Genomic DNA, 56,702 nt, shown 5'->3' on the forward strand with positions numbered 1-56,702 from the left:
ACTTTCCAATGCCGCTTGCGATGCGCTGGCCCTCAGGCGCTTGTCACGCAAGCTGGCCCGCCGAAAAAGTGGCGCTGCCCTCCCCCCGACCCCCTCCCAACTTCGTTGAGAGGGGGCGAGATTCTTAGGGGAGGTGCGCGGCGGCTACGCCGCCGCGCACCTCCCCGTTAGCTTTTCCCCTTCTCCCCGCGCACGCGGGGGAGAAGGGGCAGGGGATGAGGGGGCATATTGGCAGCCGACTCCAAAATGAGAATTGCTGCAGGCAGTCGGGTATGCCAATGAACTGTCGGAACGCCGCAGTCCGTCATGCCGGCGTGTCGTTGTCCGCTGGCCTCACGCCAGCGGACGGTTAACGGTCAGCGGCGGGAAGCCGCTGACCACCGCCGGCATCCATATCCGCATGTGGCAAGCGTCCGGGCCGTGGTTGTCCAGACTGGATTCCGGCCAAGATCATACCGGAATGGCGGCTTGGCAGGCCGCGGCTGGCTTCTTGCCCGCCGACAGTCTTCGGGTATACCCCGGGCAGTCGCGCCGCGCGAAATATCCGCCCCTGCCGTATTCATGTATAATCGGAAGGACACCCGCACGCAGAAAGACGCACCGCATGTTTGCACGCTTTTTCGGCCGCAATAAAGAAGAAAACAAAGAGAAGATCGACCAGGGACTGGCGCGCACCAAGTCCTCGGTCTTCGACCGCATCAAAGAACTGTTCGTCGAGAGCGACATCACGCCGGAGCTGTACGACGACCTCGAAGCGCTGCTGATCCAGGGCGATGTTGGCATGGCCGTGACGGAGCCGCTGATCGAGCGGCTGCGCAAATTGAACCTCAAACGCGCCGATGAGGTGCGCCAGGCGCTCAAAGCCGAACTGGTCAACATCCTGACGACGAGCGCCAAGCGCGCGCCCGACGAGCCGCGCCTGCTGACGGTGCACCTGTTCATCGGCGTCAACGGCACCGGCAAGACGACGAGCATCGCCAAACTAGCCAGCGTCTACAGCACGCAGGGCCGCAAGGTGGTGCTGGCCGCGGCCGATACCTTCCGCGCCGCCGCCATCGACCAGTTGCAGGTCTGGGGCGGGCGCGTCGGCGTGCCGGTCATCGCGCACCAGCCCGGCGCAGACCCCGGCGCGGTTGTCTACGATGCCATCGTGTACGCCTTCTCGCACAAAGCCGATATCCTGCTGATCGACACCGCCGGGCGGCTGACGACCAAGTTCAATCTGATGCAGGAACTGGGCAAGATTCACTCGGTGGCCGCCAAGCAGGTGCACGCCGCGCCGCACGAGACGTTCCTGGTGCTCGACGCGACGACCGGGCAGAACGCGATCTCGCAGGCGAAGAACTTCACCGAGGTCGCCAAAGTCACCGGCATCATCCTGAGCAAGCTGGACGGCACCGCCAAGGGCGGCGTCGCCTTCGCCATCAGCAAGGAACTGGGCATCCCGATCCGGTTTGCGACGACGGGCGAAAAACTCGACGATATCGCCGAATTCGATCCGCAGGATTTTGTGGACGATCTGTTTGAGTGAACACCTCACAGGTCTCAAACTTGTGAGGTATTTCTACGCCATTTTCTGGAGAGACCGTGGAAGAACTGCAGAGCCAACTGACCGAACTGGACACGCGCATCGCTCATCTCCTGGTGCGTCTTTGACGTAGCCGGCCAGGAACGTGAAATTGCTTCGCTGGACGAGCAGTCGGCGCAGCCCGATTTCTGGCAGAACGCCGAGCAGGCCCAGGAGACGATGCGCCGCCTGTCGGCGTTGAAGGTGGATGCTTCGGCGTGGCGCTCGCTGGAGCACCGCGCCCGCGACGCGTTCGGCCTGCTGGAACTGGCGGCCGAAGCCGGCGACGCGAACATCGTCGCGGAGATCGAGCAGGAGGCGGCCGCCATCAAGCGCGACCTGGAGCAGCGCGAGTTCCGGTTGATGCTCTCTGGCAGCCATGACCGCAACAGCGCCATCCTCGCCATCCACGCCGGGGCGGGCGGCACCGAGTCGCAGGACTGGGCCGCCATGCTCCTGCGCATGTTCACGCGCTGGGCCGAGCGCAAGGACTTCCGCGTCGGCCTGGTGGACGAGACGCCCGGCGAAGAGGCGGGCATCAAGAGCGTCACGCTGGAGATCAGCGGCGAGTACGCCTACGGCTACCTGAAGGGCGAGATGGGCGTGCACCGCCTGGTGCGCCTGTCGCCGTTCGACTCGGCGCACCGCCGCCACACCTCGTTCGCGCTGGTCGAGGTGATGCCGGAACTGTCCGACGACATGAACGAGATCGAAATCCGAACCGACGAAGTGAAGATGGACGTCTTCCGCTCCAGCGGCGCGGGCGGCCAGAACGTGCAGAAGACCTCCACCGCCGTGCGGTTGACGCACCTGCCGACCGGCATCGTCGTGACCTGCCAGAACGAGCGCTCGCAGGTGCAGAACCGCGAAACGGCGATGAAGGTGCTCAAGTCGCGGCTGTACGAACTGGCGCATGCCGAGCGCGAGGAAGAGATCGCGCGCATCAAGGGCAAGCACGGCGGCATGGGTTTCGGCAACCAGAACCAGGTGCGCTCGTACGTCCTGCACCCGTACCAGATGGCCAAGGACCAACGCACCGATTTCGAGACCAGCAATACGCAGGGGGTGCTCGACGGCGACCTCGACCCATTCATCGAGGCGTACCTGCGCCGACAGATGCCGGTTGGCCGTTAGCCGCGCCCGCGCTATTGGCGCATAATCCGCACACGGAGGGGTTGATGTCGAATACGCCTGTCAAGGGCCTGCGCGGCGTCGTGGCCGGACAAACCGCGGTCAGCCAGGTGTACGGCGAGGAAGGCCGCCTCGTCTACCGCGGCTACAGCATCCGCGACCTGGTCGCCCACGCTACGTTTGAAGAGGTTGCGTACCTGCTCTGGAACGGCGAACTGCCGAACCGGGCGCAAGCCGAACACCTGCAGCACCAGATGGCAGCCGAGCGCGCCCTGCCGGGCATGGTGATGGATTTCCTCGGGCGCGTACCGAAGGACGCCGCGCCGATGGATGTGCTGCGCACGGCCGTGTCGATGCTCGGCCTGGTGGACCGCCAGCAGACGCCGACCGTCTCGCAGGCGATCAGCGCCACCGCCAGGGTCGCGACCATCCTGGCGGCGTTCCACCGCATCCGCACGGGCCAGTCGCCGCTGGCGCCGCGCGCCGATCTGAGCCATACCGGCAACTACATTTACATGCTGACCGGCAAGGAGCCGAGCGAGGTCGCCGCGCGCTGCCTGGGCGCGTACTTCATCCTGCTGGCCGACCATTCGTTCAACGCCTCGACCTTCACCGCGCGCGTCGTGACCTCGACCGATTCCGACCTGTATTCGGCGCTCAGCGCGGCGATCGGCGCGCTGAAGGGGCCGCTGCACGGCGGCGCGCCGTCGCTGGTGCTGGCGATGCTGAACGAGATTGGGTCGTCCGACAGAGCGGAAGCGTGGCTGCGCGACTCGATCGCGGCGCGCAAGCCGATCATGGGCATCGGCCACCGGGTGTACCGCTCCGAGGATCCGCGCGCCGAAGTCTTGCGCGGGCTGGCGCAGGAGGTCTGCGAGCCGGCATTCTTCCAGTTTGCTTATGATGTGGAGCAGACGGCGCTACGGCTGGTGCACGAAAACCCGCGCGCCGCGCGCATGTACACGAATGTGGAGTATTACAGCGCGGCCGTCCTACACGCGGCAGGCCTGCCGCCCGACCTGTTCACGCCGACCTTCGCCGCGAGCCGCACGTCGGGCTACACCGCGCACATCCTGGAGCAGCACGCCGAGCACGATCTGATCCGCCCGCTGGCTGCCTACAGCGGCCCGACGGACAAGCAGGCCGTGCCGCTGGCGCAGCGCGGTTGAAATAATCAGACCCGTCGGGTTTCCAGTGCCTCCTTGGTCCACTGCCCTCAGACAGAAACGGACGATTTGATTATGCTAACCCAACTCCGCATCAAAAATTTCAAGCGGCTCAGCGACGCGTCCATTGAATTGGGCAAGGCAGTAGTCTTTATCGGTCCCAACAACTCCGGCAAGACGACCGCGCTGCAGGCGCTGGCCTTGTGGGAAATCGGGTTGCGGCGTTGGATGGAGAAGCGCGGTGGCCACTCTGCTGCCGAGCAACGCCCCGGCGTCGCGATCAACCGACGAGATCTGATTGCCATACCGGTGCCCGATGCCAACCTATTGTGGCGCGACCTGCATGTACGCAATGTCGAGCGGCCGGATGGACGGCAACGAACCCCAAATATCCGCATTGAGATCGTGGTGGATGGTGTGACAGATGGAAGAACCTGGTCATGCGGCCTTGAGTTCGACTATGCCAATGAGGAATCATTCTACTGTCGTCCCCTGCGTTTGGGTGAAAAAGACTCGGGTCAGCGGATGCCCATACCCAATGCCGCGACAGCAGTTCGCACCGCATTTCTACCGCCAATGTCAGGTTTGGCAGCCGTAGAACCTAAATGGGAAGCCGGGCGGGTGAACGTGTTGATTGGCGAAGGCCAGACTGCGCAGGTGTTGCGTAACTTATGCCACCAGATTTATGAGTTGGCGGACACAAATCCGGGGTGGGGCGAGTTATGCGGACATATTCAACGGTTGTTTGGTGTGGAGTTGGTACCGCCACGTTATATCAAGGAGCGCGGAGAGGTCACGATGGCCTATCGTGAGCCTCACGCACTGGAGTTAGACCTGTCTTCGGCTGGACGCGGCCTGCAGCAAACGCTCTTATTGCTGGCGCATCTGTACGCTAATCCAGGAACGCTGTTGCTACTGGACGAGCCTGACGCGCACTTGGAAGTCCTGCGGCAACGGCAGATCTATCAACTCCTGACTGCGGTCGCTGAGGCGCAGGGTTCGCAGGTGATTGCCGCGAGCCATTCGGAAGTCGTGTTGAATGAAGCTGCCACCCGCGACCTGGTCATTGCGTTCGTCGGACGACCGCACCGCATCGAAGGTCGCAATAGTCAGGTTATGAAGGCGCTCACTGATCTGGGCTTCGACCAGTACTATCAGGCCGAACAAACGGGGTGGGTGCTTTACCTGGAGGGGCCGACCGACCTCGCGATACTGCAAACATGGGCGCGCGCACTCAATCACCCCGCGGCGACGGTGCTGGAGCGTCCATTTGTGCACTATGTTGCGAACAACCTCCCCCAAATAGCACGCGACCATTTCTATGGCCTGCGCGAAGCGAAGCCGGATCTCGTGGGGTTGGCGATCTTCGACCGACTCGACCGGCGATTGAACGAAGGACAGCCGTTGACGGAGCTTATGTGGATGCGCCGGGAAATTGAAAATTACCTGAGCACCGAGGCGGTACTCCTGTCATACGCACGTGCCAATTTGCCCGGCGATCTATTTGGGGCGGCAGAGGCTGACCGGCGCGAACAAGCCATGCGGGACGCCATCGGAGAGGTTACCGCCGCGCTGGCGACCTTCGGCAAGCCAGGTCCGTGGTCAGCGGACGTGAAAGCAAGCGACGATTTTCTCTCGCCTTTGTTCCGCGCATATTTCCGAAGACTTGACTTGCCCAATCTGATGGACAAGAACGACTACCATGCGCTGGCGCAGCTTATGCCGCGGGAAGTCCTTGATCCGGAGATCAGCACGATGCTTGATGCGATCGTCGCTGTGGCTGCGAAAGCGCAACCAGCAGAATAAATATCTTCAGCTTCAGGTGAGCGTTCGCCTCTCGCTATGCTCATCGGCGTCATCTCCGACACCCACGGATACTACGACTCGCAGATCGACGCGCGGTTCGCCGGCGTCGACCTGATCATTCACGCCGGCGATATCGGCGGCGAGCCGGTCCGCAGCGCGCTGGCGCGCATCGCGCCGGTGGTGGCCGTGCGCGGCAACGCCGACGTCGGGCAACTGGGCCGCCTGCCGCTGATCCAGACGGTCGAAGCGGAGGATGCGCGCCTACTGGTGACGCATATCGCCGGGCTGCCGGAGCGCATGTCGCGCGAGGTGCGCCGCGCCTACGAGCAGATGCGGCCCGACGCGGTGATCTTCGGCCACAGCCACCAGATTCAGGCCGCAATCGCCGACGGCGGCACGTTGTTCTTCAACCCCGGCGCGGCCGGCAAGCAGGGCTTCCACACGGTGCGCAGCATCGGCCTGCTGGAAGTGCATGGCCGGGCGATCACAGCGCGCCATATCGAGTTGCATCCCCGCTACGCGACCCGCACCGGCGATTGAGCCGTGCCGGGCAAATTTCCACCAAATTTTAACGGCAGACCCATTGATTTTTCCCCCAATCGATCTATAATGGCGTGACGAAAGTTTAGCGGGGCGAGGTGGTCTATGGCCTATTTGAGCGAGATCGTCGGCCGCGAAGTGGTTGACAACAAAAGCGCCTTCCTCGGCCGCCTGCAAGATGTGCTGATTGTGATCGGCGAGCGCGAGGCGTATCCGCGCGTCGCCGCGCTGGCAGTGTCTACACGCGACCCAGAGCAACCGCATCTGCTGCCCTGGGGCGGCACCGAAGACATGGCCGGCACGCGCATCAAGCTGCAAAAACCCTCTTCCAGCCCCTACGTCCTCGGCGGCAACGAGGTCTGGCTGGCGCGCGACGTGATGGACAAACAGGTGATCGACATCAACGACCACCGTATCGTGCGCGTCAACGATCTCGAACTAGGCAAGATCGGCACCGACTACTGTTTGATCAACGTGGATATCGGCGGGCGCGGCCTGCTGCGGCGCCTCGGCTGGGAAGACACGGCCGACCGTGTGGCGCGCGCGCTGCGGCGCACGCTGCCCGAGCGCGAGATCGCCTGGAGCGAGATGAGCTTCCTGCCGGGCGGCAGCCTGCGCATCAACGTGGCGCGCCATCAACTGGACAACCTGCACCCGGCCGATATCGCCGAGATCCTGGAGGATGCCGGCCCGGCCGTCGCCGCCGAGCTGATTCGCAACCTCGACGACGAGAAGGTGGCCGACACGCTGGAAGAACTCGACCCCGAATTCCAGGCCGAGGTGCTGGAGAAGTTCAGCGACGAGCGCGCCGCCGACATCGTCGAGGAGATGCAGCCCGACGAGGCGGCCGACCTGCTCAACGAGATGGACGAGGAGCGCCGCGAAGACATCCTCAATCTGATGGACAAAGAGGAGAAGGCGGAGGTCGAGGAGCTGCTGGTGCACGAGGAGGACAGCGCCGGCGGCCTGATGACCACCCGCTATGTGAGCGTGCCGCCGGGATTGACGGCCGGCGAGGCGCTGCGCCGCCTGCGCGACAGCGCCGCCGCCCGCGAAGCCGAGACGATCTACTACGTCTACGTCACCGACGCCGACGAAACGCTGCGCGGGGTGGTTTCGTTGAGCGACGTGGTGCTGGCCGATCCGGGCGCGCAGTTGGAGGAGGTCATGCACAAGCACCCGGTGACGGTCTTGCCGACCGCGCCGCGCGAAGATGTGCTCGAGCTGATCTCGCGCTACGATCTGCTGGCGGTGCCGGTCGTGGATGACCAGAACCGGCTGCAGGGCATCGTGACCGCCGACGACGCACTGGAAATGATTCTGCCCGAAGAACTGAAAGTGAAACTGCCCCGGATGTTCGTGCACTAAGCCTTCACGCCACCCGATCCGAGAGCCCGTCTATGAACCTTCAACAACGCTGGAAAGCCATGCGTCCGCGCCTGCTGCTGTTCCTGGCCGTCGTCGGGCCGGGGATCATCACCGCCAATGTGGATAACGACGCTGGCGGCATCACGACATACTCCGTCGCCGGCGCCCATTATGGCTACGGCCTGATGTGGGAGTTGGTGCTGGTCACCGTCGCACTGGTTATCGTGCAGGAAATGAGTGCGCGACTGGCCGTCGTGACCGGCAAGGGGCTGGCCGACCTGATCCGCGAGAGTATGGGTGTGCGTATCACCGCGCTCATCATCGGGCTGCTATTGATCGCCAATCTGGCCAACACGGTCAGCGAGTTTGCGGGCGTCGCCGCCAGCATGGAGATTTTCGGCATCAGCAAATACATCTCGGTGCCGCTGGCCGCAATCGGCGTCTGGCTGCTGGTCGTCAAGGGCAGCTACAAGATCGTCGAGCGCGTCTTCCTGGTTGCCAGCGCGCTTTATTTGTCCTATGTCATCTCCGGCGTGATGGCCGACCCACCGTGGGGCGAGGTCCTGCGCGCGACGGTTTCGCCGACCTTCCAGCTCGATGCCGGCTACGTCATCATCTTCGTCACCGTGATCGGCACAACCATCGCGCCCTGGATGCAGTTCTACCTGCAGTCGTCGATTGTGGACAAGGGCATCAAGCTGAGCGAGTACAACTACGAGCGGCTGGATGTCGTGGTCGGCTCGCTGCTGGCGCCGCTGGTCGCGGCGTTTATCGTCATCGCGTGCGCGGCCACGATCTATGTCAAGGGCATACCAATCAGCACGGCGGAAGATGCAGCGCTGGCGCTCGGTCCGCTGGCCGGGCAGTACGCGGCGACGCTGTTCGCGTTCGGCCTGTTGAACGCCTCGGTGTTCTCGGCGGCGATCTTGCCGCTGTCCACCGCCTATGTCGTCTGCGAGGCGTTCGGCTGGGAGTCGGGCGTCAGCCGCGACTGGAAGGATGCGCCAGTCTTCTTTGGCATCTACACGACCTTTATTGTGCTGGGCGCAGCGATCATCCTCCTGCCGATCCGCTCGTTGATCGAGGTGATGCTGGCCAGCCAGACGCTCAACGGCGTGCTGCTGCCGGTCATTTTGATCGCCATGCTGAAACTGATCAACAATAAGCGGTTGATGGGCGCGTACGTCAACGGCCGCATCTTTAACACGCTGGCCTGGGTGACAGTGATCATTCTCATCGGGCTGACCGTCCTGCTCGTGGTCACCAGCGTCTTCCCGGGATTGCTGGTCTGAAGCAGGCCGGGTAATCTATGGACGAACAGAGTCCCGAACTGTTCCAGCGCCTGCTGGCCGCGCGCCTGCGCGAAAACGGCTGGCTGGTGGAGGAAGTCGCCCCACTGCAGATCCGGATCGGGCGCGACGACGCGGATGACATTACGCTGAACCTCGGCAACCTGTACGCCGCCTACCAGAACGGCGCATCGCTCGACCCGATCGCCGAGACCGTCCTGCAACTGCTGGACGACGGCGGGCTGGAGCCGGAGACCGATGCGCCGCTCGACTTGCAGCGGCTGATGCCCCTGCTGAAGCCGCGCGAGTTCCTGCGCGAAGTCGAACGCAGTCGCGTCGAGGCGATTGTCTGGCGGCCGTTCATCACCGACGACGTAATCGTGACGCTGGTGATCGACGCCGATGACAGCGTGCGTTACGTGCGCGAGCGCGAGGCCGAGGCGTCGGGGCAGTCGCTGGACGACCTGCTGGAGACGGCGCTGGCGAACCTGATCGCGCGCACCGGCGGCGATGCGTACGAAGTCGGCGGGGCGGAAGGCAGCGCACTGTTCGTGCTGGCCACGCAGGACGGCTACGATGCCACGCGTATCCTGCTCAAGCCGCTGCTGGAACGGCTGGCGAGCAAGGTCAAGGGTGAACTGGTGATCGGCATCCCCAACCGCGATTTCCTGGTCGCGTTCGGCAGTGCGGATCCGGCCATGGTCGCGGCGATTGGCCGGCAGGTGGCGCTCGACGCGCAGTCGCGCCCGCACCCGCTGACGAACACCTTGTTCACGTTCCGCAGCGGCCAGTTGGAGCGCTATGGCCCGGCACGACATGGTTAACCCCCCATCGTTTTTTGATCGGGTCTACGCCGTAGTGCGCCTGGTACCGAAGGGGAAAGTGGCCACCTACGGGCAGATTGCCACACTGTTGGAAAACCCGCGCGCGGCGCGTACCGTGGGCTGGGCGCTGAACGGGCTGCCGCCAAAGCTGGCGGGCAAAGTGCCCTGGCACCGGGTCATCAACGCGGAGGGGCGCGTCAGCAACGCCGCGCACCGCGACGAGCAGATGCGCCGCCTGCGCCGCGAAGGCATCCGATTCGACCGCAACGGCTACTGCGACCTGCGTCGCTACGGCTGGGAGCCGCCGCCGGGTTTGCTGCAGCGCATACGGTAAACAAAAACCGCTCCGCACATACTGAATGTGCGGGGCGGTTCGCTAGAGCGGTTTGCGAAACAATCCGACATAGTACAGCACAGGGCTGTGCGCCGCATGTAGGGACAGGCCTTTGGCCTGTCCGACGGGCAGGCGACGTGTCGCACCCTTTGGGGTGTCAAAGACCTGCCCCTACGCGGCGAATCGCATGGCGTGCCCAATGTTTATGCGAAATGTCCTATTGCTGCACGGAGTAGATGCCCGGCGGGAACACCTCGCCGTCGAGCGGCGGACCGGGGAAGCGGCCATTGCGCGATACGACGGCCAGCGTCCCGTTCAACGGCAGCAGCGAGAACGGCTGGAGCGTCGCCAGGTAGATTTCACCCCGGTCGGTGTCATCGAGCCGGCCGTTGCCGTTGCTGTCACGGACCACGACGTCGATCACCACCTGGCGCGAATCGGCCGTCCAGGCGATGCGCCGGATGCGCGGCGTATAGTAGTAGAACGGCGCGCCCCGGCCCGTCACGTTGTAGACGTAGAGGACCGACCCGTCGCGCCCGCTGACCTGGAACGCCAGCAGGTTGCCATCCGGCGACCAGGCCAGGTTGGCGCCGGGCTGGTCGCCGATTAGGCGTTTATCCCGCGTGTTCGCGTCGATCACGACCACCCGCGCGGCGGCCCCGTTGCCGGCGACGTAGGCATCGCGCCGGATTGACTGATAGGCCACCACGGAGCCGCGCGGCGACCAGACCGGGTTGCTGTCACGCAGCAACGGGTCATCGGTCAGCGCCGCGCGCTGGCTGCCGTCGGCGTTCATCGTGTACAGAAAGCCGGAGTTGAACTCGGCGAAGACGATGCGCGCGCCGTCCGGCGACCACGAGGGCGACAGCTCGATTAGTTCATCCGTGCGGGTCAGGTTGGCCTTCACGGTGCCGTCGGCGTTGCCGACGAACAGGTCGCGGCCGCCCGCGTTGCCGGTCGCTTCGCTGGTCACGAGCTTGCTGCCGGGCGCCGCCAGTGGCGGGAGCGGATATGGCGCCACTCGGCTGGCGGACGGTGAAGGCGTGGGCGGTGGTGTTGGTGTGCGGGTCGGCGTCGCGGTCGGTACAAGCGTGTGGGTGGCCGTCGGCGTGCGCGTGGCCGTTGCTGTGGCCGTCGGCGCCGGCGTCGCGGTCGCCGTTGGCGTTGCCGTCGGCGTCGGGCTGGGCGTCCAGGTCGGCAGCGCCGTAGCGGCGGCAATCGGAATGCGTGTCGGCGTGGCGAGCAGCGTGGCGCGAATGACCGGCAACTGGTCGCGCAGGGCGAACAGCGTGCCCGTCAGCGCGGCCAGCACCAGCAGCGCCGTCGCGCCGGCCCAGACCAGCCACGGGCGCCAGTTGCGCGCGTACCCCGGCGGCGCGGCGTATGCGTACGCGTAGCCTTCCGGCGGCATCGCCGCCTCGACGGCCAGCCGCGCATCGTACGCCTGCCGCTTGTGCTCGTCGCCGAGCACGTCATACGCCGCGTTGAGCAGTTTCATGTGCTCGGCGGCGATATGCGACTTGTTGGAGTCCGGGTGATACTGGCGCGCCAGTTGCCGGTACGACCGCTTGATCTCCTCGGCGCTGGCGTCGCGCCTGACGTGGAGCAGTTCGTAGTAGTCCGACACGGTGCAACGGGTCAAGCGGGCTTACGCGCGCCGCTTTGCCCAGACCTCGCGATTGGCCAGCCAGCGGGGGGGCTCGCCGCGCAGGACGGCGCAGACTTCCTCCGCCGCGCCGACGCTCATCTGGTACACGCCATCCTCGGTGCGCGAGGCGACGTGCGGCGACAGCACCACGTTGTCCAGCGCAAGCAGCGGGTTGCCGGCCGGGGTTGGCTCTTCCTCGAACACGTCGATACCCGCGCCGGCGATCGTGCCCGCGCGCAGCGCGTCGATCAGCGCCGCCTCGTTGATGACTGGGCCGCGCGCGCAGTTGACTAGGTACGCCGTGCGCTTCATCGTTTTCAGCTCGCCGGGACCGATCAGGCCGCGCGTCTGCGGCGTCAGCGCGCAGTGCAGCGACACGAAATCGGCCTCGGCCAGCACGTCCGACAGCGACGGGCGCAATTCGACGCCGGTCTGGGCTGCACGCTCGGCCGTCACGTACGGGTCGAAGCAGATGACGCGCATGTCGAAGCCGCGCGCCATCTTGGCGATGGTGCCGCCGATGCGACCAAGCCCCACCAGGCCGAGCGTCTTGCCCTTGAGCTCGATGCTGAGCGGAACGGCGTTCTTCGAGTTCCAGCCCTTCGCGTGGAAGTCGCGGTCGATGCGCAGCGTCTGCTTGGCGAGCGCGATCAGGAGCGAGAAGGCGTGCTCGGCGGTGGACTGCGTCGGCGCGTCGGGCGTGTGCACGACGCAGACGCCGTGCTTCGTCGCATCCGCGAGGTCGATGTTGTCGATGCCGATGCCGGGCCGCCCCACCACCTGCACGGTCGCCGACTGGGCCAGCGTCTCATCGTTGATCTGCCAGGCACTGCCGATGATGATGGCGTGGGCCCGCGCGAAAATCGCGCGGCGCTCGGGGGTGTCGCTCGGCAGCGGCCCGATCACCTCGTGGCCTGCGGCGTTCAGAATCGCGAGGCCCTGCGGGTGCAGAGGCATGTCCAGCAAGATGGTTTTCATGGTCGCTCCTGTTGCTCAATGCGCTGTCGTGGGCTGTGAAGCAGAACACGAAGCCGGCCCGCGCTTCGTGTTCGGAAAAGCCATATTGGATTTTACCGCGATGCACCCAACAATTCAAAGCAGACCTCGCGGGTTTTCAAAACCCACGAGGTCTATTGGGTCATCCGCGTCCCGAGGCAATCGAACGCAGGATTTCATCCACGCGGTTCAACCCGGTCTTCAGGTACGCTTCCGGCGCGCCGTAGCCGATGCGCATGTACTTGTCCATGCCGAACTGGTCGCCCGGCACGATCAGCACGCTTTGCTCCGCGCGCAGCCGCTCGGCCAGTTCCGACGAGTTGACGTCGAGATGGTACTTCAGGTATCCGATGGCGCCGGCGCGCGGCGGCACGAGGCTGAACATCGCGCCGTGCTCCTCGATCCAGCCTTCGAAGATCGGGTAGTTCTTCTGCAGGATGCTGCGCGTGCGCGCCATGATGCGCTCGCGGGTGGCGGGTTGCAGCGCCAGGCGGGCCATCACGTCGCTCAGCGTGCCGGGCGCGATCGTGGTGTAGTCGTGGTGCTTCCACGCGCGCGCGACCATATCGGCCGGCCCGGCGATCCAGCCGATGCGCAGGCCCGGCAGGCCGTACGCCTTGCTTAGGCCGTTGGTGATGATCGTCTTCTCGTAGCGGCCCCACATCGTCGGCGTGGTGGCGCCTTCGCGCTCCGCGCCCTGGTACACCTCGTCCGAGAGCACGTACGCGCCCACCGAGCGCGCGGCGGCGGCCACCGCATCCATCGCCTCGGGCGACATGACCGCGCCGGTCGGGTTGTTCGGGTTGCAGACGGCAATCAGCCGTGTGCGCGGCGTCACGACGCGGCGCAGCTCGTCGAGATCGGGCTGCCAGGCCAGTTCCTCGCGCAGGTGGAACGGGCGAATGTTCGCGCCCCAGCCGCGCGTGATGCCGTGGATCTGCATGTAGTTGGGCAGCATCATCACGACGTCGTCGCCCGGCTCGACCAGGCTCCAGATGGTGAGAAAGAGCGCCTCGGCGGAGCCGTTGCAGACGATGACATTGTCTTCGTTGGCGCCGGCGTACAGTCCGGCGATCATCCGCCGCAGTTCCGGCGTGCCGTTGGACTGCGAGTAGCCGAGCTCGATCGCAAGCAGGCGCTCGGCCTCGGCCGCGCTGCCGGCCAGTTCGCGCGCGGACATCGGGTGCACGCCGCTCTCCGAGAGGTTGTACTCCACCAGGTTTTCGTAGGTGGACTGCCAGCGTTCCATCGTAAACGGTTCGAGTTTCATGTCAGCTCCATGCAGTGATTTGGGCCGGCGCCGGGCTATACCACGTCCAGGGTGAAGCCGCCGTCCACCAGGATCGTCTGCCCGCGGATCATAAACGCGTCCGGCGAGCAGAGGAACGCGACGGCCTTGGCGATGTCTTCGGGGGAGGTCAGGCGCCCGGCGGGTGTGCGGTCCCGGCTGCCGGTCAGCATCTGGTCCCGGTGCTCGAAGTGCTCCAGCGCCTCGGTTTCAACAATGCCGCCGCTGACGGCGTTGACGACAATGCGATCCGGGGCGAACTCGACGGCCAGATAACGCGTCAGCGACTCGATCGCCGCCTTGCTGGCGCCAATCACGACGTAGTTCGGCAGCGTGCGAAACGAGCCAAGCGACGAGATCGACACGATCGCCCCGCCGCCGCGCGCCTTCATCAACGGGTGCGCCTGCTGGGCGCAGAACAGCACCGAGCGCGCGTTGATGTTCATGGTCCAGTCCCAGCCTTTGACCTGCTGCTCCAGTACCGGGCGGATGTAGCCGGAGGCCGCGTTGCACACGAGGATATCCAGACCGCCAAAGACCGCTTTGACCTCGGCAAACATCTTCTCGATCTGATCGACTTCGCCGACGTTGGCCCGGATGATGTGCGCGCGCCGGCCCAGCGTGCGGATCTCCTCGGCGGTCTCCTCGGCCGGCTTGCGGTTGCGGAAGAAGTTGACGACAATGTCCGCGCCTTCGCGCGCCAGTTCCAGCGCGATCGCGCGGCCAATGCCGCGCCCGCTGCCGGTGATCAACGCAATCTTGTTCTCAAAACGCATAGCGTACTCCGTGGCAAATTTCGGTCGGATTGTAACATCGAAAACGGCGCGGCTCAATCGGCCGCGGCGCGCGGGTGGGCCGCCAGCCGGCGCGGCTCGACGATCGGCACGGTGAGCATGAGCGAAACCGCCAGCACCGCAACGACGACGATGAACATGCCGGTGTAAGAAACGGCATCGACCAGCGCCGCGCCGATCAGCGGCGCGAGCGCCAGCACGCCGCTCAGTGTGTTCGTCAGCCCGACATACGTCACCCGCTCCTGGGGCGGCGCCAGCTCCAGCACGTAGTTGATGAAACCGAGGATGCCGGACGATTGCCCGACGCCGACCGCGACGAACACGAGCGCGTACACCCACGGACCGAGCGCGCCAAGCGTGCCGCCCGTGGCGAACACGCCAAGCGCCAGCAGCGGCGCGGCGAGTTGGATGGTCAGCGCGGCCAGGATGACCGCTTTGCTGCCGGAGCGTTCGCTCAGGTAGCCGAGCACCGTTCCCGCCAGCAGGCCGCCCAGCACCTGCGCGGAGACGAACAGCCCGACGTTGTCCGCCGCAAAGCCCAGCCGGTCAGTGGCGAAGATAATGTAGAACGGCAGCGCCATGTTCGCCATGCCGCCCACCAGGCGGGCGGCGGTGACGCGCCGGAAGTGCCCGTCGGTGCGCAACACACGCCCCAGCGCCGGGAGATAGTCCTTAAACGCCATGCGCTCTTCGCTGACCGGCTGCACCACTTCATGAACGAAGCCGGAACTGATCCATGACAGCACGATACCGCAGCCGGCGATGGCGAAGCACAGCGCATAGCTTAGAGGAAATGCCGGTCCCTCCGGCGACAGGATCAGCTTCACCACTTGCCCAGCGCCGATGCCGAGCAGCGAGGCGATGATCTGCGCCGTGCCCATCATCCGCCCGCGGCGATCCGCCGGCACCGACTTGCCCATGATGTCGAACCACGGCACCGTCGAGATCGAGTCGCCGATGTTAAAGAGCGTGTAGCCGGCGTAGAAGACGATCAGGATGAGCGGGCCAGGCGCGTTGGGGTTCAGCATCAGGAACAGCGCAAACAGCCAGGGCAGGCCCCGGTGTATGAACCCGCTGTACATCATGATCGGCTTCTTACGCACGCGATGCGCGATCAGGTTCGATATGATCAGTTGCGGGATCAGGAAGCCGCCCATCTGGATCGTGTTGATCAGGCCGATGATCCCGGGCTCGTCGGTGAAGTGGCGCACGAAGGTCGGCATCACGGTCGTCGGGTTGATAAACGTCATGCCGACGCCCCACGCGATGTAGTCGCACGCGAAGGCGAGCATGGTGATCTGGGTCTTGCGTTCGTTATCCATAGGCAGGTGCTGGCGACGAAAAACGCCGCGGAATTGACGCGGCGCCATTGTGACGCGACGCCCATTTTACCGGGCGCGCCGCATTTGAGCAAACGCGACGCGGCAGGCGCGCCGCCCAGCAATTCTCATTTTGGAGTCTGTCCACCAGGTTACCCCCCTCATCCCCTGGCCCCTTCTCCCCCGCGCGCGGGGGAGAAGGGGAAAAGCTAACGGGATTGGCGCGGCGGCTGCGCCGCCGCGCCAATCCCCATCGAATCGCTCCCCCTCCCAACTTCGTTGGGAGGGGGTCGGGGGGAGGGCAGCACGGCGTACTCGTCGAATCGGCTTGCGCGATAAGCGCCGAGCACCACCACATGACAAGCCGGCATTGGAAAGTACCAGCCAAAGCCAAATTGAGAACTGCTGCGCGCCGCCCGCGCGCCTTGATATGTGCGGTATGCTTGTGCTACAATGCGCGCCGTGCAGCCGTCCGCGTGCATCCACCGCGCTATTTTCTCATGTGAGGATTCGCCATGTTCGACTATCGTTCCCTGTTCAACCTGAGCGGGCGCACCGCGCTGGTCGTCGGCGCGGCCAGCGGCATCGGCCGCGCGTCGGCCGGCGTGCTCGCCGCGTTCGGTGCGCGCGTCTACTGCGCCGACATGAATCTCCCCGGCGCCGAAGTCGTCGCCGCCGAAGCGCGCGCGCAGGGCGCCGAGGCGTCCGCCGTGGCGCTCGATATGCGCGACGCCGCGCAGGTTGTCGCCACGCTCGAGCGGATCGAAGCGCAGCATGCCGTCGATGTGCTGGTCAGCACGCCGAGTATCAACGTGCGCAAGCCGTTCCTGCAGATCAGCGACGAGGAGTTCGACCGCGTGATCGGCCTGAACCTCAAGGGCACGTTCATCTTGATGCGCGAGACGGCGAAGCGCATGGCGTCGCGCCAGCGCGGCAGCATCATCGTCTTCTCCAGCATCCGCGCCGACGTCGTCGAGCCGGGCCAGAGCGTCTATGCGGCGACCAAGGCCGGCACGCGCCAGTTGGCGCGCACGCTGGCCAGCGAGCTCGGCACGCAGGGCGTGCGCGTGAACATCATCGCGCCCGGCGTCGTCGAAACGCCGCTGACCGCGCCGATCAAGGCCAAGCCGGACTGGTACCAGGCCTATGCCGACAAGAGCGCCCTGCGCCGCTGGGCGCGGCCGGAGGAGATGGCCGGCGCCGTGATCTACCTCGCATCCGATGCCAGTTCCTTCGTCACCGGCGCGACCGTGACGGTCGATGGCGGCTGGACAGCGCAGGACGGCCGCTTTACGCCGCCGCTGTAAGCGCGTCCATCGGGTGCGGGTCCGGCATGCCCATGTGCATTGAGCTTTCATGATAACCACCATTGAGCAACACGTCCTTTCTTTTATTGACGACGATGAACTGATACGCTGGGTGCAGGAGTTGACGCGCATCAAGAGCGTCTGGCAGCCGGAACTGAACCACGGCGAGGCGGACGCGGCGCAGTGGGTTGCGGAGCGCTGCCGGGTGATCGGGCTGGACGTGCATGTCGAATACCCGCACCCCGCGCGCCCCAACGTCATCGCGCTTTACGGTGCCGGCACGGGCCCCACGCTGATGTTCGAGGGGCACACCGACGTCGTGACCGAGGGCGACCCGACGCAGTGGACCGACCCGCCGTTCAGCGCCGCAATTCGCGACGGGCGCATCTACGGGCGCGGCGCCAACGACATGAAGGCCGGTCTGGTATGCGCGCTGGTTGCGATGCAGGCGATCATGCGCAGCGGCGTGCGCCTGAACGGCAATATCCTGATCGGCGCGGTGTGCGACGAAGAAGGCCCCATGATCGGCATCAAGCACTTCGTCGATCGGGGCTGGGCCGACCGCGTGTCCGCCGCGATTATCTGCGAGCCGGAAGAGAACCATCTATGCATCACACAGAAGGGCGTCATGTGGATCGAAGCGACGATCCACGGCGTGATGTCGCATGGCGCCATGCCGCTAACCGGCGTGAACAGCGCGTATCCGATGGCGCGTTTTCTGACACTGGTGCATAGCCTCGAAGAGCGCGAGATCGCGGTGCATGGCCGCGACCCGCTGCTCGGCCAACCGAGCATCACCCCGACGATCCTGCGCTCGCCGCCGGCCGGCGCTGGCGAGCCGCAGAAGAACGTGATGCCGGCCGCAACGGACGTGGTGCTCGACTTCCGGCTGATTCCGGGGCAGGAGCCCGACGCGCTGGCGCGGCAGGTCGAGGCCATGCTGGCCGCCGTAGTTGCGGTGGACCCGCGCCTGCGCACCACGATGCGCGTGGTCGAGGTGCGGCAGCCAACGAAGACCGACCGCAATCATCCGGTCGTCACAACGCTGGCTTCGGCGTTCAGAGACCTGACCGGCCGCGAGCCGGTGTATGGCGGCGTGCCGGGATCGACCGACGGCACGATCTTGAATGCGCGCAAAGGCATTCCGATTGTCACGTGCGGCCCCGGCGATATCTATATCCCGCACCACATCGACGAGTGGGTCAGTATCGACGAAATAAAGACGGCCGCGCGGATGTATGTGCTGGCCGCGCTACGCTATCTGGGTGTGAACTGATGGCCCGCCCATGCGCGCACGCATCTTCTCCTGGGCGCATACGATGTTCAGCGTCGCGCGCTGGCGTTTTGGAACCACGCGCCGTATGACGACGTACAACGCCTTGACCGACGTGCCCGGCATCCAGGTCGGGCACTGGACCGACCTCGACGCGGCCACCGGCTGCACCGTCGTCCTCTGTACAGACGGCGCGGTGGCCGGGGTGGATGTGCGCGGCGGCGCGCCCGGCACGCGCGAAACCGACCTGCTCGACCCAACCTGCACCGTGGAACAGGTGCATGCGATCCTGCTGGGTGGTGGCAGCGCGTTCGGTTTGACCGCAGCCGATGGGGTCATGCGTTGGCTCGAAGAGCGACATATCGGTTTCAACGTCGGCGTCACGTATGTGCCGATTGTGCCCGCAGCGATCCTGTTCGATCTGGGTATCGGCAGCCCAACCGTCCGGCCCACTGCGGAAAGCGGCTATGCAGCCTGTGAAGCCGCCGCCGGCGGCGCGATTGAGCAGGGCAACGTGGGCGCCGGCGCCGGCGCGACTGTGGGCAAACGGATGGGCTTCCCGTGGGCCACCAAGGGCGGCCTCGGGACCGCCTCGGCGCAGATCGAGGGCGGCATCATCGTCGCGGCGCTGGTGGCGGTCAACGCCGTCGGCGATGTGGTCGACCCGCGCACGGGTCGGATTATCGCGGGTGCGCGCAAACCGGGCGGGGGGTTTGCCTTCGAGGCCCCGGCCGGCGGCGCGACAGCGATCGCCGACATGCCGTTGCGCAATACGACCATCGCCGTGGTTGCCACCAATGCAAAGCTGAGCAAAGCGGGCGCGACCAAAGTGGCGCAAATGGCGCACGACGGGCTGGCGCGGGTCCTTCGCCCCGCGCATCTGCCGATGGATGGCGACACGGTCTTTGCACTGTCGCTGGGCGCGCAGACGGCCGACCTCGGTCGTGTGGGCGCCGTCGCCGCCGATGTGCTGGCCGATGCGTTACTGGCGGCCATCATGGCGGCGGAGACGCTGAAGGGTATTCCGTCCGCGCGGGATCTGCAGGCAAGTAACACGCAACTATAGCCGCGCGCTTTTGTGACGATTGACCATCGACCCTGCGGGTGTTGAACACCCGTGGGGTCGTTTGCTATTTCCGTGTGATGGTCGGCAGCCTCTACACGATGATCGAGTGAAGCCGTAGGGGCGCGTTGCACGCGCCCGATGCCCGATTAGAACAAATGATTTGTTTATGTTTCCGGTTCGGTGTATAATTTCCCCACATCCAAAGCACAGGAGGTGCGACATGTATCAAAAAGTGACCATCGTCGGCAATCTGGGGCGCGATCCCGAGTTGCGCTATCTGCCAAATGGCACGCCCACCGTAACCTTGTCTGTCGCCACCAATAATACTTATAACAACCAAAAGGGCGAACAGGTTAAGGAAACCACCTGGTGGCGCGTTTCGGTTTTCGGCAAGCAAGCCGAGGTGTGCAGCCAGTACCTGACCAAGGGCCGCCAGGTGCTTGTGGAAGGGCGTTTGCGTCCCGACCCGACCAGCGGGGGACCGCGCATCTACACCAAGCAGGACGGCTCGACGGGCGCGTCATTTGACCTCACGGCGCAGACCGTGCGCTTTATCGGCGGGCGCGGCCCGGGTGAGGGCGGTGGCGCCGGCGGCGGCGCAGCCGGACCCGACATGGGCGCCCCGGATATGGGCGAAGAGGATATCCCGTTCGAATAGCCCCGGTTCATTCCGGTCGTAACGTAAACGTCCCGATTGCGATGATCACAATCGGGACGTTTGCTTATCATTGGGGACCGGACCCGCCCGCACACGCACCCACACAGCGGGTTCAACATCACGCGTTCCGCTACCTGTCCGGATGAGCAGTTGGGCAATCGGCCCAAAACGACACAGCCCCTGCGAATGAGGGGCCGCGTCGTTACACGCGAAACGCGATCGCCAGTCCGCCGCTAGCGCGCGACGGCCGGCAAGTACAACTGAACCGGCGGTGACAGGCCCTGCGCGTACACGTGCACGCCGTTGCCCGGATCATCGATAGACTCCATCACGATATCGAGAATGTAGGGGTGATTGACCTCCAGACGCTGCGCGTGGTCGGGCGGCGTCGCGCCGCTGGATAAGTCAAAGAAGACGTCGAAGAAACTGTCGGCCAGCGGACCCACGTCGCGCGGCGCGTCCAGCATCTCCAGCACCGGCATCGCCGTGGCCGTGCCGTCGGCCGTCAGGTCGTCCAGCGCCAGCGCCGTGCCGGGGTCGAGCAAGTTCACCGACACCAGCGTCATCGAGATGTTCTGCGCGTTGACCACGCGCACGCGCAGGTGCGGCGGCGACGGCCAGTCCCACGCCACGCCCGCGAACAGCGGGTTCGACAGCACTTGCGTGCCGGTCAATGTCCACATCAGCGGCTGGGCCGCCTGCGGATCGAGCAACAGCCCGGGGCTGTCCGAGCAGAAGCCAACGTGCACCATGCCGCTGGCATCGACCGTGGCGCCGCTGAAGTTCAGGCGATAGGCGTTGGCACCCGCGTCGTAGCCGCTGCTGCCGTCGGTCGGGCCGAACGGGTTATAGACCTCCGTGTACACGCTCGTGACGGTCGGGATGCCGCTCAACCGGAATCGCAGACCGTTCACGTCCTGGCTCGTGTTGTTCAGGAACTCCCAACCCGTGCAGTAGCGCAGTCCGTTCGTGCCCAGCGCCGCCGGCGCGGAGCCCGCCGCGGCGAAAACGCCGGCCGCCGCGAGCACCCACAGCATCAACCCCAGCACGCCCAACGACAGGCTCAGGCTGGTCGCGATAAGCCCGCGTCTGATCGAACGAGGCATAGCAACCTCCTCTGCGCGATTAGGGCACCGCGCCGGCTGGGATAAAGATCCGCTTGCCCGTGACACGGTTCACGTCGATCGAAACGCTGGTCGGCGTGGACGCCAACGGCCCAGGCGTGCCGGCCGTGTACACGGCGTCGATGTCCAGATCGAGCGGGCTCAGGTAGACCAGGTAGCCGACGAAGAGCGGCATCGGCACGGGTGGAGGAACGGCCGGGTATACGAGCGCCCAAAGCGCGTTGCAGTCGTCAAACATCGCGAAGTCGGGGCCGAGGATGGTGCCGGTGATGACGCGCGGTTGCTGGGCGTTCGGTTCGCGACCGATCGGCCCTTGCGCAGGATCCACCAGTACAATCACTTTTTTGCGGATGGGCACCTGTTTGTAGTTGGGGTTGTGCGCGTTGATTTCGGTCGCGTAGTTGCCGGGCTTGACGACCGGCTCGCCATTGCCCGGTACGGGGTTGCTGTTCGGCAACTGCAGGCCGCACACGAACTTGGCGGCAAAACTCCAGTAGTAGCCGTTGACGACGACGCCCTGCTCGGGGCCGCCGGCGGGGGGCGCGCCCGCGCCGCCGTCGACGGCAGCTGCGATCGCCGCGGGATCGGCGCTGCCGGGCGCCAGCCGGGCGGCGGCAATCTGCGGCCACGTGACGGCGAGCGCTACCAGCAACAGGCCGCCTGCCACTATGGCGAGCGCGACAAACTTGAATGGGCGAAGCATTTGGATACCTCCCTGAGCGATGCGAATGGGCCGGGAAGCTGGCCGCATTCCATTTGGACAACTCAGCGCTGAACGCACGAACCCGCAAGCGTGCTGGGCATCACCTCGCTTTCGGCCGGCCGCATCAACAGACGGGCGACATGCAAGCTGCGACGGGCTGGGATGATCCGCCGCGCGCCGGATGCGGTGCGCGGGAAGTACTGGGCGCCCGACGGCAACGTGAGCGGCCGGGCGCGTATCGCGACGCGTCGTAGTGCAGGGCGGACAAGGCGGGGCGATACGGGGAAGTGCAACGACACGCCGTGCCCGGAGAGTATCTTGTTGGCAAGCATAGCACCGTTCGCGGCGCAAGGCAATTCATGCGGGCAGGGCCCAGCAATTCTCATTTTGGAGTCGGCCACCAGTATGCCCCCTCATCCCCTGGCCCCTGCTCCCCCGCGCGCGCGCGGGGGAGCAGGGGAAAAGCTAACGGGGAGGGCAACCCCGCTTTCTTGTCGAGCCAGCTTGCGTGATAAGCACCAGGGGGCCAGTTCATAGCAAGCCGGCATTGGACAGTACGCGTCCAAAGCCAAATTGAGAATTGCTGGGCAGGGCCATTCAATAGTCGTGGTGTACGGTGTATGCTGAAAATCCGACGAAGCGGGCGCTGAGCTTGCCGCACCGCCCACCCCCGCCAATGGCGCGGGGCGAGTCGCAGACGGGGTCGAAGCGCGCGCATTTCTCTGCCCTTCGACGGCGTCGTGTGCCGCTCAGGGCACGATCGCACGGTGGGCCGTGCGACTTTTGAATCGCCCTGTTGTGCGGGCACGTAATTTGTCGCGGCGCGCGATAACTGCTACGCTACACGCACGGGAGTACATGCATGAGCGTGCGAGCGCGAAAACTTGGCGGGATGGCGGTGGTGCTGGTGCTCGCCGCGCTGCTCGTCTGGCTGGCCGGCAGCGGCCTGTTCCGGCAGCCGGCGTTCAAACCCGCGCCGCGCCCCACGCCGGCTGCGACTGCGCGAGTCACTGACGAGGACATGGCGGCAGGCGATGCCGCTTTCGAGCGGGGCGACTATGCAGACGCGATTGCCGCTTATGGCCGCGCCATCGAGTGCAACCCGGCGTCGGCCGAGGCGCACAACAACCGGGCCTACGCGTATATGACTGTGCACGAGTACGAACGCGCGCTGGCCGATCTCGACCGTGCACTGCAACTGCGGCCCGCCTACATCAATGCGCTGGTCAATCGCGGCGACATCTACAACTATTACTATCGCATCGACCATGCGCGCGGGATTGAGGACTACAACCGCGCGCTGCAACTCGACCCGGCGCATTCGCTGGCGCTGGGCCACCGCGCTATCGCCAATTTCTACGGCGGCGACTGGCCCGCCGTCCTGGCGGACACGGTGCGCGCGATGCGTGCCGGCCTGCAGGGTGAGACACCCGATTATTGAACTCCTGTCCAACGACCACCATGCTATGATTGAAATCAGCATTGACCCCGCACGCCAGCAGCAGGCCAAAGAGTACGCGCGCATTCGCCGCCGCCTGTTTGTCGTGGAACTGGGCCTCGCGGCGGCGCTGACGCTGGCGTGGCTATTCAGCGGCGCCAGCGCGGCGCTCGGCCGGCAGATCGCGGCGATTACGGCCAATGAGTGGCTTGCCGTCGCGCTCTACATGCTCGTCTTCGGCGCGGTCTATCTCGTCGTGGACCTGCCACTGACTTGCTACAGCGGCTTCGTCCTCCCCCATCGCTACGGGTTATCCACACAGTCGTTCGGCGGGTTCATCGCCGACGGCATCAAGGGCATGGCGGTCGGCGGCGTGCTCGGACTGGCCGTCATCGAGGTGATCTACGCGCTGCTGCGTACCGCGCCGGATACATGGTGGTTGTGGACAGCCGGCTTCATGCTGCTGTTCAGTGTCGTGCTCTCGAACCTGGCGCCGGTGCTTATCCTGCCGCTGTTCTACAAGCTGACGCCGATTGAGGATACCGAACTGGTGCGGCGGCTGACGGCATTGGCCGAGCGCGCTCAGGCGCGCGTGCGCGGCGTCTACACGATCAACTTCTCCAGCAAGACGACCGCGGCCAACGCTGCGCTGATGGGGCTGGGCAACACGCGGCGCATCGTGCTTGGCGATACGCTGTACGGCCAGTTCAGCGCCGACGAGATCGAGACGATCCTCGCACACGAGCTGGGCCACCACGTGCATCGCGACATCCCGCTCGGCATCGCGCTGGAGGCGGTGGCGACGCTGGCGGGGCTGTACCTGGCAGATCTCGGGTTGCTGGCGGGCGTGCAGGCGTTTGGCTTCGGCAGCATCGCCGACGTGGCGGCGTTCCCGGTCTTCGCGGCGGTGATGGGCGCATCCGGCTTTGCGACCATGCCACTGAGCAACGCGTTCTCGCGCTGGCGCGAGCGCCGCGCCGACCAGTACGCGCTGGAAGCAACCAACAAGCCGGATGCGTTTATCGGAGCGATGACGCGGCTGGCCAACCAGAACCTGGCCGAGGTGGACCCAGAGCCGTGGGTCGAGTGGCTGCTCTACTCGCACCCGGCGATCGGCAAACGGCTGGCGCAGGGCGAGGCATACAAACGGGCAGTAACCAATAGTCAGTAGTCAGAAGGTGGCGTGGAGCGGATCAGGGCGACTAAAAAAATCTGGTGATTACCCATATCTACCAGACCTCGCGGGTTTTGAAAACCCGCGAGGTCTTGATACGCGCGATCCACGACGATGTGGGTAATCACCAAAAAAATCCCTTGACAAACTGAGCGACCGTGCCCTGAGAATTCCAGGTCGCCACGCCGACGTGCGTGCGGACAGAAACTGGTGCGCCGGACTGCCAACATGTCATGTCGGCGAAAGCCGGCATCCAGCGGTGCTGCCCTTGGGCCCCGGCTTTCGCCGGGGCGACAACCGGTGACGCTTTGGTGCCGATCATGCACTACGACAATTGATGGCCCTGGGAGCGGATTGACGTTCATTGCTACTGGTTTATAATGGCAGTGTAGCCCGATTTACAGACCGATACGGCGCCCGACCGCTACAAATGCGCCATCCTGTGCATACCCTGCGTGCTGTTACCACGCGCACCTGAACCCGATGCGGCGACTTGAACAGCGAGACGACAGTGAATCCAAATTCGACAGTTAACGCGCAACCGGAAGAGGGCAGCGAAGCCGCCGAGATCACACCGCGAGCGCGCCTGTTGAGCCCGGGGCGCGGCGTGCTGGTGCGCTTCCACCCGGCTTACATTGCGGCGCGCTTCCAGCAACCATCCGTGTTTGCCACACGCGGCGACACGGACGCGGCGCCGCGGCTGACTCTGCTGGCCGAGTCGCTGAGCGTTCAGCCGGATCACTGGAACATCCGCGTGCACGCCGAGTATCCCGCGCAGACGCCCCGTCGCCTCTCGCTCTGCACGACGATTACCGGCGACCCGCAGCCCGCGCTGCGCGTGCGGCTCACCTGGGGCGATGTGACGCTCAGCCGCAACGCCGATCCCAGCGGCAGCGCCTGCTTCGATGATCTGCCGGCCGCGGTCGTGATGGCGGCGGAACCGTGCGTTTGGCTTGATATTGAAGCGCTGAACGACTAGCGCAACGTTCGCGATGTTGTCCCCACCGCGCGCGGGACCGCCGCTTAACCCCTGGGCGGCCGTCAACGTCTTCGGCGCAGCGCAGGGCGCATTGACCGCAAAGCACGCAAAGAGCGCAAAGGAAAGCATGAACTGGCGCTGCGCTTCGGCGCTTGAGGGCTCCGGCTTCCGTGCGTGCCCCGTATGTTGTACGACGCTGCCTGAAACTTTAGCCGCTCGTACCGCGTGATGCATATAGCGGGCCAGGTTGCGCGACAGCCGCGTGCAGCATCCGGCGGATGACGCGCCTATTTGCACGCAGTTCACGCACCACCACGGGAGAGCGTATGAAGAGCCATCTGCGCATTGTGTTTGGCCTCGTTGTGCTGGCGCTGCTCGCCGCCTGCGAAGGACCGACTCCGGCGCCATCAACCGCGACGCCCGCGCCCACCATAGCTGCTGCCACAGCAATGCCCGCCACGGTGGCCGTATCGACAATCACGGGAACGCCATCGCCGGCTACGCCAGCCGCGACCACGCAAGCGAGCGCGGCCAGCGGAGCCGCGAAGTCCAAGCCCAATATCGTATTCGTGCTCACCGACGATCTCGATGCGGCCGAGATCCAGTTCATGCCCAAGCTGAAGTCGCTGATCGCCGACCAAGGCATGACGTTCGACAACTACTTTGTGGCGATGTCGCTCTGCTGCCCCTCGCGCGCGACGACGCTGCGCGGGCAGTACCCGCATAACACCGAGATCCTCGGCAACTCCCTGCCGACCGGCGGCTTCCAGAAGTTTTTCCAGCTCGGCGAGGAAAAGTCCACGGTCGCAGTCTGGTTGCAGGACGCCGGCTACCGCACGATGCTGGCCGGCAAATACCTGAACGGCTACCCGGACAAGAGCAACGCGATGTACATTCCGCCCGGTTGGACCGAATGGTACAGCGCCATGAAGGGCAATCCGTACAGCGAGTACAATTACACGCTGAATGAAAATGGCAAACAGGTAGCATACGGCAAGACGGCGCAGGATTACGGCGCCGACGTGTACGTGCGCAAGACGACTGACTTCATCCAGCGCAGCGCGAAGGACGGCAAGCCGTTCTTCGTGTACCTGGCGCCGTACGCGCCGCATTCACCATACACGCCCGCGCCACGCCACGCCGACCTATTCCCCGGCGCGAAAGCGCCGCGCACGCCAAACTATAATGAGGCAGATGTGAGCGACAAGCCGGCCTACATCAAAGACCGCCCGCTGCTGACCACGAAGCAGATGGACACGATCGACCAGGATTACCGCAAACGGCTGCAGGCGCTGCAGGCGGTTGACGAGGGCATCGAGGCGATCGTCAACGCGCTCAAGGCGAGCGGCCAACTGGACAACACCTACATCTTCTTCACATCCGACAACGGCTATCACCTCGGCAACCACCGCCAGATCACCGGCAAGATCACGCCGTACCAGGAAGAGCTGCGCGTGACGATGATCGTGCGCGGGCCCGGCGTGCCGGCCGGCAAGACCGTGCCGCACCTGAGCGGCAACGCCGACCTCGCCCCGACGTGGGCGGACCTGGCCGGCGCCAAGCTGCCCGATTTCGTCGACGGCCGCTCGCTCGTCCCGCTGATGCGCGGGAGCAGCATCCCGCTCGATCAGTGGCGGCAGGTCTATCCGATTGAGAACGGCGAGATGCGTGCCGCACGGACGCAGAGCACACCGGGGCTGATTCCTGTGACCGACGCCGGTTTGCTGGAGCAGCCCGATGGCGACGCGAACCGGATGGCCGCGCTGTCGACCGCGCAGCAGAACCGGCTCGCCGTGCCGCCGCTGCGCGGCATCCGCATGCAGACGACGAGCTACATCGAGTACAACACGGGCGAAAAGGAGTATTACGACATCCAGGCCGACCCGTACCAGTTGCAGAACCTGGCGGGCAAGGCCGACCCGAAACTGCTGGCGGTGCTGTCGGCGCGCGTGAAGGCCCTGGCGGCGTGCAAAGGCGCAGCCTGCCGCACGGTTGAGGACGCGCCACTGAATCTGCCGAAGTAGCGGCGAGGCGGGCTTGCGCGACGCGCATCGAGGCCATGCAATACCACGCATGGCCTTCGGTTTTATTCACGCCTGCATTATGGCTGATAGGCGAAACTGTCCACCACGCTCGCATAGATTGAACGATTGGCAGCTAACTTATCGTCGTCAGCACAGAATGTCAGCCTGTATCCAACATCAGTGTAATACCGGTAGGTGTCAAGGCATCGCCTGACCACATTGGGCAATCCAAAATCCTGTATAGATTGAAACGTGTACTCCAACGTACCTGACTGAGCGCCTCGCACCGTGCGCACACTGTACGATTGTGCTGCATACAGCAAGTGTTGCTGCGCCAGGTTTTCACCCCAGGCTCGAACGGCCTCGAATGAAGGCAAGCCGGTACGTTTATGAATCGTCATCATCGACGAAAAATGATCCCATTCCAATCGAGCCACAATGTCGGGGACGTACTGGTCGCCTTGGGGCGTTTCCGAGAACCACCAAGAGTCGGGGTAATCTATCGCAAACTGTCCTACCGCGCTTACAACGTGGCGTAGCCCAACCGTAGTTGCGCGAGGCGGAACCACGTGCATCAGTGAAGCGATTGCTTCACCGGCTATTGCCACCGTTAGAATTGTCAGAGCAACCACGAGCAACAACCTCTTGCGACTGAGCCATGACATGCTCTTGTTCCCTGTATTGAGATGAAATCCACAAAGCAGCCCGTGCAATCACCCCGCCCACAGTATAGCACTCGCGGCTGATCCCTCGCATATCGCGCCCCGGCGCAAAATGCTATAATCGAGCCATCACCCTCGTTTACAGGGTGGCAGGCGGAACGTATGAAGTCCGACCGTTTACGGGAACGCCACGCGATCATTACCGGCGAGGGCATTGGCAAGGCAATCATGCGGGTGATGCCGGCCTCGTGGCTGACGCTTGCCGGATGCGAACGATGACCGCTCGGTGCGCTTTCACGATTAGCGGATGCGGTTTTCCGGCGGCTGATCGCCAGATGGAGCATACCCATGAGCACGGTATCTGCCTCGCAAGCCGACGCCTTCCCCGGCCTTGCGCACCTGGCTCCCGCCGAGCGCGAAGCGTTGTTGATCAAATGTGAATGTCGCATGATGCACGCTGGTGCATCACGACAAATCCCAAATCCCAACTTCCAAACCCCAAAAGCGCAGCCGAGTTGTGAGCGACCGGTTGCGCGCGAGGAGAACACAGCATGGCCGGAAAGAAACTGTATGGCTGCATTCCGATTGTCGTCACGCCGTTCGACCCGGAGGGCCGGGTGGATGAGGAGAGCCTGCGCCGCGAGGTCGACTGGCTGATCGACGGCGGCGTACACGGGCTGGCAACGCTGGCGCTGGCCAGCGAGGGCTACAAACTGAGCGACGCCGAGCGCGCGCAGGTGGCGCAGGCGGTGGTCGACCAGGCGCGCGGGCGGGTGCCGGTCATCATCTCGGCCGACCACAGCGGCGCGGATGTGGCGGTGGAGCGTGCGCGGCAGGCGCAGGCGTGGGGCGCGGACGGCGTGATGGTGCTGCCGCCGTCGTTTATCAAGCCGGACGGCGACGCGCTGTACCGCTACTATGCCGCCGTGGCGAACGCGCTGTCGGCGCCGGTCATCGTGCAGGACGCGCCACAGTTGACCGGCGTAAACATGCCGGCATCGTTTCTCGCGCGATTGGCCGACGAGTTCCCTCACGTCAACGTCGCCAAGCTCGAAGGGGTGCCGTCGGGTCCGAAGATCAGCGAGATCATGAACCTGACCGGCGGGCGCATGGTCGTTTTCACCGGCTGGGGCGGGCTCGGCTTCTGGGACGGCCTGCTGCGCGGCGACGTGGGCTGCATGCCGGCGGCGTGCTTCGGGCCGTCGCTGGCGCGCGTGTACAACCTGTATGCCGCGGGCAAGGTGCCGGACGCGTGGAAATGCTTCGACGCGCAGGCGCACTTTGTGGCGTGGTCGATGCAGACGCTGGACATCTCGGTATGGACGTCGAAGCTGGCGCTGCTGCGCGAGGGCGTGATCGCCTCGGCGACCCAGCGCGACCCGGCCACGCCCGGCGACCCGGTCATGCAGGCGCAGTTTGAGGTGTACTGGGAGCAGTTCAGCCGGCTGTAGGCCGGCGCCATGCCGCGGAGGTCCCGACGATGAACACAACTCAGCCCGCGCAAGACTACGCCGAAGCGGCGGCGCGCATCACCACTCTGCAGGCGTTCGACGACGCGACGATCTACCCGAAGTGTCGCACGCGCTTCTTGTCGCACGGGCAGCGCACGACCTGGGCGATCGTCTTCCTGCACGGCTACACGAACTGCCCGCAGCAGTGGGAGCGCTTCGCCGGGCCGTGGCACGCGCGCGGCCACAACATCCTGATCCCGCGTCTGCCGGGGCACGGCACGCTGGATCGCTTCTCGGACGCGCTGGCGACGCCGGGGGCCGCCGCGATGTGCGCGGCGAGCGATGCCGCACTGGACGTCGCACGCGGACTCGGCGAGCGGGTCGCCATTGTCGGCCTCTCGCTCAGCGGGGCGCTGATCTTGCGCGCCGCGCGCATGCGCGCCGATCTGGCGCTGGCCATTTCGATTGCGCCGCAGATTGCGCCGCGCAACGTGCCGCTGGCGCTGGCGCCGCTGCTGGTGGCGCTCATCCGGCGCATACCGAACCGCTTCATCTGGTGGGACCAGAAGCTCAAAGCAGCGATGCCGGGACCGCTGCACGCGTACCCGCGTTTCCCGTCGCGCGGCATGGGCGAGATGTTTGGCATCGGGCTGGCCGAGCTGGCCGCGGCGCGCCGCCCGGGTGCGCGACCGCAGGCCGGGCACACGCTGCTGGTGACCAACGCCTACGACCCGGCGCTGAATAACGCGCCAGCACACGAGATCATCGAACGCTGGCGCGCGCACGGCGCATCGAACGTCGAACTATACGATTTTGACGCCTCCGAGCAGCTCTTGCATGACCTGGTTGAGCCGGATCAGATCGGTCAGCGCATCGACTTTGTATATCCCGTTCTGAACGAATTGATGGAACGGGCGATGAACGGAGGCGGGGGGTCGCCACGTGGCGGGTGACAAAATTGGTCGCGCCGGGGATTCTGCCGTAAGCGCATTCTTAATGTATTTGTAATATTGTGTAGATGGCAGTTTGCACTCCACTCCCACGCGCGAACATTCATGACCACCATACTCGAATACGTGCATCGCGTAGCCGTCGATGCGCTCGGCACGTCCGGCAGCAGCCTGTCTCCGCGCCTGCTTGAAAAGGCGCTGCAAACGATGACGATCGGCGTGACGATCACCAATGTGGACGGGCGCATCGTCTACACCAACCGCGCCGACGCCGAGATGCACGGATACACGGTCGAAGAACTGATCGGCCAACCGGCGCGCGTTTTCGGCACGGCCCCGCAGGCGCGGCCGTGGAGCGACATTGCGCAGATGCACAGCTGGCTGCGCGAGACCGTCAACCTTCGCAAAGATGGCAGCAGCTTCCCCGTCCTGCTGCTGTCGGACGCGGTGACCGACGCCGACGGCCGCCCGCTTGGCGTGGTGACGACCTGCCAGGATATCTCCGAGCGCAAGCTGGCCGAGGAGGCCGTGCGCGTGAGCGAGACCCGGCTGCGGCGCATCACAGACAACATGCTCGATGTGATCAGCGAGGTCGATCTGTCCGGCATCATCCAGTACGCCAGCCCTTCGCACCAGTGGGTGCTCGGTTATGACGCCGGTGGCATGATCGGCCAGGTGATTATCGAGCGCGTGCATCCGGATGATGCGCCGGATGCACGCGCGACGCTGCTGCATGCGCCGGCCTCATTGTCAGCGCCGGGGCCGGTGGTGTTTCGTTACCGGCATGCCGACGGACACTATGTCTGGATGGAATGCCTCGGACGGGTGCTGCACGATGAGCGGGGACAAGCGAGCGGGCTGGTATTGTCGAGCCGCGACGTGACGGCGCGCAAACGGGCCGAGGCCGAACTGCAGCGGCTGAACGAGGAGTTGGAGCAGCGCGTGGGCGAGCGCACGGCCGCGCTGGAGGCCGCCAACGCGGAACTGCGGCGCGATTTCGCGGAGCGGCAGCGTATCGAACACGCGCTGCGCGAGAGCGAGACGCGCTATCGCCTGCATTTTGCCAACGTTCACGACGTCATCTTCGCCATCGACGGGCAGGCGCGCGTGATCAGCATCTCGCCGTCCGTCGAGGCGACGCTGGGCTATGCGCCGGACGCGCTGATCGGCCGCTCGTTCAGTGAGCTCAATGTGCTGGCGCCCGAGTCGCTCGTGCGCGCCATCGGCGACGCCCAGCGCGTACTGGCCGGCGAGCGCGTCACCGCCGAATACACGTTTGTGCGGCGCGATGGCGAGCAGCGCATCGGCGAGGTGACCGGCGCGCCGCTGCATTCAGAAACCGGCGCGATCATCGGCGTGGTCTCGGTCGCGCGGGATATCACGGACCGCAAACGCGTCGAAGCAGCGCTGCGCGAGAGCGAGGAGCGCTACGCGTTGGCGGCGCAGGGCGCCAACGACGGCCTCTGGGACTGGAACCTCCTGACCGGCCAGATCTACTTCTCACCCCGCTGGAAAGCGATGCTCGGTCTGGCCGACCAGGCGCCGGGCACGTCGCCGGAGGCGTGGTTTGCACTGGTGCACCCGGACGATCTGGCCGACCTGCAGAGCCACCTGAGCGCGCACCTTGAGGGCCGGCGCAGCAGTTTCGAAGTCGAATACCGCATCCGCCACGCCGATGGCGAATTCCGCTGGATGCTCTCGCGGGCGCTGGCGGTACGCAGCAGCGAAGGTCAGGCGTGCCGCCTGACCGGCTCGCAGACCGACATCACGCGGCGCAAGATGGCCGAGGAGCGGCTGCTGCACGACGCGCTGCACGAGCCCCTGACCGGGCTAGCCAACCGCGCCCTATTCATGCGGCGGCTGTCCCGCGCGATTGACGCCGACGGCGGCCCGGGCGGGTCGCATGCGGCGGTGCTGTTCTTCGACCTGGACCGCTTCAAACTGATCAACGACAGCCTCGGCCACCAGATCGGCGACCGGCTGCTGGTCGCGGTGGCGCGGCGGATCGAGGCGACGGTGCGCGCCGGCGACATGATCGCGCGCTTCGGCGGCGACGAGTTCGCGCTGCTGGTGAACGACATCAACGCGCCGCCCGATGCGGCGCTGACGGCCGAGCGGCTGCTGTGCGAACTGACCCAGCCGTTCCCGGTGGACGGGCACATGCTGGCGCCGAGCGCCAGCGTCGGCATTGCGTTGACGCGGCGCAACGCCTCGCCCGATGAGATCATGCGCGAAGCCGACACGGCGATGTATCGCGCCAAGGCGCAAGGGCGGGCGCGCTACGAGATTTACGACGCCGGGATGCATTCCGAGGTGCTGACGCTGCTGGAGACCGAAGCGGACCTGCGGCGGGCGATCGCCGAGCACGAATTCGAGCTGCACTACCAGCCGATCGTCGATGTGGCCAGCGTGGCCGTGCCAAGCGTCGAAGCCCTCGTGCGCTGGCGGCACCCCCGGCGCGGGCTGGTGCCGCCGCTGGAGTTCATCCCGCTGGCCGAGGATACCGGGCTCATCCTGCCGCTCGGCGAGTGGATCGTGCGCACGGCCTGCGCGCAGGTGCGCGAGTGGCGCGCGGCAGGCCACCCGCACCTGCGCGTATCTGTCAACATCTCGGCGCGGCAACTGCGCGACCCCGCGCTGTATGCGCTGATCGCCCAGACGCTACGCGAGAACGACCTGCCGCCGTCCGCGCTTGAACTGGAAGTGATCGAACGCTCGGCGGTGCAGGATGTGGCGACGAGCACGCGGACGCTGAAGGAGCTCGCGGCGCTCGGCGTGCGCATCTCGATCGACGATTTCGGCAACCACTACTCGACGCTGGGCAACCTGCGCCGCTTCCCGTTTTCAACGCTCAAGATCGACCGCTCGTTCGTGCGCGATGTGACTGACGATGCGAACACGGCCGCCATCACCAAGGCGATCATCGCCATGGCGCGCGCGCTCAATCTGCGCGTGATTGCCGAAGGCGTCGAATCGCCCGCGCAGGTCGATTTCCTGCAGCAGCAGCAGTGCGACGGCATGCAGGGCTACATTTTCAGCCGCCCGCTGCCTCCCGCGTCTATGAGCGAGTGGTTGCGGGGGCGCGCCGCGGCCTGAGCCGGCGGGCGCTCACACCGAGCGGGGCGGCGCCAGATGCGTGCCGCTGCCAGACAAGCGGCCCGCCTTGCCAACCAGATCGGCGATCACCGCGAACAGTGCGATGGCGACCAGGACCCGCAGGCCAATATCCAGGCCAGGACTGACCACCAGCGGATCGCCCGCGATCATGAGTGCCATGACCAGGATCGTGAGCAGGTCGCGCGTCATATCGAGCGCGCGCACCGGCACCGTCCAGCGCCCCAGCCATAGGTTCGCGACGCCGATCACGAGCGCCATGCCCCAGATCATGTTCAGCCACGGCATGAAGGCCCAGAAGCCCGGCGCCACCAGCGGCTCGAACCGCAGTTGGTCGCTGGTAATCGCGTAGATGCCGATGCGGTCGGGAAAGGCATTGAACGCGACCAGCGCACCGAGCGTGATGATCACGTCGACGACGGTGCCAACCCGGTGTATCGGCTCAACTGCATGCGGTTGATTGTCAGCCACCATTACAGGTTCCTCCTTGAATAGGCGCGCCCGGCCGTGCCGTTATCAGCGGAACTGCCGGCGCTCTTCCCACGGCTGACCCAGCGGCACATCACGATCGAGCCAGAAGCGCCGCCAGAGCACGCGCAGGCGTTCCGCGCGCGCGGTCGGCAGCGGCAAGCGATTGCCCTCCAACCGCTTGGCCGCGATGATCAGCGCCAGCAAAGCGCAGCCGGCCAGCCACGGCAGGCCGAGATCGAGCAGCCAGGCAAAGAGCGTCAGCAGCAGGAAACCGGCGGCCGGGCCTTCGCCGCGGTGCCGCGCCAACTGGCCGCCCCAGAAGAAACAGAGCAGGAAGAGCGGCAGGCGCGCGTCCCAGACGAACAGCGTGCCGATCGCCGCAGCCAGCCCCCGGCCGCCGGCCCAGCCGATGTACGGCGACCAGTTGTGGCCGGCGACGACCGCCGCGCCGGACAGCACCATCAGCCACGGGTCGGCGCCGAGCGCGCGCAGGCAGGCCACCGGGGCCATGCCCTTGAGCAGGTCGAGCCCGGCGATAATGAACTTCCAGACCGTGCCCATCTGCTCGCCGGCATTGGCGCCACCGATGGTGCCGGTGCCGTAGCGCCGCAAGTCGATCCCGGCGCGCCGCTGCGTGACAATGAAGGCAGTCGGTATCGCCCCCCACAGGTAAGAAGCGAAAAGCGCCAGCAGCAGTTCAAGCGTCTGCATAGAACGCCACCCCGACGACATCCGCGCCGGTGTGCGCGCCCATCACCGGCGTGAACTCCGTCACAGTGAACTCGTCGCACGCGATGCGCGCCAGCAGGCGCTCGCGCAGCCATTCGGCATCGGCCGGCGCGTCGGCGTGGAACACGGAGGCGTGCACGGCGAACTTGCCCGCCAGATGGTCGAGCGTGTGCTTGAGCACACGTTCCAGCGCACTTGGCCATGACCGCGTCAGGCTGACCACCGAGACGCGCCCCTCGCGCAAGTTCATGATCGGGATGAGGCGCAACTGGTTGCCGACCAGAACAGCTGCGTCGCCCAGCCGGCCGCCGCGATGCACGTGCTCCAGCGACTTGAGCGTGGCGTAGAAGTCTACGCGACTGCGCACGTGCTCGGCCGCCGCGACCACGGTATCAAGCGAGCCGCCGTTCGCCGCGGCGCGCGCCGCCGCCAGCACGACGAAGCCCTCGGCGATGGTCGCGGTGTGCGAATCGACCACGCGTACCGGAAACGGGGCGACCTGCGCCGCCGCGATACGCGCGCTATTGCAGGCGCCGCTCAGTTCGCCGGCGACGTGAATCGAGACGACCGCCTCAACCTGCCGTGCCAGCTCGCGATACGCGGCGATGAATGCGCCGGGCGTCGGCTGCGAGGTTGTTGGATGCGTCGCAGAGTCGCGCAGGCGGCGGTAGAACGCGCCGGCCGAGAGGTTCTCGCCGTCGCGGAACGTCTCGCCGTCCCAGTGCAGTTCAAACGGCACTTCACGGATGTCGAGTTCGTGTTTCAGCGCGGCGGGCACGCAGGCGGCACTGTCGGTCACCACGGCAATCGGGCGCATGGGTCGCCTCCGGAGGCAGGATAGACCACCCCGCTTCATGCTATCACAGCCGGGGCGCGGCGGCATCTGTCATCCGCCACCAGCACGGCGGTACGGATGACAGGCACAATTGTAGACCTCACGGGCCTGGCAGACCTGTAAGGTCTGACCAGAGTTTGCACTGCCCGGCGGCCGCCTGTACAATGCGCCGGAATGGAATCGATCCCCCGCGACTCGCTCATCTCACCACGCCGCATCTTCTCGCTCTGGTGGCCGCTGGCTGCCAGCAGCCTGCTGATGTCCGCCGAGATGCCGATCATCAACGCCGGCATGGCGCGCACGCCGGGCCCCGAGGCGGCGCTGGCCGGCTTCGCGGTCGCGGCGACGCTCTCGAACCTGATCGAAGCGCCGATGCTGATGCTGATCGGCGCGAGCGCCGCGCTCTCGCGCGACCGCGCGATGGTGCGGGTCATGCGGCGCTTCACGTTCAGCCTCGCCATCTTCGTGAACGTCTGCTACTTGCTGATCAGCTTCACGCCGCTGGCCGACGTGATCCTGCGACAGTGGATGGGCCTGCCGCCGGCGGTGGCCGATGCGTGCCTGCCCGCCCTGCGCATCCTGATCCTCTGGCCCTCGCCGACCGGCTGGCGCCGCATGCACCAGGGCATCCTGATCCGGATGCGCCGCACGCGGATCATCAGCGCCGGGACGGTCATCCGCGTCATCTTTGTCGCGCTGATGACCGTGCTCACGCTGGCGGTACTGCGCTGGCCCGCCGCGATCGGCGGCGCGGCCGTCACCGGACTGGCGGTCGTGCTCGAAGCGCTGCTGGCCACCTTCTGGGCGAACCGCGTGCTACCCGATATGGAAGAGGAGATCGAACCGCCGATGCGTTTCGGGCCGCTGTTGAGCTTCTACGTGCCGCTCGTGATGGTCTCATACATGAGCATCGTGTCGCAGCCGCTGCTGGCGTCCGGACTGGCGCGCGCGCCATCGCCGACGCAGTCGCTGGCGGCATGGCCGACCATCTGGAGCCTGACGGGGCTGATCGGCAGCATCTGCTACCCACTGCAGGAGACGACGATCGCGCTGGCCGACCGGCACACATTGGGCGGCATCCGGCGCTTCGGCATGGCGCTGGGCGCGGCGGCCAGTGGACTGCTCGGAGTGCTGGCGCTGACGCCGCTGGCCGGCTTCTACTTCGGCCAGGTGATCGGCCTGCCGGCCGACCTGCGGGCGCTGACCGACACGACGATCGTGCTGATGATCCCGTACCCGTTCCTGATGGCGTGCGAGGTGATGCTGCGCGGGTTCCTGATCAAGCAGCAGCATACCGGCGCGACACGGCTGGCGATGGGCTGCTACCTGCTGGTGCTGGCCGCCAGCCTGCTGACCGGCGTGGCGCTGCAGATCGGCACCGGCGCGCAGATCGCGGCCACATCGATCCTGCTGGCAATCAGTTGCGAGGTGCTGCTGCTGGGCTGGCTGGCGCTGCCGGTCGTGAGGGAGATGCGCAGCGCGGCGGCGTAGGTCGGACGTCGCGCTCTCCAGTCCGGCCGAGCCAGGCCGGCACCGTGCGCCGCAGGTCGGCGGCATCGCGGTAGAGTCGCCAGTCGGCGTATTGCGCCACGTCGCGGGCGAAGGCGTCGGCAGCGGGCGTGTGCAGCATCGCGCGGCGGAAATACACCGGGGAAATACTCGCTTCATGATTCTTATGGTGTGACATAGGCCATACTTAGAAGTCATCCCAAAGACAGAAAGCTCCTAATTCTTGAAAAAGCTCCCATTATGGTACAATTATGAAGTCAATTTTGTCATTGTTTTATGTTGATGGCTATAGTTTTTGCAAAAAATATGTGCATTTTAACAGAAATGAGGGACATATATGCGGACATATGAACGGACACATCCATGGACATCTTTTTCTCTCGATCTGAAGCGCTTCACATACCTGACATGGATGTTTCTGGGCGAGGCGCAGTCCAAATGCTCACACGTAGCCGGCGTACCGCTCTTGCCTAAGGTGGCCGAACACCTGCATCGAGTATTCCTAGCAAAGGGTGTTCGGGCGACTACAGCTATTGAGGGCAACACCCTTTCGGAGCAAGATGTCTTACGACATCTTGAGGGCAAACTTACGTTGACTGCCTCCAAAGAGTATCTGGCACGAGAAGTAGACAATATCATCCAAGCCTGCAATACCATTGGTGATGAGGTACTCACGGCGTCGCGTTCCACACTAACAGTTGAACAAATCCAAGAGTTCAACCGCATCGTGCTGAATGGGTTGACCCTAGCGGATGAAGTCACGCCCGGGCAATTCAGAGCGTATCCGGTAACTATCGGGCCCTATCGCGGTGCGCCATACGAAGACATAGTGTATCTGACGGCCAAGCTGTGCGATTGGTTAACGACCGCCTTTGCGTCAATCCCGCAGTTGAATCCGATTGCATTAGGGATATTGAAGGCGATTGCAGCTCACCTGTACATCGCGTGGATCCATCCGTTTGGCGATGGCAACGGGCGCACTGCGCGTCTGGTGGAATTCCAGATCCTACTGTCGTCTGGCGTGCCAACCACAGCGGCGCATTTGTTGAGCAATCACTATAACCAAACACGCGCTGAGTACTATCGCCATCTAGATCAGGCTTCACGATCACCCGAAGGCGTGTACGACTTCTTCGCCTATGCGTTGCAGGGGTTCGTGGACGGATTGCAGGAGGAGATTGAGCTCATTCAATATCAACAACTGACTGTGCACTGGGAGAACTACGTGCATGACTCCTTCAAGAATCGGCACTCAATGGCGGATGAGCGGCGGCGGCGGCTCGCGCTTGACTTGTCACGCATCCCGGATGACAAACCCCGACCGATTCCGACGGTGCGGCACGTCAGTCCCCGGATTGCTGAGGCGTATGCTCACAAGACTGACAAAACTGTTCGACGCGATCTTAACGAATTGCAGCGAATGGATTTGATTCGTATTACGCCCGAAGGGATCATCGCTCGACGTGAAAAGATACGGGCTTTTCTGCCACGGGTAATTCGGGGCTCCCAGCCATCCCGAACCGGAGATTGAAGTCGCACACGATCGCCTCACCCAATCGCAACCACCCGAGTCGGAATGTGCTCTGGGCAATAGGGTGTTTTTCAGAGTCATTTAGCACGCCATCTCTGGCTCTACCGTGGGGGCGTGAACCGTCCGTGTGTATAGGTCAGAAACCTGTCCCTACATCATTTGCCTACGCCCCACCATCGACAATCTTCCCCTCGCCCGGCACGTAGCGTTCCGGCGAGAGCACGATGCCGCTGTGCGATGTCTCGCGCACGGACTCGGCACCGGGCGGCAGAACCGTTTCCACCAAGAGACACGAAGGCACACCAAGGAAGAAAGCTAACCGCAGAGAGCGCAAAGGGAGACAGAACCGCTTTGCGCTTTTCGCGCTCTTTGCGGTCAGCTTGTTATTCTCTGCGTGCGCTGCGCTCGCTGCGGTGAAATCTTTACGCAGCACGCCGGAAACGCGCGACGACCACGTCCACCAGCAGCCGCGCTTCCTCGACGCGCAGCAGCCAGACGCCTGCGGCGTACACGGCGACGCCGGCCGCCCCGGCCACGCCGATGCTGACCAGCGAGCCGCCCATGCGCTCGCTGATGAACCAGGCCGCCGCGCCCATCGCCACCGAGGCGAGCAGCACCTTGCCGGTCGTCTGGCCGATGCCGAGACCGGCCAGCCCGCCGACCGCCGGCCAGATCAGCACCAGCAGGATGATGGCGTGCGCCGAGTTCTGCACGGCGTTGGCAAACGCCAACGCCGGCATGCCCCACGCGTCGAGCAGGCCGAGCGCGGTCACGAGGTACAGCCCCACGCAGACGACGCCGATGATGACCGGCGTCACGGTGTTCTTGCGCGCGTAGAACGCGGCAATCAGCAACTGGTCGAGCGCGACGAACGGCAGTTGCGGCGCGTACGCGAGGAACGCCAGCGCCGTGCGGCCGGTGTCGGCGGCGTCGAAGCGCCCGCGTTCGAACAGCAGGCGCACCAGCGGCTCGCGCAGGATGATCAGCCCGACCATCGCCGGGATCATCGCGATCATCGCCAGCTTGATGCCGAGCGCCAGTGTGTGCCGGTAGGCGTCGCCGGGCGTGCTGCCCTGCGCGCCCGCCTGCCGCGACAGCGTCGGCAGGATCGCCGCCGAGAGCGCGACCGAGACGAGGCCGAGCGGGAACTGAATGAGCGTGGTCGCGAAGCGCATCGCCGCCATGTTGCCTTCGCCGGTGCGCGAGGCGAGGTTGCGGTCGAGGAAGATGCCGGCGATGGTGACGATGAAGCCGAGCGCGACCGGCAGGTAGAGCTTCAGCGCACGGCGCAGGCCCGGATGCGAGAGGTCGAGCGAGGGGCGCACGCGCAGGCCGCGCACTGCCCGCGCCTGCAGAACGACCTGCATCAGCGCGCCGATCAGCACGCCCGCGACCAGGCTCTGCACGCCGAGCGTGCCAGCCAGCAGCAGCGCGACCACGATGATGCTGACGTTGTACGTCGCCGTGACGAAGGCCGGCATCACGAACTGTTGGCGCGCGTACAGCAGCGCCGTCAGGATGCCGGACATCGCCATGAAGAACGTCGCCGGCAGCAGCCAGCGCACCATATTGATCGCCTCGGCGCGCACGGCGGGCGCGAAGCCGACGCCGAGCACGTCGATCACCTGCGGGGCGAAGGCGATCAGCACGACGACGATCACAGAGAGCACGATCGCCGCCAGCGTCAGCAGCGTCGAGACCATGCGCGAGAGGTCGCCCTCGTGCGCCGGGTCGTCGGCGTAGTCGCTGAAGACCGGCACCAGCGCGGCCGAGATGGCGCCGCCGATCAGGAAGTCGTAGATCGTCGTCGGCACGGTCGAGGCGGCGACGAAAGCGTCGGTCACACCGCTGGCGCCGAACAGCGCGGCGATGACCTGCTCGCGCACCAGCCCGAGCAGGCGGCTGGCGATATTGCCGACCATGATGATCGTGGCAGCGCGGACGATGGTGCGGCGGGTGCTGGCGGTCATGCGGTGCGGGGAAGCGGCGCGGCTACGCGCCGTAGCGCTGGAGGATCGTCTCGACGATATTCGTGGTCGATTTGCCGGCCACGAACGGGATGAACTCGATGCGCCCGCCGTAGGCCGCAACGACCGCCGCCTCGGGCGGCGCCTTGACGCCGGGCGTGCCAAGCGCGTAATCGCCGCCCTTCACGTAGATCTCGGGGCGAATCGCGGCGACGATCTTCTCGGCAGTGACATCCTCAAAGATGACGACGGCATCCACGCACGCCAGCGCCGCCAGCAGTTCGGCCCGCTCGGCCTGCGGCACGATCGGGTGCCGCTCGCCTTTCAGCGCGCGCGTCGACGCATCGCTATTCAGGCCGACGATCAGGCAGTCGCCGAGCGCGCGCGCCGCCTGCAGGTAGCGCGCATGGCCGACGTGCAGGATGTCGAAGATGCCGTTGGTGAAGACGCGGCAGCCGGGGAGCTGCGCGGCCGCTGCGGGTGAGAGCAGTTTGGATGATGGGTTCATGCGGTCTGCGTCCCATCATACGCGAGTGGGCGCGGTCGGGCAAATCTAGCGCGTCTACAGATAACTGTCAGAGGGCCAGAAACTGAGTGTGGTCTGTCAACACGTCATTCCGGCACGGTTTTGGCCGGAATCCACTCAAACGGTGCGCCGCAAGCGCATCAGATTCCGGTTGGAGTGGATGCCGGCGGTGGTCAGCGGCTTCTTGCCGCTGACCGTTAACCGCCCACTGGCGCGAAGCCAGTGGGCAACGCATGCCGGCATGACAAATTGATGAGATCCGGCAGTCGATCGGTATACCCAATCGGGCATTACGCCGCCGGGAGTTCGGTCAGCTTGCGCGACAGGAACGCTTCCTGCGCGCGGTTCTCGCACAGTTCCAGCGCGCGGCGGTAGGCGGCACGCGCTTCGTCATATTCGCCGGCGCGGCGCAGAAGGTCGGCCCGCGCGGCATGGTACGGCAGGTAATCGTGCAGGATTGCTTCGCCCGCCAGTTGGTTGAGGATGGCCAATCCCCGGTGAGGGCCGTCGGCCATGGCGATCGCGACGGCGCGGTTCAACTCGACCACGGCAGACGGCGCGATGCGCCGCAACTCGCCGTACAGCGCGGCGATCTGCGGCCAGTCGGTCTGCGCGGGGTCTGGCGCCTGCGCGTGCAGCGCGCTGATGGCCGCCTGGATCTGGTATGGCCCCGGCTGGTGCATGGCCAGCGCGCGCTCCAGCAATGCGACGCCTTCCGTTATCTGCGCACGGTTCCAGCAGGAGCGGTCCTGCTCATCCAGCGGGATAAACTCGCCGTTGACGCCGACGCGCGCCGACCGCCGCGAGTCGTGCAGCAGCATCAGCGCCAGCAGGCCGAGCGCCTCGGCGCTGCCGACCAGCAATGGGTCGGACGCCAGCAGCGTGATAAGCACACGCCCCAGCCGGATCGCCTCGTCGCACAGGTCGCGGCGGATCAGGTCGTCGCCCTCGCTGGCCGCGTAGCCCTCGTTGAAGATCAGGTAGATGACGGCGAGCACCGCGTCAAGCCGCTCGGGCAGCGCGTCAGCCTGCGGCACAACGTAGGGGATGCGCGCATCGCGGATCTTGTTCTGCGCGCGCACGAGCCGTTGGGCCATCGTCGGCACCGGCACTAGAAACGCGTGCGCGATCTCCGGCGTCGACAGCCCGCCCAGCGTGCGCAGCGTCAGCGCGACCTGCGCCTCGCGCGACAGCGCCGGGTGGCAGCAGGTCATGATCAGCTTGAGCCGCTCGTCGGGAATCTGGTCGTCGCTCATCTCGTCGGAGTCATCGTGTTCGAGTTCGTTCAGGTGCAGCAGCGTAGCCTGGATGCGCGCCCAGCGCTGGCCCCGGCGCAGGCGGTCGAGCGCCTTGCGGCGCGCGGCGACGAACAGCCACGCCACCGGGTTGCGCGGCAGGCCGTCGCGCGGCCAGTGCTCGAGCGCGGCGACGAGCGCCTCCTGCAGCGCGTCCTCGGCCAGATCGAAATCGCCCAACAGGCCGATCAGCCGCGCCAGCACACGCCCGGACTCCTGGCGGTAGAGTTGCTCGATAGCCGTTTGCGTTTCGGTCATTCCGCCCGATAGATTTGTCATGCATGGCCTGTGCGTATCCCAGCACAGGCCATGCACGGCAACTTGAACCGTCCTACATGCCCGTCGTGTCCATCACCGGGCGCACCTCGATGGAGCCGAAGGCGGCGCCGGGGATCTTGGCCGCCCACTTGATCGCCTCGTCGAGGTCTTTGACGTCCACGACGTAGTATCCGCCCAGCCGCTCCTTCGTCTCGGCGAACGGCCCGTCGGTGGTCGAGATTTTGCCGCCACGCACGCGCACTGTCGTGGCGGTCGTGGACGGCATCAGCGCCTCGCCGCCCTGCATCGCGCCGCTGGCGACGAGCTCTTTGGTGTAGGCGCCGTAGGCGGCCATCATCTTGGCGCCTTCTTCCTGCGTCATTTTTGTGCCGGCGGCTTCGTCGCCGCAGATCAACAACACGTATTTCATGGCGATTCCCCTTCCTTCTCGGTGGAGTATGCAAGCGACCCATTTCGCCTGTCTATATATATGACGCACGACCAGGGGCAAAATCGACAACGCCGCCAAAGAAATCTCGGGCGGCTAGATAATGCGTGAACGCAGAAGAATCGACATGGTGACGGGGTGACAGGATGCCCCAGAGAGTCGCCGGCTATTTTTTCACCTTGTCTCCCGGTCACCTTGTCATGCCTTCATCTCTTCATCTTGTCATCCGGTCATCCTGTTGTGCGATCATCCCGCAAGCGCGGCCTTCAGGTCGGCGACGGTGACGACGGCAACGCCGATGTGCTTGACGACGATGCCCGCCGCGTAGGTGGCGATCTGTGCCGCGTCGAGCGGGTCCACGCCGCAGGCGAGCGCCAGCGTGAGCACGGCGATGACCGTGTCGCCCGCGCCGGTCACGTCGTACACCTCGCTAACGTTGACGGCGGGCACATGCGCGTAGCGGCCATCGCGCGTGCCGATCGACAGCCCCTCGCCGGCGCGGGTGATGACGACGACGCGCGCCGCAAGCTGCCGCAGCAGGCCCTCGCAGGCGGCGCGGAAGTCATCCGCGCTGACCAGCGCGCGGCCCAGCGTCTGCTCGGTCTCCTGCCGGTTGGCGCGCACCAGGTCAAAGCCGGAGAAGCGCATCAGGTCGCCCTGCGAGTCGACCGTGAGCAGGAGCTTGTGCGCTTGCGCAATCTGCACGCACGCGGCGATCACCGCCGGCGTCACCAGCCCGCTGCGGTAGTCCGAGACGAGCAGGGCATCCGCGCCCTCGGCGCACGCTTCGATCCGCTCGATCAACTCGCGCTCCACCGGCGCGTCGAGCAGGTCGCGCCGGATGCGGTCGAGCCGCGCCACCTGCAGCGGCACGGTCGGCATGGCGCCCTCGGCGAGGATGCGCGTCTTGGTCGTCGTCGGGCGCGACGGGTCGGCCACCAGGCCGCCGGTATCGACACCGAGCGTGCGGAAGCGCGCCGTCAACCGGTCGGCGTTGGCGTCCGCGCCGACGACGCCGACCGGCACGGCCAGCGCGCCGAGCGCGGCGAGATTCTGCGCCGGGTTGCCCGCACCGCCCGGCACCGTGAACTCATGGTCGAGCTCGAGCACCGGGATCGGCGCTTCGCGCGAGAGGCGCGTGGCGCGGCCGATCAGGTACTCGTCGAGCGCGAGATCGCCGACGACGAGCACGCGGCACGGCGCGAAGCGGTCGAGGGCGGCAAGGAGATGGGCAGATGACATGATGACGGGATGACAAGATGACAAGGTGACAGGATGACAGGGTGACAGGATGACAGGATGACAGGATGACAGGGTGATTCTAGCACCGGCAACGCGAAAATAGAATTAACCGCAAAGCACGCGAAGAGCGCAAAGAAGCACGAAATAGCCAACCGCAGAGAGCGCAGAGAACGCAGAGTCATTCCAAAGAGTTTCTCTGCGCTCTCTGCGTCCTCTGCGGTTAGTCTAAAACAGCAGACCCTTCGAGTTTGCGAAACCCGAAGGGTCTATGGATTCCATCGTCCGCGCGTAATCAGCGGCGGATCAGTTCGACGTTGCAGCCTTCCTTGGTCGAGAAGCGGTCGCCGACCTGCACCTCGCGCTGTGCGTCGAGGTAGTTCGGCAGGTAGAAGGGCTTGCCAAACGAGTCTTTCACGGTGAACCAGCGCACCGGGTCTTTCGGCGTGAACGTCGTCTTCAACTCCCAGGCGTTCGGCACTGTGTCGTGCACGGCGACGACCTCGCCGCTGCCGATCTCGCACAGCGCGGAGCGAATCTGCCGCTGGTCGAACAGGAACGCGGGCGTCGGCGCGACCAGCGTGTTGACCTGCAAGGTCGCCTCGTTCAGTCCGAGCGGAATCTTCGCGTAGGCCGGCACCGTGCCCATGATCAGCGCATTGACGCGCGCGGCCACCTGCTCACGGTCGGCCACATTCGGGCGGGTGGCGGGCGCCGGCGCGTTCGTGTTGGTCGCGGCCTGGCCCTGCGTGCCGTTCTGCGCCTGCGGCTGAACCTGGGTCTGTGTCTGCGAGCGGACCTGCGTTTCGGTTTGCGTCTGCGTAGCGAACGACGGGTCGAGCGCGATCAGCACCTGCCGCACCTGGTTGTAGCGCGGCGACGGCTCGGCGGCGGTCTGCAGTTCGCTGGCGACCCGGGTGGCGTACTGCGGCTGGGCCGCGCGCAGCGCCCTGGCCGCTTCAACTGCCTTCGCCTCGTTGCCGCTGGCGACCTGCTGAACGATTGCGGCGGTCTGCTGGGCGGCCTCGCGCGTCGGCGGCGCGGCGCTGGCCGGCTGCGGGTAATAGCCATCCGGCACATAGACGATCAGCACGGTCGGGCTGCTGCTGACGGCGGTGCGGCCGTCGGCGCGGGCCGACAGCGGCGGCAGCGGATCGGCGGAACGGGACTGCAACAGCGCGGGACGCGGAGCGGCAGGCGGCAACGCGGCCTCAACCGGCGCTTCGGCGGCGCTGAGCGGCGCGGAGACGGGCGGGCGCGACATGGCGCCGCCGCCCAGCACGGCCGGGAACGCCCCGGCGGCCATCGAGCCGGCGCTGGCCAGCACACCGAGCACCCAGACCGTCAGCACCAGCGCGCCACCGCTCAGGACCATCGCCAGCGGACGGCGCGGTCCGAGCGCGCGCGACGCGGGGATCGGCGACTCAATAACGATGTATTGTGTGTCGCTGACACGCGTCGTGCTGGTACGTACTTCCGTGCGCCGTGTACCCATAATACGGTTATTCTAGCACAGATGAGCCAGCGAGGGAATAGGCTTGTGGGGATGGAATTCGTTTGCACATTATTGTCGCGCCGTCCGGGTTGCGCCAAGATGGGCAATATCGTCGCACTAAGTCTAAAGCGACGAGGGCTACTGTTACTTGATGGCACGCCTTATCTTCGAACGATCAGCCGGTCATGGCCGCGAAAACAGGAGCGACAATCAAGCCATTACAGAAGCCACAAACTCGCTCCTCGGGCTGCTGACGCCGATCGTGCGGTTCGGCTTGATCTCCACGACACGGTTGGGTTGCACGGCTCGGTTTGCGAATCAATGGGTATAGCGCCCGAAAGAAGTTGCCGGACAGTATGCAAAGCCCATAGCCAGCTTCAGCTTACGTATCGCCTTAAGCCATAAATGGGCCTTAAGATGGATACCTGTACGCGACGATACAGCGTATGCTGGTTGCGTGATAAACAACGAACTGCATGTCATGTCGCCCGGTGCGCTGGCGCGCCGAACGCCGCACGGCAACGCATGCTGGCTACATATCGCGATGCTTGCGGCGGCGATGCTGCTGGCGCTGGCGATGCCTGGCGCCGCGCTGATGGACGACGCCGCGCGCATGCTCCGCGCCACCGCCATCGCCTACTTGCCGGCGCCCGCCCCGTCACCCGAGATCGCGCAACTGGCCGACGCGGCCGGCCTGAGCGAAGCGGCGCGCGATATCTTCTACTCCGCGCAGCCGATCATCGCGGAGCGCGACGTGGTGCTGGCGCATTGCCATACGCCATACGCCGGCGATACGGTCGAACTGGGCTGCTTGGCGGCCGATGGCCGCATTTACATCCTGAAGATCGACAGCCCCGGCCTGTCGGCCGAGATGGCGGTCGTGGCGGCACACGAGACGCTGCATGCGGCCTACCGCCTGTATACCGCGCCGGAGCGGCAGGCACTGGCCGCGCAATTGGAAGCCGCGGCCGCGCGCGTGCGCGACCCCATGCTGGCGCAAATGCTCGCGCAGTACGCGACCATCGAGCCCGGCGAGCGCAGCAACGAACTGTATGCGATCCTCGGCACCGAGTACGGCGCGCTCGACCCGGCGCTCGAGGCGCACTACGCGCGCTACTTCACCGACCGCGCCGTCGTGACGGCCGGAACGGCGCGCTTCAAGCGCGCGTACGCCGAACTCGACTCGACGCTGAAGAACCTGCGCTCCGACCTGGAACTCCTGCAGCGCTATCTGGCCGAGAGCCTGCAACGCGGCAACACCAAGGCGTACAAGGATGCCGCGCCGCGCTACGCCGCCGTCATCGCGCGGTACAACCAGACCCTCGCGCAGAACGACCCGTTCGCGCGCAGCCTGGGCGGCCGGCCGATTCCGGCGCCCACCCCTTGACGCGGTTAGCTTAACTCCCGAACCGCCCGCCCTCCCATCCCACCTGTTTTTGCACACCACGCCCGTGTAGCGGCGGGCGACCGACGGCTTCGACAGGCTCAGCCGACCGCCCTACGTCCGCCGCGAGCCGGACAGACGCGGGGATCTGCTCCACTAACCGGTGGGCGATCCTTGGATTTTGCGTTTCGCCAACCGCGCATCGGCGAGCATGCCCGCGCCGACGCCGATCAGCGTTGCCAGCACCAGGCCGAGCTTGTATGGCAGTCCCGCCAGGCCGAGCGCCAAGACACCTGCGAGCACGGCGGCCAGCAGGCTGGCGCGGTCTTTGATCATCGGCACCGCCAGCCCGATAAACATCAATGGCATGGCGAAGTCGAGCGGCCAGTTGGCCGGCATCTGTCCGCCGACGAAGATGCCGGCGGCGGTGCCGATCTGCCATTCCAGCCACCAGGTCAGGCCGGCGCCGAGCAGGTATACATGCACCGGCTGCCCTGCAACGCTGCTCTGGTAGCGGGTGATCGTGACCGCGAACGCCTCGTCGGTCAGCAGGTACGCCAGAAGCATGCGCAGCGGCCGCCCGAGCGGGCGCATGTGCGGGGCGAGCGCGGCGCTATACAGCGCGTGGCGCAGGTTGATGACCAGGGCAATGCCGATGACGATGAGCGCCGGCGTGCCAGCCGCCAGCAGTGGTACGATGACGACCTGCGCGGAGCCGGCGTACAGGATGAACGACATCGACTGGCCGACCAGTGCGGGTAGGTGGTTGCTGGTCACCAGTGTGCCGTACAGCAGGCCGAATGGCGCGCCGCCCAGCGCCAACGGTAGCGCATCACGCACGCCGGCCAGGAACTCGCGGCGCGCGGTCATGGATGGCCCGGCTGATGAAGAGCGTTTGTCGGGTGCATGCTACGACCATCCGAGCCCTTGCTGCAAGAGCAGGAAGACGGCCATGCCGGCGAGGACGGTCAGCAAGACGTTGCGCGTGCGCCATGCGACGAGGATGGCGCACGCCCCCGCGATCAATTGCGGGTTCACCGGCGCGCTCGGCGTCACGCCGGCGAATAGCGCGGGCAGGACGATGGCCGAGAGTACTGCGGCGGGCGCGAAGCGCAGGGCATTGCGGAACCAGTCGGGCATGGTCAACCGTTCCATCGCGAGAATGAACGAGAGACGGATCGCGTAGGTGACGATGCCGGCGCCGATGATGGCAGCCCAGAGGTTCAGTGTTTCGTCCATGCGCTGCTCCCGAGCATGCCCGCGCCGACGCCGATCAGCGTCGCCAGCACCAGGCCGAGTTTGTACGGCAGTCCCGCCAGCGCGACGGCCAGCAGTCCCGCGACCACGGCGGCCAGCAGTCCGGGCCGGTCTTTGATCATCGGCACCGCCAGCGCGATGAACATCAGCGGCATGGCGAAATCGAGCGGCCAGTTGGCCGGCAACTGCCCGCCGATGAAGATACCCACCGCCGAGGCGAGCTGCCAGTAGAGGCATATCGCCACGGCACAGCCAAAGTAATAGGCGTGCGCGGACTTCGTGTCGCCGTCGCGCTGGTAGCGGGCGATCGCCAGCGCGAACACCTCATCGACCAGGAAATACGCCATCAGCATGCGGACCGCCCGCCCAAGCGAGCGCGTGTACGGGGCGATTGCGGCGCTGTACAGCGCGTGGCGCAGGTTGACGATCAGGAAGATGCCAATCACTACGAACGCGGGCGCGTTCGCGGCCAGCAGGGGCACGGCGATGACCTGTGCGGATCCGGCAAACACGATCAGCGACATCGACTGGCTCACGACGGGCGGCAGGCCGCTGCCGGTCGCCAGTGCGCCATACAGCACGCCGAACGGCAGGCCGCCCAGTATCAACGGCAGTGCATCGCGCGCACCGGCCAGGAATGCGCTGCGCGCTTTCATAGCTGCTCCGGCTTGATCGCGCCCGCGCGCAGCACACGCACCGGCTCGACGGTGGCGTCCACCACCGTCGACGGCACGCCGCCGTGCAGCGGCCCGCCGTCGAGGATCAGGTCGAGCTCCGCGCCGAGTTCGGCGGCGATCGCCGCCGCGTCGAGCAGTTCCGGCCGCCCGGAGCGGTTTGCGCTGGTCGCGGCCAGCGGCGCGCCGAGCGCGCGGATCAGTGCGCGCACGTCCGCGTGGTCCGGCACGCGCACGGCGACCGTATCGCGATTGCTGACGGCGTCGGGCAGGTGCGGCTGCTTGCGCAGTACGATGGTGAGCGCGCCGGGCCAGTGGCGGCGCATCAGCGCGGCCGCGGCGGGCGTCACCTCGCGCGCCGCCTGGCTTACGTCGTCCACTGAGGCGAGCAGCAGCGGGATCGACTTGTCGTTCGGCCGCGCCTTGATGACGTACAACCGCTCGACTGCCGCGCCGATCAACCCGTGCGCGCCGATGCCGTACACCGTGTCGGTCGGGAAGGCGATCACGCCGCCGCCGCGCAGGAGCTTCACCGCGCGCGCGATAGCGGCCGGATCGCTCATGTCAAGAATGGGAGCGCTCATACAGCACCTGACAGGGTGACACGATGACTTGATGAAGGGATGACGTTTCATCGTATCACTCCCTCATCTTGTCATCTCTTCATCCGGTCATCCTTTCAGCTCGTCCAGCACGCGCCGGATCTCCGCGACGGCTTCGGGCTTCAGCGGTTCCTGCGGCGCGATCGGGTCGCCGACGTCGAAGCCCTGTATCGTCAGCGCAGCCTTGATGCAGCCGGCCAGCGCGTACTTCTGGAACAGTTCGTTAATTGCCCACAGTCGCTTCTGCAGCGCGAACGCTTCGTCCCAGCGGCCGGCCGTTGCCAGTCGATACAATTCGACGCTCTGGCGCGGGATGACACAGGCCGGTCCGGCCATCCAGCCGACGCCGCCGATCTGGAACACGACGAGCGGGATGTGCGCCGACGCGCTGAAGATCTCGATGCGCCCGCCGACGCGGTTGAGGATGGACAAGATGCGCCCGGTGTTGCCCGACGCGTCCTTGATGTAGCGAATGTTCGGCACATGGCTCAGCGCCTCGATCACATCGTGCGGGATATCGCCGCCGAGCAGGCCAGGGTTGGTGTAGAGCACGCTCGGCACCGGCACCGAACTGGCGACGGTGCTGAAATAGCGCTCGATGCCGCGCGGCGACACGGGGAACAGCGTTTGCAGGATCAGCACGAGCCCGTCCGCGCCGAGCTTGACGAACGCCTCGGCCTGCCGCTGCGCGTCGCTGATCGAGTACGCGGCGACGCCCGGCACGACCGGCACGCACCCGGCCGCCTCGTCTACGGCGATGCGCACGATCTCGCAGCGCTGCTCGAACGTCAGGTAGGCGAACTCGCCGGTGCTGCCGAGCGGGCTGATGCCCTGCACGCCCTCGGCAATCACATGCCGGATCACATCGCGCAGCACGCGCTCGCGCACGCGGCCGTCCGCGTCCAGTGGCGACACGAGGTAGGGGAAGATGCCGCGAAATGGTTTGTGGTCGGTCATGTTCGGTTCTCCGTGCGATGTCGTCTTCTGCGTGTAGGGACAGGTCTCTGACCTGTCCTCAGCGGACGGGTCAAAGACCCGTCCCTACGCTTGTGTGCTACGTCTGCACAATCACCAGCCGGTCGAGGTCCGCGCCATCACGCCGCACATTGATTGTTGCGGCGCGGAAAGCGGCCTGCGCCAGTGCCGACACCGCGCGCGCCTGCGTCCAGCCGATCTCCAGCATCAACGCGCCGCCGGGCGCGAGGTGCGCCGGAGCCTGCGCGAAGAAACGCCGGAACAGGTCGAGCCCCTCGGCGCCGCCATCGAGCGCCCGGTGCGGCTCGTAGTTCAAGATGCCGGGCGCGAGGGCGGGCCATTCGGCCGGCGAAATGTACGGCAGGTTGGCGGCCATCAGGTCGGCGCGCGCCGGCGCGGACTCCAGCAGATCGCTCTGCCGGAACGTGATGCGCGCCGCGACGCCATGCCGCGCCGCGTTCGCCTGCGCGACCGCCAGCGCATCCGGCGACAGATCGAGCGCCACGACGCGGATACTCGGCGCATGGACTGCCAACGCGACGGCGATCGCCCCGCTGCCGGTACCGACATCGAGCACGGTGGCCGTCGTACGCGCCGCCAGCCATGCCAGCGCGCACTCCACCAGCAGTTCGGTCTCTGGGCGCGGGATCAGCACGCGACGGTCGACGGCGAAGTCGAGGCCGTAGAACGCCTGCCGGCCCAGGATATACGCGACCGGCTCGTGCTGCGCACGGCGCGCGATCAGCGCCGCAAAGCGGCCGGCGGCGGCATCGTCCGGCGCATCGTCCAGGCGCGCGCGCACCGACGCGCGCGAAAGCGAACGCGCCTCGGCGAGCAGTATCTCTGCATCGAGGCGCGCATCCGGTATACCCGCCCGCGCCAGGTCGTCCACGGCGCGGCGCAGCAGATCGGCGTAGGCGGTCATGCTGTCCAACGAGCCGCGTTTGTAAGGGCGTTTATCGCAACGTCATGCCGGCATGTTGTTGGCCGGCATCCACGCCAATATAGCAGCGCGCCCGGCGAGTGGATTCCGGCCAGAACCATGCCGGAATGACGGATGAATTGACCGCACTTCATTGGTGCGCCTGTGCATGCCGCCCGCCGGCCTACGCCTCCGGCGCGTTGAGCTGCGCGGTCTGGTCGGCGTCGATCAGTGCGTCGATAAACTCATCGATGTCGCCGTCGAGAATCGCCGCCATGCGGAATGAGTCATGCTTGATGCGGTGGTCGGTCACGCGGCTCTGCGGGAAGTTGTAGGTGCGAATCTTCTCGCTGCGGTCGCCGCTGCCGACTTGCAAGCGGCGCGTCGCGCGCTCGGCGGCCTCGCGCTTCTGAATCTCCAGGTCATACAGGCGCGCGCGCAGCACCGACATGGCGCGCAGCTTGTTCTGGATCTGCGAGCGCTCGTCCTGGCACGCCACCACCAGCCCGGTCGGCAGGTGGTAGAGGCGCACGGCGGTGCTCGTCTTCTGCACGTTCTGGCCGCCCGCGCCCGACGAGCGGTAGACTTCCATTTTGATATCCTCTTCGCGGATCTCGATGTCGAAGTCTTCGACCTCCGGCATGATCGCCACGGTCGCCGTCGAGGTGTGGATGCGCCCGGACGACTCGGTGGCGGGCACGCGCTGGACGCGGTGCGTGCCGCTCTCGTACTTGAGGCGCGAAAACGCGCCCTTGCCGCGAATCAGCGCGACAACTTCCTTGTATCCGCCAATGCCGATATCGCTGTGCTCGACCAGCTCGACCTTCCAGCCGCGGCCGTCGGCGTAGCGCGTGTACATGCGGAACAGGTCGGCGGCGAACAGCGCGGCCTCGTCGCCGCCGGCGGCGGCGCGCACTTCGATAAAGACGTTCTTGTCGTCGCGCGGGTCTTTCGGGATGACCAGCCGTCGGAAATCTTCGGTCAGCTTGTGCTGGCGCTCTTCAAGCGACTGGATCTCGCCGCGCAGGAACTCGGACATCTCCGCGTCGGCGCCGGCCAGCATCTCGCGGGCGTTGGTCAGCTCGGCCTCGCCGTCCTGGTAGACCTGGTACTTCTGCACGAGCTTGGACAGGCCGGACAGCTCCTGCCCGTAGTCGCGCAGTTTGTTCGGGTCGGCGGCGGTGGCCGGGTCGGACAGCAGGCGCTCCAGTTCGGCGTTGCGGGATACTTGCTTTTGGACCTTCTCAATCAGATTAGACATGCGATCAGTATGTGCGCGCCATGAAGTGGCGCTCTCCAGTCGTGAATCATAACACAGCCGCCTTGTGGGCGGAAATCCCAACTTCCAAATCCCAACAAGACGTTTGGAACGCGAGAACCGCGAAAGAGCTCGAAAGCCACGAAAGAAGGCACGCCCTTTCGCGCCTTTCGCGTGCTTTCGTGCGTTTCGTGGTCCAGTTGCCTCGACAACATCTGCAGCAATGCGCGTGGAGTCGTGACGCGGATACACTCGAACTCGTAGAGGCGCAGCACCTCGTTTTCCGTGCTGACGCTGCACGCCGCGCGGCCGGCGACTGGTGCCTCGAGTAACTGGTCGTTCGCCGGGTCGCGGCAGACGCGGGCGGCGCGCGTCGGTTGCACGCGCTCGTCGCGCAGAGCGATCAACGCCAGCGTAGCCTCTTTCAGGTCTGCCTCAACCTCGGTAAATAACGGAAAGCCACTCAAATCGAGTGGCTTTTTTGTCATTGGAAGAACGGATCGCCTACACCTCGATCACCATCGGCAGCACCATCGGGCGGCGGCGGGTCCGCTCATACAGGAACTGGCTGACCACGTCCTTCACGCGGTTCTGCACCGTCTCCTTGTGCACGCCCTCGTGCGCCAGCTTCATAATGCGCTGCTTCGTCTCCTCAAGCAGGTTCTCCTGCTCGCGCGTCAGCACGAAGCCGCGCGTGATGATCTCAGGAGCCTGGATGATCTCGCCGGTCAGCTCGTCGATGGTCATCACGACCACGACGAAGCCGTCCTTGCCCAGATGGTGCCGGTCGCGCATGACGTAGCTGTCGATGCCGCCAACCGTGACGCCGTCCACGTACACATAGCCGCCCGGCACGCGTTCGGCTTTGCGGCCCTTGCCGTTCTCGAACGAGATGACCTGGCCATTCTCGACGACGAACACCTCGTTGACGTCGAGGTCTTCCGCCAGCCGCCCGTGCAGCGTCAGGTGCCGGTACTCGCCGTGAATCGGCATGAAGTGCTTCGGCTTGACCAGATCGATCATCATGCGCTGGTCTTCTTTGTAGCCGTGGCCGGACACGTGCACGTCGAGCAGTTTGTGGTATAGCACGTCGGCGCCAAGCCGGAACAGGTTATTGATCGTGCGGCTGACCAGTTCCTCGTTGCCGGGGATCGGCGTGGCCGAGAGGATGACCGTGTCGCCCTGCTCGATCGCCACGCGCCGCTCGTCGCGGTTGGCCATGCGCACCAGCACCGAGGTCGGCTCGCCCTGCGAGCCGGTGCAGACGATCGCGATCTCCGAGCGCGGCAGGCCGTCGAGCGCATCGAGGCTGATCAGCACGCCCTCCGGCGCCTTCAGGTAGCCGAGCGCCTGCGCCATCTTGACATTCTCGACCATGCTGCGCCCCAGCACGCCGACTTTGCGGCCGTGCTTGGCCGCCGCATCGATCACCTGCTGGATGCGCGAGATGTTCGAGGCGAAGGTCGAGACGATAATGCGCCCGCGCGCGATGTCAAAGACCTGGTCGAACGTGTTGGCGATGATCGCCTCGCTCGGCGTCTTGCCCTCGTGCTCGGAGTTCGTCGAGTCCGACATGAGCATCAGCACGTTGCGGTCGCCGTAGCCGGCCAGCCGCCCGTAGTCCGTCAGGTTGCCGTCGACCGGCTGGCTGTCGAACTTGAAGTCGCCGGAGTGGATCAGGATGCCCTGCGGCGTCTCGAGCGCATAGCCGACGCCGTCCGGGATGCTGTGGCAGACGCGGAACGCTTCGATATTGAACGGGCCGATCTTGAACGGCTCGCCCGGCGTGACGGTCTGCATGCGCGTGCTGTCCAGCACCTTGTGGTCGCGCAACTTGACCTCGACGAGGCCGCGCGTCAATCGCGTGGCATAGACCGGCGCGTCCACTTCGCGCAGGAAGTAGGGCAGGCTGCCGATATGGTCCTCGTGCCCGTGCGTCAGCAGGATCGCCTTGATCTGATCCTTGCGCTCGACGAGGTACTGGTAGTCGGGGATGACGAGGTCGATGCCGAGCATGTCGGGCTCGGGGAACATCAGGCCCACATCGACCACGACGATCTGCTTGTCGTATTCGATCGCCATCATGTTCTTGCCGACCTCGCCGAGGCCGCCAATCGGGATGACGCGCAGTGTGTCGCTCATGATGAAATACCTCTCGGATGCAGGGCGGCCGTCAGGCAGCCGCATGATTTCACCACAAAGACACAGGGGCACAAAGAAAAACCAAAAGCAGGGGTGAAGGCATGCTCTGCCAGATCTTCTTTGTGTCTCTGTGTCTCTGTGGTAGTTTCGATTTCACGCTGGCAAACAAAAGCGGGCGGATCTGGCGCACGGAAGGAAACGCTCCCGCGCACGCCTGCTTCCCCCGCCCGTTTCGGTTGATGTGTGACGGCCGCGCGATGGCGGCTCAAAACATCGATAGCTGCTTCGGGTCGTCGTCCTTCTTTGGAGGCGCCGCCGGCTGTGTGCTGGCCAGAATCTGCGGCAACTGGCGGAAATCGGCCTCGATCAATTCTTTGTATTTCGGCTGGTGCAGCGCTGCCGCGGGGTGGAACATCGGCACGACGAGCAGGCTGCCGAACTTGCGCGGCTGGCCGTGAATCTTGCTGATGCTGGCGCCGGGGAACCAGCGCGCCATCGAGAAGCGTCCCAGCGTCACGACGACCTGCGGCTTGAGCAGCGCCATCTGCCGGTCGAGCCACGGCTTGCACGCTTCCAACTCGGCCGGAAACGGGTCGCGATTCTGCGGCGGGCGGCACTTGACGACGTTCGTGATGTACACGTCGCCGCGCTGCAACCCTGCCAGTGCCAGCAGCGTGTTGAGGAACATGCCAGCCTGCCCGACGAACGGCTCGCCCTTGACGTCCTCGTTCGCGCCCGGCCCCTCGCCGATCAGCATGATGCGCGGCGCGTCGGGGCCGACGCCCGGCACCACCTGTTTGCAGCCTTTGCGCAGGTCGCAAGCCGTGCACTGCTTGATCTCTGCGTGCAGTTCGCTCAGCGTCGTCATGGCCGCCCTACTGTTTGGTTCCGCACTCCGGGCAGAACTTCGCGCCGTTTGTCTCCGCGCCGCACTTCTTACACTTGGTCTCGAGCTTGACCGGCGTGCCGCATTCGGGGCAGAACTTTGCGCCCTTCACGTCCGCGCCGCAGTTGGCGCACGTGGCGCGAATCGTCTCTTTGAACTTGTCGCTGCTAACGTACTCGACGCCCTCGCGGGCTTTGGTCTGCGCCTGTTCGATCGCGGCTTGCGTCTGCGCGACCGAGTATTCGGTCTCCAGGTCGGGCGCGCAGTCCTTGCAGAGCCCGCGATCGGGGTTCCAGCAGTCGTCGT

51 protein-coding genes (1 of these 51 running past the window's edge) are annotated in these 56,702 nt (G+C 65.6%); 23 read left to right on the forward strand and 28 right to left on the reverse strand.

Annotated features, from left to right (window positions below; genetic code table 11):
- Positions 1-604: 604 nt before the first annotated feature.
- The 9 genes from ftsY (at position 605) to HZB53_20175 (ending at position 10,025) form a co-directional block, all read left to right on the forward strand.
- Positions 605-1,531 carry a signal recognition particle-docking protein FtsY gene (gene ftsY, locus HZB53_20135; GenBank protein ID MBI5879964.1) on the forward strand — a complete coding sequence of 309 codons (927 nt, stop codon included), beginning with the start codon at positions 605-607 and terminating at the stop codon, positions 1,529-1,531.
- Positions 1,532-1,636: 105 nt separating this feature from the next.
- On the forward strand, positions 1,637-2,701 hold the full coding sequence (prfB, locus tag HZB53_20140; protein ID MBI5879965.1) for a peptide chain release factor 2: 1,065 nt from the start codon (positions 1,637-1,639) through the stop codon (positions 2,699-2,701).
- Between the two features lie 44 nt (positions 2,702-2,745).
- On the forward strand, positions 2,746-3,867 hold the full coding sequence (locus HZB53_20145) for a citrate synthase/methylcitrate synthase (GenBank protein MBI5879966.1): 1,122 nt from the start codon (positions 2,746-2,748) through the stop codon (positions 3,865-3,867).
- Between the two features lie 72 nt (positions 3,868-3,939).
- Complete coding sequence (locus HZB53_20150; protein ID MBI5879967.1) at positions 3,940-5,670, forward strand: AAA family ATPase; 1,731 nt, start codon at positions 3,940-3,942, stop codon at positions 5,668-5,670.
- A 36-nt stretch (positions 5,671-5,706) separates the two neighbouring features.
- A complete protein-coding gene (locus tag HZB53_20155; protein ID MBI5879968.1) occupies positions 5,707-6,210 on the forward strand; it encodes a metallophosphoesterase family protein in 504 nt (167 codons plus the stop codon).
- Positions 6,211-6,315: 105 nt separating this feature from the next.
- Positions 6,316-7,578 (forward strand): CBS domain-containing protein, encoded by a 1,263-nt coding sequence (locus HZB53_20160; protein MBI5879969.1) that lies wholly within the window; start codon positions 6,316-6,318, stop codon positions 7,576-7,578.
- Positions 7,579-7,610: 32 nt separating this feature from the next.
- Positions 7,611-8,870: an Nramp family divalent metal transporter gene (locus HZB53_20165; GenBank protein MBI5879970.1), complete on the forward strand. Its 1,260-nt coding sequence runs from the start codon at positions 7,611-7,613 to the stop codon at positions 8,868-8,870.
- Between the two features lie 17 nt (positions 8,871-8,887).
- On the forward strand, positions 8,888-9,691 hold the full coding sequence (locus HZB53_20170) for a DUF1444 family protein (GenBank protein MBI5879971.1): 804 nt from the start codon (positions 8,888-8,890) through the stop codon (positions 9,689-9,691).
- Positions 9,684-10,025 (forward strand): methylated-DNA--[protein]-cysteine S-methyltransferase, encoded by a 342-nt coding sequence (locus tag HZB53_20175; protein ID MBI5879972.1) that lies wholly within the window; start codon positions 9,684-9,686, stop codon positions 10,023-10,025. Before HZB53_20170 ends, HZB53_20175 begins: the two co-directional genes overlap by 8 nt.
- Positions 10,026-10,242: 217 nt before the next feature.
- Here HZB53_20175 and HZB53_20180 read toward each other — a convergent pair whose 3' ends face one another.
- The 5 genes from HZB53_20180 to HZB53_20200 all read right to left on the reverse strand — a co-directional run bounded on the left by HZB53_20180 (position 10,243) and on the right by HZB53_20200 (position 16,073).
- Positions 10,243-11,667, reverse strand: coding sequence for a DnaJ domain-containing protein (locus tag HZB53_20180; GenBank protein ID MBI5879973.1), 1,425 nt, complete (start codon positions 11,665-11,667; stop codon positions 10,243-10,245).
- A gap of 6 nt (positions 11,668-11,673) precedes the next feature.
- Positions 11,674-12,651 (reverse strand): hydroxyacid dehydrogenase, encoded by a 978-nt coding sequence (locus tag HZB53_20185; GenBank protein MBI5879974.1) that lies wholly within the window; start codon positions 12,649-12,651, stop codon positions 11,674-11,676.
- A gap of 160 nt (positions 12,652-12,811) precedes the next feature.
- Positions 12,812-13,939 (reverse strand): aminotransferase class I/II-fold pyridoxal phosphate-dependent enzyme, encoded by a 1,128-nt coding sequence (locus HZB53_20190; GenBank protein MBI5879975.1) that lies wholly within the window; start codon positions 13,937-13,939, stop codon positions 12,812-12,814.
- A gap of 35 nt (positions 13,940-13,974) precedes the next feature.
- Positions 13,975-14,733, reverse strand: a complete 759-nt coding sequence (gene fabL, locus HZB53_20195) for an enoyl-[acyl-carrier-protein] reductase FabL (protein ID MBI5879976.1) — start codon at positions 14,731-14,733, stop codon at positions 13,975-13,977.
- 53 nt (positions 14,734-14,786) lie between these two features.
- A complete protein-coding gene (locus tag HZB53_20200; protein ID MBI5879977.1) occupies positions 14,787-16,073 on the reverse strand; it encodes an MFS transporter in 1,287 nt (428 codons plus the stop codon).
- 512 nt (positions 16,074-16,585) lie between these two features.
- Here HZB53_20200 and HZB53_20205 point away from each other — a divergent pair.
- The 4 genes from HZB53_20205 to HZB53_20220 all read left to right on the forward strand — a co-directional run bounded on the left by HZB53_20205 (position 16,586) and on the right by HZB53_20220 (position 20,374).
- Entirely contained in the window at positions 16,586-17,377 is a 792-nt protein-coding gene (locus HZB53_20205) for an SDR family oxidoreductase (protein MBI5879978.1), read from the forward strand.
- Positions 17,378-17,426: 49 nt separating this feature from the next.
- Complete coding sequence (locus HZB53_20210) at positions 17,427-18,653, forward strand: M20 family metallopeptidase (GenBank protein ID MBI5879979.1); 1,227 nt, start codon at positions 17,427-17,429, stop codon at positions 18,651-18,653.
- An 85-nt stretch (positions 18,654-18,738) separates the two neighbouring features.
- The gene (locus tag HZB53_20215; protein ID MBI5879980.1) at positions 18,739-19,716 is read left to right on the forward strand and encodes a P1 family peptidase; all 978 of its coding nucleotides are present in this window, start codon (positions 18,739-18,741) and stop codon (positions 19,714-19,716) included.
- Between the two features lie 220 nt (positions 19,717-19,936).
- Positions 19,937-20,374, forward strand: coding sequence for a single-stranded DNA-binding protein (locus tag HZB53_20220; GenBank protein ID MBI5879981.1), 438 nt, complete (start codon positions 19,937-19,939; stop codon positions 20,372-20,374).
- A 233-nt stretch (positions 20,375-20,607) separates the two neighbouring features.
- On the opposite strand, the gene HZB53_20225 is transcribed toward HZB53_20220, so the two are convergent.
- Entirely contained in the window at positions 20,608-21,480 is an 873-nt protein-coding gene (locus HZB53_20225; GenBank protein MBI5879982.1) for a hypothetical protein, read from the reverse strand.
- A 19-nt stretch (positions 21,481-21,499) separates the two neighbouring features.
- On the reverse strand, positions 21,500-22,201 hold the full coding sequence (locus tag HZB53_20230; protein MBI5879983.1) for a hypothetical protein: 702 nt from the start codon (positions 22,199-22,201) through the stop codon (positions 21,500-21,502).
- Positions 22,202-23,063: 862 nt separating this feature from the next.
- Here HZB53_20230 and HZB53_20235 point away from each other — a divergent pair.
- The 4 genes from HZB53_20235 to HZB53_20250 all read left to right on the forward strand — a co-directional run bounded on the left by HZB53_20235 (position 23,064) and on the right by HZB53_20250 (position 27,816).
- Positions 23,064-23,642, forward strand: a complete 579-nt coding sequence (locus HZB53_20235; GenBank protein ID MBI5879984.1) for a tetratricopeptide repeat protein — start codon at positions 23,064-23,066, stop codon at positions 23,640-23,642.
- A 25-nt stretch (positions 23,643-23,667) separates the two neighbouring features.
- Positions 23,668-24,810: a M48 family metallopeptidase gene (locus HZB53_20240; GenBank protein ID MBI5879985.1), complete on the forward strand. Its 1,143-nt coding sequence runs from the start codon at positions 23,668-23,670 to the stop codon at positions 24,808-24,810.
- Positions 24,811-25,324: 514 nt separating this feature from the next.
- The gene (locus HZB53_20245; protein MBI5879986.1) at positions 25,325-25,792 is read left to right on the forward strand and encodes a hypothetical protein; all 468 of its coding nucleotides are present in this window, start codon (positions 25,325-25,327) and stop codon (positions 25,790-25,792) included.
- A 326-nt stretch (positions 25,793-26,118) separates the two neighbouring features.
- Positions 26,119-27,816: a sulfatase gene (locus tag HZB53_20250; protein MBI5879987.1), complete on the forward strand. Its 1,698-nt coding sequence runs from the start codon at positions 26,119-26,121 to the stop codon at positions 27,814-27,816.
- Positions 27,817-27,893: 77 nt separating this feature from the next.
- Here HZB53_20250 and HZB53_20255 read toward each other — a convergent pair whose 3' ends face one another.
- Positions 27,894-28,481 carry a hypothetical protein gene (locus tag HZB53_20255; GenBank protein MBI5879988.1) on the reverse strand — a complete coding sequence of 196 codons (588 nt, stop codon included), beginning with the start codon at positions 28,479-28,481 and terminating at the stop codon, positions 27,894-27,896.
- A 548-nt stretch (positions 28,482-29,029) separates the two neighbouring features.
- On the opposite strand from HZB53_20255, the gene HZB53_20260 reads away from it, so the two are divergent.
- The 3 genes from HZB53_20260 (at position 29,030) to HZB53_20270 (ending at position 33,975) form a co-directional block, all read left to right on the forward strand.
- Positions 29,030-29,929: a dihydrodipicolinate synthase family protein gene (locus HZB53_20260; GenBank protein MBI5879989.1), complete on the forward strand. Its 900-nt coding sequence runs from the start codon at positions 29,030-29,032 to the stop codon at positions 29,927-29,929.
- 29 nt (positions 29,930-29,958) lie between these two features.
- The gene (locus HZB53_20265) at positions 29,959-30,882 is read left to right on the forward strand and encodes an alpha/beta fold hydrolase (GenBank protein MBI5879990.1); all 924 of its coding nucleotides are present in this window, start codon (positions 29,959-29,961) and stop codon (positions 30,880-30,882) included.
- A gap of 102 nt (positions 30,883-30,984) precedes the next feature.
- Entirely contained in the window at positions 30,985-33,975 is a 2,991-nt protein-coding gene (locus HZB53_20270) for a PAS domain S-box protein (GenBank protein MBI5879991.1), read from the forward strand.
- Positions 33,976-33,987: 12 nt separating this feature from the next.
- Here HZB53_20270 and HZB53_20275 read toward each other — a convergent pair whose 3' ends face one another.
- Genes HZB53_20275 through HZB53_20285 form a run of 3 tightly spaced genes read right to left on the reverse strand, consistent with a single transcriptional unit; the run spans position 33,988 to position 36,010 of the window.
- The gene (locus tag HZB53_20275; protein ID MBI5879992.1) at positions 33,988-34,467 is read right to left on the reverse strand and encodes a hypothetical protein; all 480 of its coding nucleotides are present in this window, start codon (positions 34,465-34,467) and stop codon (positions 33,988-33,990) included.
- A 42-nt stretch (positions 34,468-34,509) separates the two neighbouring features.
- Positions 34,510-35,175, reverse strand: coding sequence for a glycerol-3-phosphate acyltransferase (locus tag HZB53_20280; protein ID MBI5879993.1), 666 nt, complete (start codon positions 35,173-35,175; stop codon positions 34,510-34,512).
- Positions 35,162-36,010 carry a DegV family protein gene (locus HZB53_20285; GenBank protein MBI5879994.1) on the reverse strand — a complete coding sequence of 283 codons (849 nt, stop codon included), beginning with the start codon at positions 36,008-36,010 and terminating at the stop codon, positions 35,162-35,164. Before HZB53_20285 ends, HZB53_20280 begins: the two co-directional genes overlap by 14 nt.
- A 192-nt stretch (positions 36,011-36,202) precedes the next feature.
- On the opposite strand from HZB53_20285, the gene HZB53_20290 reads away from it, so the two are divergent.
- Positions 36,203-37,519 (forward strand): hypothetical protein, encoded by a 1,317-nt coding sequence (locus HZB53_20290; GenBank protein ID MBI5879995.1) that lies wholly within the window; start codon positions 36,203-36,205, stop codon positions 37,517-37,519.
- Between the two features lie 355 nt (positions 37,520-37,874).
- Positions 37,875-39,068, forward strand: a complete 1,194-nt coding sequence (locus HZB53_20295; protein MBI5879996.1) for a Fic family protein — start codon at positions 37,875-37,877, stop codon at positions 39,066-39,068.
- 422 nt (positions 39,069-39,490) lie between these two features.
- Here HZB53_20295 and murJ read toward each other — a convergent pair whose 3' ends face one another.
- From murJ to HZB53_20325, 6 genes are all read right to left on the reverse strand, one after another.
- Positions 39,491-41,038, reverse strand: coding sequence for a murein biosynthesis integral membrane protein MurJ (murJ, locus tag HZB53_20300; GenBank protein ID MBI5879997.1), 1,548 nt, complete (start codon positions 41,036-41,038; stop codon positions 39,491-39,493).
- 22 nt (positions 41,039-41,060) lie between these two features.
- The gene (locus HZB53_20305) at positions 41,061-41,543 is read right to left on the reverse strand and encodes an adenylyltransferase/cytidyltransferase family protein (GenBank protein MBI5879998.1); all 483 of its coding nucleotides are present in this window, start codon (positions 41,541-41,543) and stop codon (positions 41,061-41,063) included.
- 308 nt (positions 41,544-41,851) lie between these two features.
- Positions 41,852-43,114 (reverse strand): RNA polymerase sigma factor, encoded by a 1,263-nt coding sequence (locus HZB53_20310; protein MBI5879999.1) that lies wholly within the window; start codon positions 43,112-43,114, stop codon positions 41,852-41,854.
- A 73-nt stretch (positions 43,115-43,187) separates the two neighbouring features.
- On the reverse strand, positions 43,188-43,544 hold the full coding sequence (locus HZB53_20315) for a YciI family protein (GenBank protein MBI5880000.1): 357 nt from the start codon (positions 43,542-43,544) through the stop codon (positions 43,188-43,190).
- A 264-nt stretch (positions 43,545-43,808) separates the two neighbouring features.
- Entirely contained in the window at positions 43,809-44,804 is a 996-nt protein-coding gene (locus tag HZB53_20320) for a ribokinase (GenBank protein ID MBI5880001.1), read from the reverse strand.
- Positions 44,805-45,096: 292 nt separating this feature from the next.
- A complete protein-coding gene (locus HZB53_20325) occupies positions 45,097-46,296 on the reverse strand; it encodes a hypothetical protein (GenBank protein ID MBI5880002.1) in 1,200 nt (399 codons plus the stop codon).
- Between the two features lie 457 nt (positions 46,297-46,753).
- Here HZB53_20325 and HZB53_20330 point away from each other — a divergent pair, with 457 nt between their 5' ends.
- Positions 46,754-47,683, forward strand: a complete 930-nt coding sequence (locus tag HZB53_20330; protein ID MBI5880003.1) for a hypothetical protein — start codon at positions 46,754-46,756, stop codon at positions 47,681-47,683.
- Positions 47,684-47,836: 153 nt separating this feature from the next.
- On the opposite strand, the gene HZB53_20335 is transcribed toward HZB53_20330, so the two are convergent.
- The 11 genes from HZB53_20335 to HZB53_20385 form a co-directional block, all read right to left on the reverse strand.
- On the reverse strand, positions 47,837-48,550 hold the full coding sequence (locus tag HZB53_20335) for an AzlC family ABC transporter permease (GenBank protein MBI5880004.1): 714 nt from the start codon (positions 48,548-48,550) through the stop codon (positions 47,837-47,839).
- A 39-nt stretch (positions 48,551-48,589) separates the two neighbouring features.
- Positions 48,590-48,919 (reverse strand): AzlD domain-containing protein, encoded by a 330-nt coding sequence (locus tag HZB53_20340; GenBank protein MBI5880005.1) that lies wholly within the window; start codon positions 48,917-48,919, stop codon positions 48,590-48,592.
- On the reverse strand, positions 48,904-49,593 hold the full coding sequence (locus HZB53_20345; GenBank protein ID MBI5880006.1) for an AzlC family ABC transporter permease: 690 nt from the start codon (positions 49,591-49,593) through the stop codon (positions 48,904-48,906). The genes HZB53_20340 and HZB53_20345 overlap by 16 nt, the downstream gene beginning before the upstream one ends.
- Positions 49,590-50,195: a threonylcarbamoyl-AMP synthase gene (locus HZB53_20350; GenBank protein ID MBI5880007.1), complete on the reverse strand. Its 606-nt coding sequence runs from the start codon at positions 50,193-50,195 to the stop codon at positions 49,590-49,592. Before HZB53_20350 ends, HZB53_20345 begins: the two co-directional genes overlap by 4 nt.
- Positions 50,196-50,282: 87 nt before the next feature.
- Positions 50,283-51,170, reverse strand: coding sequence for a dihydrodipicolinate synthase family protein (locus HZB53_20355; protein MBI5880008.1), 888 nt, complete (start codon positions 51,168-51,170; stop codon positions 50,283-50,285).
- Positions 51,171-51,267: 97 nt separating this feature from the next.
- A complete protein-coding gene (gene prmC / locus HZB53_20360) occupies positions 51,268-52,113 on the reverse strand; it encodes a peptide chain release factor N(5)-glutamine methyltransferase (GenBank protein ID MBI5880009.1) in 846 nt (281 codons plus the stop codon).
- A 181-nt stretch (positions 52,114-52,294) separates the two neighbouring features.
- The gene (prfA, locus tag HZB53_20365; GenBank protein ID MBI5880010.1) at positions 52,295-53,371 is read right to left on the reverse strand and encodes a peptide chain release factor 1; all 1,077 of its coding nucleotides are present in this window, start codon (positions 53,369-53,371) and stop codon (positions 52,295-52,297) included.
- Entirely contained in the window at positions 53,359-53,856 is a 498-nt protein-coding gene (locus tag HZB53_20370; protein ID MBI5880011.1) for a hypothetical protein, read from the reverse strand. Before HZB53_20370 ends, prfA begins: the two co-directional genes overlap by 13 nt.
- Positions 53,857-53,872: 16 nt before the next feature.
- Positions 53,873-55,510 carry a ribonuclease J gene (locus tag HZB53_20375; protein ID MBI5880012.1) on the reverse strand — a complete coding sequence of 546 codons (1,638 nt, stop codon included), beginning with the start codon at positions 55,508-55,510 and terminating at the stop codon, positions 53,873-53,875.
- Between the two features lie 265 nt (positions 55,511-55,775).
- Positions 55,776-56,378 (reverse strand): uracil-DNA glycosylase, encoded by a 603-nt coding sequence (locus HZB53_20380; protein ID MBI5880013.1) that lies wholly within the window; start codon positions 56,376-56,378, stop codon positions 55,776-55,778.
- A gap of 7 nt (positions 56,379-56,385) precedes the next feature.
- Positions 56,386-56,702: the 3' portion of a zinc ribbon domain-containing protein gene (locus HZB53_20385; GenBank protein MBI5880014.1), read on the reverse strand. Its footprint extends 310 nt past the window's final position; only the last 317 of its 627 coding nucleotides appear in the window; its start codon lies beyond the right edge, outside the window; its stop codon occupies positions 56,386-56,388.

The sequence above is a fragment of the Chloroflexota bacterium genome, from assembly GCA_016235055.1.
In the GTDB taxonomy this organism is placed as follows: Bacteria; Chloroflexota; Anaerolineae; order JACRMK01; family JACRMK01; genus JACRMK01.

Excerpts from the sequence above, each read along its gene's own strand:
- prmC (MBI5880009.1), bottom strand. The coding sequence starts at position 52,113 with ATGACCGCCTACGCCGATCTGCTGCGCCGCGCCGTGGACGACCTGGCG.
- ftsY (MBI5879964.1), top strand. The coding sequence starts at position 605 with ATGTTTGCACGCTTTTTCGGCCGCAATAAAGAAGAAAACAAAGAGAAG.
- HZB53_20280 (MBI5879993.1), bottom strand. The coding sequence starts at position 35,175 with ATGCAGACGCTTGAACTGCTGCTGGCGCTTTTCGCTTCTTACCTGTGG.
- HZB53_20215 (MBI5879980.1), top strand. The coding sequence starts at position 18,739 with ATGACGACGTACAACGCCTTGACCGACGTGCCCGGCATCCAGGTCGGG.
- HZB53_20345 (MBI5880006.1), bottom strand. The coding sequence starts at position 49,593 with ATGAAAGCGCGCAGCGCATTCCTGGCCGGTGCGCGCGATGCACTGCCG.
- HZB53_20185 (MBI5879974.1), bottom strand. The coding sequence starts at position 12,651 with ATGAAAACCATCTTGCTGGACATGCCTCTGCACCCGCAGGGCCTCGCG.
- HZB53_20335 (MBI5880004.1), bottom strand. The coding sequence starts at position 48,550 with ATGACCGCGCGCCGCGAGTTCCTGGCCGGCGTGCGTGATGCGCTACCG.
- HZB53_20310 (MBI5879999.1), bottom strand. The coding sequence starts at position 43,114 with ATGACCGAAACGCAAACGGCTATCGAGCAACTCTACCGCCAGGAGTCC.
- HZB53_20260 (MBI5879989.1), top strand. The coding sequence starts at position 29,030 with ATGGCCGGAAAGAAACTGTATGGCTGCATTCCGATTGTCGTCACGCCG.
- HZB53_20175 (MBI5879972.1), top strand. The coding sequence starts at position 9,684 with ATGGTTAACCCCCCATCGTTTTTTGATCGGGTCTACGCCGTAGTGCGC.
- HZB53_20155 (MBI5879968.1), top strand. The coding sequence starts at position 5,707 with ATGCTCATCGGCGTCATCTCCGACACCCACGGATACTACGACTCGCAG.
- HZB53_20370 (MBI5880011.1), bottom strand. The coding sequence starts at position 53,856 with ATGACAAAAAAGCCACTCGATTTGAGTGGCTTTCCGTTATTTACCGAG.
- HZB53_20305 (MBI5879998.1), bottom strand. The coding sequence starts at position 41,543 with ATGAACCCATCATCCAAACTGCTCTCACCCGCAGCGGCCGCGCAGCTC.
- HZB53_20200 (MBI5879977.1), bottom strand. The coding sequence starts at position 16,073 with ATGGATAACGAACGCAAGACCCAGATCACCATGCTCGCCTTCGCGTGC.
- HZB53_20190 (MBI5879975.1), bottom strand. The coding sequence starts at position 13,939 with ATGAAACTCGAACCGTTTACGATGGAACGCTGGCAGTCCACCTACGAA.
- HZB53_20320 (MBI5880001.1), bottom strand. The coding sequence starts at position 44,804 with ATGTCATCTGCCCATCTCCTTGCCGCCCTCGACCGCTTCGCGCCGTGC.
- HZB53_20165 (MBI5879970.1), top strand. The coding sequence starts at position 7,611 with ATGAACCTTCAACAACGCTGGAAAGCCATGCGTCCGCGCCTGCTGCTG.
- HZB53_20220 (MBI5879981.1), top strand. The coding sequence starts at position 19,937 with ATGTATCAAAAAGTGACCATCGTCGGCAATCTGGGGCGCGATCCCGAG.
- HZB53_20290 (MBI5879995.1), top strand. The coding sequence starts at position 36,203 with ATGGAATCGATCCCCCGCGACTCGCTCATCTCACCACGCCGCATCTTC.
- HZB53_20150 (MBI5879967.1), top strand. The coding sequence starts at position 3,940 with ATGCTAACCCAACTCCGCATCAAAAATTTCAAGCGGCTCAGCGACGCG.
- HZB53_20225 (MBI5879982.1), bottom strand. The coding sequence starts at position 21,480 with ATGCCTCGTTCGATCAGACGCGGGCTTATCGCGACCAGCCTGAGCCTG.
- HZB53_20375 (MBI5880012.1), bottom strand. The coding sequence starts at position 55,510 with ATGAGCGACACACTGCGCGTCATCCCGATTGGCGGCCTCGGCGAGGTC.
- HZB53_20205 (MBI5879978.1), top strand. The coding sequence starts at position 16,586 with ATGTTCGACTATCGTTCCCTGTTCAACCTGAGCGGGCGCACCGCGCTG.
- HZB53_20380 (MBI5880013.1), bottom strand. The coding sequence starts at position 56,378 with ATGACGACGCTGAGCGAACTGCACGCAGAGATCAAGCAGTGCACGGCT.
- fabL (MBI5879976.1), bottom strand. The coding sequence starts at position 14,733 with ATGCGTTTTGAGAACAAGATTGCGTTGATCACCGGCAGCGGGCGCGGC.
- HZB53_20255 (MBI5879988.1), bottom strand. The coding sequence starts at position 28,481 with ATGTCATGGCTCAGTCGCAAGAGGTTGTTGCTCGTGGTTGCTCTGACA.
- HZB53_20315 (MBI5880000.1), bottom strand. The coding sequence starts at position 43,544 with ATGAAATACGTGTTGTTGATCTGCGGCGACGAAGCCGCCGGCACAAAA.
- HZB53_20270 (MBI5879991.1), top strand. The coding sequence starts at position 30,985 with ATGACCACCATACTCGAATACGTGCATCGCGTAGCCGTCGATGCGCTC.
- HZB53_20265 (MBI5879990.1), top strand. The coding sequence starts at position 29,959 with ATGAACACAACTCAGCCCGCGCAAGACTACGCCGAAGCGGCGGCGCGC.
- HZB53_20340 (MBI5880005.1), bottom strand. The coding sequence starts at position 48,919 with ATGGACGAAACACTGAACCTCTGGGCTGCCATCATCGGCGCCGGCATC.
- HZB53_20295 (MBI5879996.1), top strand. The coding sequence starts at position 37,875 with ATGCGGACATATGAACGGACACATCCATGGACATCTTTTTCTCTCGAT.
- HZB53_20250 (MBI5879987.1), top strand. The coding sequence starts at position 26,119 with ATGAAGAGCCATCTGCGCATTGTGTTTGGCCTCGTTGTGCTGGCGCTG.
- HZB53_20275 (MBI5879992.1), bottom strand. The coding sequence starts at position 34,467 with ATGGTGGCTGACAATCAACCGCATGCAGTTGAGCCGATACACCGGGTT.
- murJ (MBI5879997.1), bottom strand. The coding sequence starts at position 41,038 with ATGACCGCCAGCACCCGCCGCACCATCGTCCGCGCTGCCACGATCATC.
- HZB53_20210 (MBI5879979.1), top strand. The coding sequence starts at position 17,427 with ATGATAACCACCATTGAGCAACACGTCCTTTCTTTTATTGACGACGAT.
- HZB53_20240 (MBI5879985.1), top strand. The coding sequence starts at position 23,668 with ATGATTGAAATCAGCATTGACCCCGCACGCCAGCAGCAGGCCAAAGAG.
- HZB53_20355 (MBI5880008.1), bottom strand. The coding sequence starts at position 51,170 with ATGACCGACCACAAACCATTTCGCGGCATCTTCCCCTACCTCGTGTCG.
- HZB53_20170 (MBI5879971.1), top strand. The coding sequence starts at position 8,888 with ATGGACGAACAGAGTCCCGAACTGTTCCAGCGCCTGCTGGCCGCGCGC.
- prfA (MBI5880010.1), bottom strand. The coding sequence starts at position 53,371 with ATGTCTAATCTGATTGAGAAGGTCCAAAAGCAAGTATCCCGCAACGCC.
- HZB53_20145 (MBI5879966.1), top strand. The coding sequence starts at position 2,746 with ATGTCGAATACGCCTGTCAAGGGCCTGCGCGGCGTCGTGGCCGGACAA.
- HZB53_20350 (MBI5880007.1), bottom strand. The coding sequence starts at position 50,195 with ATGAGCGCTCCCATTCTTGACATGAGCGATCCGGCCGCTATCGCGCGC.
- HZB53_20285 (MBI5879994.1), bottom strand. The coding sequence starts at position 36,010 with ATGCGCCCGATTGCCGTGGTGACCGACAGTGCCGCCTGCGTGCCCGCC.
- HZB53_20235 (MBI5879984.1), top strand. The coding sequence starts at position 23,064 with ATGAGCGTGCGAGCGCGAAAACTTGGCGGGATGGCGGTGGTGCTGGTG.
- HZB53_20160 (MBI5879969.1), top strand. The coding sequence starts at position 6,316 with ATGGCCTATTTGAGCGAGATCGTCGGCCGCGAAGTGGTTGACAACAAA.
- HZB53_20230 (MBI5879983.1), bottom strand. The coding sequence starts at position 22,201 with ATGCTTCGCCCATTCAAGTTTGTCGCGCTCGCCATAGTGGCAGGCGGC.
- HZB53_20325 (MBI5880002.1), bottom strand. The coding sequence starts at position 46,296 with ATGGGTACACGGCGCACGGAAGTACGTACCAGCACGACGCGTGTCAGC.